The organism is Kitasatospora sp. NBC_00240 (assembly GCF_026342405.1).
GTDB lineage: Bacteria > Actinomycetota > Actinomycetes > Streptomycetales > Streptomycetaceae > Kitasatospora.
In genome coordinates, this window is sequence record NZ_JAPEMU010000003.1 from 228,348 (window position 1) to 286,018 (window position 57,671).

Sequence of the window (57,671 nt, forward strand, 5' to 3'; positions counted from 1 at the left end):
ACCTGGCGATCAACACCCTCCGCGACCACGGCCACGCCAGCATCACCGCCGGCCTCCGCCACGTCTCCTACGAGCCCTTCACCCGCCCCCTTGACCTCCTCGACATCCCGTGACCAGGACAGATGCAAGATCATCAGGACTTTGAGTGCGTGGTGGTGAACCGGTCTGTAGCTCGATGACCAGCGCCTTTCGGGTGGTCGTGGTGTCGGGGTGGCCGGCTGCGGGCAGCCAGCGGAGGGTTGGCCTGGTCGTGGAGGTGTGGGGTGCCGTCGGTGATCGCATTGCTGGAAGTCCGGGAGGCGCGGGCCCGGGAGGATCTGGAGTCCTGGCTGGAGATGCTGCGGGAGGCCGAGGTGCAGGCGGAGGCGGCCCGGCAGCGGCTGGAGCATGCGCGGATCGCCCGTGAGGAGGTGGCGCTCATGTTCGCCGAGGGGACGGTGCCGGCCCGGGAGGGTGACGGGGCGTCACCAGCGCCGACCGTGGTGGAGGAGCCTGTGCGTGTGGCCGGGGCGGTGCCGACGGGCCCGGTGCTGCGGGAGGGCTATGACGCGCGGCCGCCGGTCTGGCGGACGGGGCTGGGCGCCGATGCGCTGTGCGGGGCCTACCGGAAGGTCTTCGAGACGGCCCTGGCCGCGCCGGGGCCGGTGACGGTGCAGGAGCTGACCCGGGCGCTGGGCCGGGACGCGGCACGGTTGAACGAGGTCGAGAAGGTGCGTCATCGTGCCTATGCGCTCCAGGCGCGCGGCTGGCTCCTGCGCGAGCGGGGCCTGTTCAGGCCGGCCGCGGGTCCAGTCGCTCAGGCCGGAATTCCGGCCAGTGCAGACGCTCTTTCGCCAGCCTCCGCGTCAGGGTGATCAGGCCGGCCCACCACACCATCTGCACGTGGTGGTCGGGCCGGCGCTCGTGGTCGCGGTTCAGACGGCGGGCCCGGGAGAGCCAGCCCAGCGTGCGCTCGACCGCCCACCGGCGCGCGAGCACCACGAATCCCCTGGTCCCGTCCGGCCGCTTGACCACCTCGACCCGCAATCCGTGCGCCGCGAACGCCTCCGCCAGTGCCGGGCCCTGGTAGGCGGTGTCCGCCCAGACCAGTTTGAGCAGGCGTCCGGGCTCGGCCATGAACGCGTCGATCTGTTCCGGGGCGGCCACCGAGTCGTGCACGTTCGCGGGGGTGACGGTGACCTCCAGCAGCAGGCCGCCCGTGTCGGTCAGGATGTGGCGCTTGCGGCCGTCGCGCCGCTTGTTGCCGTCGATCCCGCGCGTGGCGGTGGGGCAGGTGTCCGAGCCGTCCACCGACTGCGCGTCCATGATGCCCGCTCTCGGCTCGGCCGCCCGGCCCTCTCGCTCGCGCTGCAGGCGACGTAGCCGCTGGTAGAGCTCGCGCACGTATCCGTGGCGCGACCAGCGGCGGAAGAAGTCGTAGACCTTGCGCGGGGCGGGCAGGTCGACGGGCATCGCCCGCCACTTCGCGCCGTTGTCGACGAGGTAGCGCACTGCGTCGACCATCTCACGGTGGCAGTGGGCCTCGGGGCGTCCGCCCCGGCCCTCCAGCCAGGCAGGGACCGGCATCGAGGCCTTGACCTGGGTGAACTGCCCCGAGTTTCGTGGAGTCCGCGATCGTGTGATCAAGCGGTCTGCGGGACTGCCTCCACGCCGGTCCAGTACGCCTGCTCGTACTCGTCGGGCGGGACGTAGCCCAGGGCGGAGTGGAGTCGTTCACCGTTGTACCACGCGACCCACTGGAAGAGGGCCCGCTCGACCTCGTCGAAGTCCCGCCACGGCCCCTGATGTTCGATCAGTTCGGCCTTGAATGTGCCGTTCAGGGCTTCTGCCATCGCATTGTCGTACGAGTCCGCGACAGACCCGACCGACGCTGAGGCGCCGACCTCGGCCAGTCGCTCCGTGTAGCGAATGGACACGTATTGGGTGAGTTCAACCGGTCGTTGCAACACCGGGCTGTTGTAGTGAGCGTAGCTGCTCCTCGAAGACCTCGGCCGGGGTCTTCCAGCCAAGGATCTTGCGGGGTCGGTTATTGATCGCCAGGGCGACGGCTTCGAGGTCCCCGGCGGACCACCGGGACAGGTCCGTGCCCTTCGGGAAGTACTGACGCAGCAGCCCGTTCGTGTTCTCGTTTGTGGGTCGCTGCCAGGGCGAGTGCGGATCGGCGAAGAACACCTTCGTCCCTGTCTCGAGCGCGAACTGGGCATGCCCGGAAAGTTCCTTCCCGCGGTCCCAGGTCAGGGTTTTGCGGAGCTGCTCGGGTAGCTTCGTCATCGACTCGGTCAGAGCAGTGTTCATCGCGACGGCGCCGTAACCGCCCAACGGCGGCCCGTTCTTCACAGGTGGCACCTCGCCCCAGCCCTCCATCCTCGGTAGATGCACCAGGAGTGCAGATCGGCTGCTGCGCTCGACGAGCGTGCCGATCGCGGACCGGCCCGTCCCAATGATCAGTCGGGTAGCCGGGGCCCATTACTGGGACCCCGGCCCCCTCAGAACCGTGCAAGCAGCTTTCACCGCACACGGCTCAAGCAAGCCCCGTGGGCTCGCGGGCAGGCGAAGGTGCGGGACGTGTCGGCTCGGCGGCTCCGTTCCGCCGTTGACACTGGGTGTGGAGGAGACGGATTCGTTGATCGCCCGGCGTGCTCCCGCCCAGGAACGCGACGTACTGCTTGGAGATCGCCTTCCTGATGACGGCCCGCCACGTCTCCCACTCCTGGGGGCTTCGCGGCGGGTGGTCGGCGTGCAGCAGGAGCCCTCCGCAGGCTGGGCAGCGACCGTGCTGGGCCTGAAGCAGGCGCATGGTCATACCGTCCACCGGCAGAGGTGGTCCCTTGCGGCGCCGCTCGGCCCAGTACGGCTCCAGGGCAGGGTCATCCGGAGACGCCCTGCCCTTGACCAACTGGTGCCGGACGATCTTCGTCCAGGAGAACTTGAGTAGGTAGGCGCCGCTGTCGCGGTCGCCGAACACCCACCGGTCCTTCCTGGACTTGTTGAACCGGCCGAAGTACTTGCTGGAGACCCAGTGCTTCGGCTTGTTCGGGTGGCTGTGCTTGGCCCACTTGTAGGCGAGCGTCCACATGTAGTTGTCCAGCGCCGTGAAGACCTCGCTGGACACCACCGTCCGGTAGTAGGCCGACCAGCCCCGCACGATGGGGTTGATCTTCTTGAGCACGGCCGCAGCGTTGGCCCCTCGCAGGGCCAACATCTCGGCGTGCAGCTGTTCCCGGATCCGTCGTTGCGCCGCTGTGCTCGGCTTGATCAGCAGTTTGCCGTGATACCGGCGGACGTTGAACCCCAGGAAGTCGAACCCGCTCTCCGCGTGGACGATGCGTGTCTTGTCCTCGTGGAAGGCGAGTCCTCTGGGCGTCAGCCATGCGGCCAGCCGTTCCTTGACCAGTTCGGCCTGCTCACGGCTGGTGCATATCGCGACAAAGTCGTCTGCGTACCGCACCAGCACGGGGCTTCCGCTCTGCGCACTGCCGGCGTCTCGGCCGGCGGTGAAGTAGCGGACCCCTGCGGCTTCCTCCATCCCGTGCAGGGCCACGTTGAAGAGCAACGGGCTGATCACCCCGCCCTGCGGAGTTCCCTCCTCGGTCGGGGCGAACCGACCTTTGTCCACGACCCCGGCCTTCAGCCACTGCCGGACCAGTCCCCGGGCGGGGAAGGTGCCGAGCGCGGCCATCAGCCGGGCGTGGTCGATACGGTCGAACGCCGCCGTCAGGTCCGCGTCGAGCACCCACACACGCTGCGGGTTCTTCCCGTTGAGCGTGGAGTAGATGGCCCCGATCGCGTCGTGACAGCCGCGGCCGGGCCGGAAGCCGTACGACTTCGGCTCGAACCGCGCTTCCCACTCGGGTTCCAGTGCGCCCAGTGCCACAGCTTGAAGGCACCGGTCGACGATCACGGGAATCCCGAGGCCGCGCTTCTTCGTGGTCCCTGGTTTCGGGATGAACACCCGCTTGACGGGCTGGGGAGTCCAGGGTCGGGCCCGGTGCTGGACCCAGTGGGCCAGCGCGGCCTTCGACTGGGGAAGCAGTACCACCTTCCCGTCGACTCCCGCCGTCGCGCGTCCTGCGTTGATCTCCGTGACCCGCCGCACACTCAAGAGCGTGTTCGAACGGGACCGGAGCATCAGCTTCTGCAAGTTGCGGACCTTCTTCAGGTCCCCTGCCTGCGATGCCGTGAAGATTCTCTGCCGCAGACGCCGTACGTCCTCCTCGGCGCGGCGCCAGTTGACCGACGCCCAGTCCAGGCCTTCGCCCTCAGGTCCGTTCACCGTCGCGGCAGCAGCCGGGACGGTCTGGACCGCTCCGTCCGCATCCGTGTTGGTGTCCAACTTGTCCCTCGGTTCCGTCGTCTTCGTCCAGTGAGTCCGCACAGGCTCACCCGGCCCACGTCAGCACCCTTTCGGGTCCAGGCAGCAGCCTGTATCCGGACGGTTATGCGAGGCGATCGACGGAGAGGCCGATCATGCTGCCCCGGGTTCCCGTTTCCTTTCGGCTTCCGGCATTGGCTTCTTGGGCCATCCTGTTCCCGCTGGGGAGTTGAGCCTTCCTCACGGTCGGCCGACCGAGCCACGCAGGCTCGGACCCCAACGGGGTTTCCACGTTCCACACGAGTGAGATACGACCGGGGTGGGTGCTCTCTTTACCCCGAGGCGGCGGTGTCCACCTGGCCGGAGTGACCTCTACCGGCCAGCGCCTGCCGCTTCTCAGCGGCCAGCCATGCACCCCGCTGGTGCTTTCCATCGGCGGGGCTTGGGATCACGAGGCATCAACGAGAGTTCACTTGCGTTCACCCGTCCGGTCTTCCCCTTGCCGGTAACTTCCGGATGGAACGGAAGTCCTTGGGCTTTCCCCTGAGCTTCGCACCACGCCGTTACCGGCATCGCACGTCAAGGGTGGGGACGGGTCATACGGACACGGACCCGTGACTGCAATTACGGCCTCATCAGCCGCCCCTCCAATCGGTCAGTCCACTCAAACTCGTGCAGCTTCGTGTCGCACGATCGCCTTCCCAATGCCCCGGGACCGCGCGGTCCCCGGCCTCTGCAGGACGTTCACTGAGGACGACATCCGCAGTGACATGCCCTTGCGGCTTGTTCCGTGACCTCGACCGAGGCTCTCGAAGTGCCCGCCCGGTGCGTAGGCAGGCGACCAGCTCCCGCTTGAGCGCACCACGGCCCTCGATGAACAGCGACTGGTAGATCGCCTCATGGCTGATGCGCATGGACTCATCCTCGGGGAAGTCGGCCTTCAACCGGTGCGAGATCTGTTCCGGGCTCCATGCTGTCGCCCACCGCCTGTCCTGCCGGTGCGGCTTGTTCAGCCCCTTCCACGGAGGCGTCTGCGGCCCCGCGACGACCGTCCCGTCAGGCCGGTGAACGTTCCCCGAGAGCCTCTCCTGCACGTACTCACGCAACCGGTCGTTGCCCAGGAGCTTCGCGCTCTTCGGACGCTTGGCCGCCTGCTGAGCCTTCCACTGGGCGACCGTCGCGCGGTACTCCTGCTTGCCGCCGCGCGTGGCGGCGTTGCGGCGCAGTTCGCGAGAGATTGTCCCCGGGTCACGCCCCAGGGCGCGGGCGATCTCGCGCACGCCCTTGCTCATCGCCCTGAGGATCGCGATCTCCTCGCGCTCCTCGAACGTGAGGTACCGGCCCGAGGGCTCGGCCAACGAGATCGGAGGCATGCCGCCAGCGTGACGAAACCACCTCGCACCCACCGGCCACGACACGCCGACCGCCAGTGACGCCTCCACCGTCGTGACCCCCGTGGCGATCAGGCGCCAGAACTGGCGCTGCACGACCCGAGACGGATCAGGCCGTCCCGGCGAACGCATCGCCGGCCGCAACGCACGGTCAGCGCGCCACTGCCGACGCCGCCCCTCCGGAACATCGCTGGTCTTCAAACGCCAGTCCGCTGTGGCCACGCCGCACCCCTCCGAGATCAGGGTGTTGCGACGACCAGTTGAATCCACCTTGCGACCCGCGGTCGCTGTGGTGAATGAGTTCGGCGTCCTTCTTGATCTTCTGTCGCCACAGCGCCATCTCCAGCGCGTCCAGCGGCAGGTCGGTGCGCATGTGGTCGGCGATCTGCCACCCCACGATCCGGCGCGAGTGCGCGTCCAGGACGAACGCCACGTAGACCCAGCCCGACCAGGTCCGCACGTAGGTGAGGTCGGCCAGCCACAGCTGGTTCGGGCGATCGGCGGTGAACCGGCGGTTGACCAGGTCCGGCGGGCGAGGCGCGGCCGGCTCCGGGATCGTGGTACGGCGCCGCCGGCCGCGGATGACGCCCTCGATGCCGAGCTCGCGCATCAGCCGCTCGACGGTGCAGCGCGCCACCTCGTGCCCGGCCCGGACCAGCGCGCGAGTGATGCGGCGGGCGCCGTAGGTGCGACCGGAGTCCTCCCACACCGCTGTGACCAGCGCAATCAGCTCTTCATCCCGGAGCTGCCGGGCCGATTTCGGGCGCGTCTTGCGGGCGAAGTACGTCGAGGGCGACAGGTCCAGCACCCGGCATACGGGATCGACCCCGAAGCCGTCACGCAGGTGGTCGATCACCTGCTCGGCCTCGTCCGGGGACGGTCGATCTCCTGGGCAAAAAACACGCTGGCGGCTTTGAGAATTTCGTTGGCCCGCCTCAACTCGGCGACTTCCTTGCGGAGTTCCTTCAGCTCGTCGAGCTCGACGGTGGTGAGACGGTCGTCGCGCTCTCCGGCGTCGGCCTCGGCCTGGCGGACCCAGGACCGCAGGGCCTCCTTGTGGATGCCCAGGTCACGGGCCACGTGAGCGACGGGACGGCCAGTCGAGCGGACCTCGCGTACGGCACGTTCGCGGAGTTCATCGGGGTACTTGCGTGGTGCTGGCATTGCTCGTGGTTCTCCTTACGCCTGGATCGTAACAAACCCAGACATCAGGGACTCCACGAAAGCCGGAGCAGCTCACACCCATGCGGATCGCACAGCGCGGGACGTCGCCTATCGCGAACTCGCACGCATCGCCGAGACTCGCCCAGACCGTCCGACCTGGAGCGGCGACCGTATCCACTCCGTCTCTGTCCGCCTGCGGGAGGGGCTCGGCCTGGACCTGACGTGGGCCTGGCCGTCGCTCTGGCTCAGCGTGGAGGAGGAGGTCCGCACCGAAATCACCAATGCCCGCACCAGTTTGACCCGCGCCACGACCCTGGCAGGTTGGGCCGTGCTCTACGCCCCACTTACTGTCTGGTGGTGGCCTGCGTTGGTCGTCGCCGCCACTCTTGCTGTGACGGCCTGGCGCCAGACCCGCACCGCAGCCGACACTTACGCCCAGCTCATCGATGCTGCCGCCCGCCTACACGTCCTCGATCTCGCAAAGCAACTCCACCTGCCCCATGCTGGCCCCGCAACCTCCGAGATCGGCAATACCCTCACCAATCACCTCGCCCCGCCACCACCAGCCGCGCCGCCCCCGACATAGCAACCGGACGGTGATGTCCGGGTCGTTGGCGTTGCCTTCAGGAATGAAGCAATCGCAAGTGATCACGGACATCACCTGCCCATCACACATCGCCTTGCCTTGGGGATTCAGGCGCCGGCGTGGATGTAGGAGGCCCAAAGGGAGGGAAGATTGGGGTGCTTATCGCGAAGCGCTCGTATGGCATGATGCAGGGCTACGGCCGCGCGGCTGGGCTCCAGTGCCGTGCTGCTGGTGCGAATCTGATCATAGAACGACTCCGCGATAGTAATAGCAATGGGGTCGTAGATTTCCCAGAGAGCGGCTATAACGTGCGGGAATCCTGCGAGCTGAAAGGCTGCAGCCAAATGGACGGCTTCGTCATACATTTCGGTGCCGTGGAAAGCAGTTCGACAGGCGGACAGGTAGGCCAGTCGGGCGCGTTCTAGTCGGACAGGCGCGAGACTTGCAATGGTCAGAGGAGCGGTGGCGTGGTCATGCAGCAGTAAATAGCTGCGGGAAGGGTCGGCTGTGTCATGGGCGCCGTGGCAGGCAAAGTGCGCGATCGCGCAGCGCGGCAACTCATCAAGCACCGCGGACAGGGTCGGGGCTTCGAACGCGGCCTTATCCGCGCCATCAACCGAGTAGTGGTCAGGCTCCACCAGCAGCGCTGGAGAGGGAAGGCGGCTGGCCAGCAGGGCTGCTTCTTCGGCTGCGAAAGGCAGAGCCCGTTGGCCAGGCGTGGTGGGCATGGCGACCACAAGTGACCGGACATCATCAGTGGCGGCTGAAGTCTGGGAGGCAGCCGTGTATTGCCGCCGAGCATAGTCCAGGGCGCGGATGGTCGGAGTATAGGAAGAAACGACCCGGTCCATGACCGACTCCCCGGCTAATCCAGGGCCATGGTGCCCCGCTGCGTGCAAGGGCAGCAGGCCAAGAAGACCACCAGTTGCCCACCACACCCGCGGCCAGTCATCTGAGGGTGGGCCGCGATAGCCGAGTGCATCAAGAACTGGTTCAGCTGCCGCTTCCCACAACCAGACAAGCATCTCGCGGACCATGCCTTGGGCCCGTTTGCGATCTGAGAATGAAGCATTGGTGTCGCCGGTCATGCCCAGCGCCTCATGAAAAGTCTTGACCTGACCCTTCAACGTGTCAATGTCGAGGAGAGGCAGATTGACGGAAGTAATTCCGTTAGTGGTCATCAGCATTGCGTCACTTCGAAAGGGGCTGACGCTGAAGGAAACCACTGGTCCAGAAGCAGCTTGGGGAAGCCATTCCTCTATAGAAGGCATACGGGCGAAAGACGCGAACCCAGGTAGACTGCGGATCTCGTCGAGTACGGCATGAAAATCCCCGACAGCGACATGACGGTCTATGCCGGCATCCGAAGATTGGTCAAGCAGATCGCGCAACTCGATGTACCGCTGTGCAAGCCGAGGCTGTTGCTCCCGCAAATCGGTGATGTCACTGCGAGTGTCCAATGCCTGACTGAGCAGCACCGCGCGCCCACCTTCCAAGAGTCTCAGGGCACGCGCAGCGCGTTGAGATTCAGGGATTTGAGTGTCTGACAAGGCCAGGGCGGCGGCGTCGGACGCCACCCCCGTAAATAGACCGAGTATGTAATTCCGGTCTCCAGACTCGATCTTCGGTGAGGCAACTTCGGGCAGCAACCTCACTGCGGTCTCCAGCACCTCAGACATTTCATGAGGATCCCACTCCGCGTTCAACACAGCGGCAGCCCGAGCTGCCTTAATACGGGTATTCGGCCTCGCAAGCTCCACATTCGCCGCCGCCACGTACTGCGACGCGGCATCCTGAAGGTCGGCGACTTCCCCCTGGCGCTCATACCGTATTTGCAGAGCAATCCCGAGATTGAAGCAGAGGCTGGCATAATCAGGATCTTCGACAGGCACTAACCTCGTCGCCGCCCGCAGCGCATAAATCGCCTCCTCCAGATCGTCCAGGTCTCCAAATTCTTCGAACCGGATTCTGAGTGCCAACCCGAGATTCGATAGGATATTAGCCACCAGAAAAGCATCATCAGGGCGCAGCCTCAGAGCGTCCCACTCCAGATTAATCGCCTGGTCGAGGTCTTCCTTTTCGCCGTACTGCCCAAACCGGAACGCCAGCGTGACCCCGAGGGACGTCAGGCTGCTCGCTCGGTTGACCGACTCGGCGGGAATGGATTCCACCAACTCACGCCCGGCCTCCACCGCACCGTCAAGGTCCTCCGGAGCCAAATAGCGCGCAAACCGAAGGCCCAGCATCATCTCGAGATCAGACAAGTGCGCGAGTCGTTCGGGATCTTCGGCAGGGGTCGCCAAAAGGGCTGCCCGAACCAATTCGATCGCCTCGTCAAGATCTCGTCTTCCTCCCATGCGCACGTACCGAGAACTAAGCAGATAGGCGAGATCAGAAATTACTTCCGCGTCGCGGTCGGGGGCCTCATGGGTGGTGGCACCCACCGCTCCCGCCGCTCGAAAGGAACTGATGGCATCGTCAATGTCGCGCCAGCTCCCGAATCGATCGAAACGTGTTCGCCGAAGGTGCCCGAGATTGGCAAGTATGTTGATAGTGCGATTGTTGTCTTGGGGTGCGGAGGCGTCTACTGCTGCCGCCAACCGAAGCACACTGAGCGCATCGTCAAGGTCCTGCCGTTCCCCAAAACGCTCGAACCGGTCCCCCAGCATCGCTCCGAAATTCGACAGACGCAAAGCACGATCGGGGTCTTCGGATCCAGTCGCATCCACCGCGGCCCGCCCGGCATGCATCGCATCTTCGAGATCTTCTCGTTCTCCGAAGCGCGCGAAGCGAGATCTCAACGCATAGCCTATATTCGACTGAATGGCGGGATAAACGGGATTCGCAGCAGGAATGGCATCGGCCATGCGACGCCACAATCCTACCGCCGAATCATGCACATCCGGATCAGAGGATCCCTCTGCCCGGCGTAGCAAGTCGATTGCGGCAGGTGCTGCCCGCGCCGCCAGTGCGGGTAAAAGCTCCTTAGGCATAGGGGCCACTGCCTCGGGATGGCTTATGAAGATGGGGGTAAGCATCTCGAGTGCAGCGTTGCGGTCCTGCACATCATCGCCTGGTGGAAGCGCCTCGGATCGGTAATAGTGCATCCAACCCAGCAGGTACCGGATGTCTATGGAGACTTGAACGCTTATATTCGGGCTGGCGAGGAGCGTAGTCAGCTCCGTGACCTGCTCCACGGCCCTGGGTTCGAGTACAAGGGGTAGATCTTCGCGACCAGTGATGCGCCGTAGCCGGCTCCACACCTCAGCAGACAGCTCTTCCCACTGCTCCATCAGGGCTCCTCGGGCTAACCCCGGGCAAACGGACGCGCGGACTAAGCCCTTCACCCACCCCCGAGAGCCGTGCCCGGATGAGCCAGCAGGTGCGGTGCGCGGCACCGCACGTCAAGTTGTTTGTTTGGGGTCTCACTTTAGTGTGCTACTGAAGTTGAATTCGTGATGTCGCTCGGATGGGTGAAGCAGTAGCGTTCGCCTGCCGGTGGAGGGTCGGTCCCGGTAGTTGTGTGCTGTGAGGTATGCACAGGGCGGCGGTTTGACCGACGCGGAGAGGGCCGCGCGGGAGCGGATCCGGCGGCAGGCCGTGGAACGCTTCGAGGGCGGCGAGAAGAACCGGGAGATCGCGGCCGCGCTGCGGGTGAGCGTGCGTTCGGTGGAGCGCTGGCGCCGGCAGTGGCGCGAGGGCGGTGCAGCGGGAGTCGCCTCGAAGGGCTCGCCCGGTCGCCCGAAGCTGTCCGATTCCCAGATCGCGCGGCTGGAGCGGGAGTTGGAGCGTGGGCCGCTGGCCCACGGCTGGGAGGACCAGCGGTGGACTCTGGCACGGGTGAAGACGTTGATCGGCCGGCTGTTCCACGTCTCCTACACCGTGGAGGGCACGTGGGTCCTGCTCAAGCGGCACGGCTGGTCCTGGCAGCAGCCGGCTCGCCGGGCGATCGAGCGCGACGATGCGGCCGTTGAGTTGTGGAAGAAGGACACGTGGCCGCGGGTAAAAGCGCCGCGGCGGCCCGCGGGGCCTGGCTCGTCTTTGAGGACGAGGCCGGGCAGTCGATGAGGCCGCCGCGTGCCAGGACCTGGGGCAGGCTCGGCTGCACCCCTGTTGTGCGGGTGCGTGGTCGGGGCGCCGGCCGGGTCTCCATGGCGGGGCTGAGCTGCTACAAGCCCGGTCAGCGGTCCCGGATGTTCTACAGCTTCCACGTCTACCGTGGCCGCAAGGGTGAGAAGAAGGGCCTGACCTGGCAGGACTACCGGGACCTGCTCATCCGCGCGCACATCCAGCTCGGCGGCCCGATCGTGCTCGTGTGGGACAACCTGCGTGCCCACCTGATGCCGCCGATGCAGGAGTTCGTCCAGGCGAGCAAGGACTGGCTGACCGTCTTCCAGCTCCCCTCGTATGCACCGGACCTCAACCCACAAGAGGGCATCTGGGCGCTGGTCAAGCGCACCATCGGCAACCTCGCCGCCGCGAACCTCGACCAGCTGGCCCGAGCCGTCAGGCGCAGCCTGAAGCAGATCCAGTACCGACCCCACCTCATCGACGGGTGCCTCGCCTCCACCGGCCTGATCATGGACGGCTGACCACCTTCAGACCGACATCACGAATTCAACTTCAATAGACGCCCTCTCGTCCTGCCTCCCGATCCTTGTGGCCCTGAGCGCGGTATCCCGTCCTGGCTCTGCTCACGTCGCCACTCGTGAACCACCGTCCCGTGCGTCGCCGAAAGTCCCGCCTGCCGGGAGTGACCGGGGCGAGGGTAGATGGAGCGAGCCGGGTTGCGACGAGGTTGGGGGCGCCGTCTCGGCGCTCGCGGTGCCTTTGATCGGGCCTGCTGGCTGAAGTGCTGGGCCCTCGTGAGGCGGCAGGCGCGGAGTTGAACCAGGCCGTCGACGCGGCGCAGCTCGCTCTGGCTCGCCGGACATGCGTGCGGCTTCGCCAACCACTTCTCATCCTTCCGTGTCATGCGGCCCGTCTGCAGTACACCCGGCTGCCCGGGTCCCTGGTCAGCACACTTCGGTGCAGCCCGACACACCTCCGCACGAGCCGTCCAGTGGAATCAGGCTGAAGCTGTGCCGGAGTCTCAGCCCGAATCCACCGGGCGATCGCTGTCGGGGAGGTTCCGCAGAACGAAGAGATGCCTTGCGACCTGCGATGATGGGAGTTCTCTAGGCTCCACCACGCACAATCAGCAAGGCATCTCGTAAGTGCAATCATCTCACGCTGTCCCGGCCGTCTCCGTCGTGTTCGACGAGTCGAATCTGATCGCGGACGCGGGGCTGGTCCCACTGGTCCGCCTGGCCGAGCGCGCCGGCCTGCCCGCCCTGGTCGGCGACAGGTTGCGCATCGAAGGCACCGGCAGCGGTGCCGGTGCCCATCCGGGTGCGAAGGTGATGACGCTGGTCGCGGCGATGTGCGCCGGGGCCGACTCGATCGACGACACCGACCGGCTCCGGCACGGCGCGGTGGGCCGACTGTTCGGCGGGGTGCGAGCGCCGTCCACCCTGGGCACCTTCCTGCACGCCTTCACCCACGGGCACAACCGCCAACTCCATTCGGTGCACCGGGACTTCCTCGCCCGCCTGGCCCGGACCACCCCCCTGCTGCCCGACGTCGACCGGGTGGCGTTCGTGGACATCGACCCCACCCACCGACGCGTCTACGGCCGGGCCAAGCAGGGCGCCGAGGTCGGCCGGTTCAAGGGCGTACGCACCCTGCACCCGATCCTCGCCACCCTCTCCACCCCGTCGGCCCGCCCGGTGATCGCGGCGGTCCGGCTGCGGCGGGGCAAAGCGGCCGACGCCCGCGGAGCCGGGCCCTTCACCGCCGAGGCCCTCGCGGCCACCCGGCAGGCCGGCGCGAGCGGCACGGTGATCGTCCGCGCGGACAGCCAGTTCTACAACGCCGACGTCGTGGCCGCCTGCCGCCGGGCGAACGCCCGATTCTCCGTGACCGTGCGGATGAACCCGCACGTCGCCGCCGCGATCAGCGCCATCGACGAGGCCGCGTGGACGGCGATCCGCTACCCGGACGCGTTCGTGGACCCCGACACCGGCGAGCTGGTCTCCGACGCCGAGGTCGCCGAGACCACCTACACCGCGTTCACCGGCCGCAAGAAGGCCGAGCACGTCACCGCGCGCCTGGTCGTGCGCCGCGTCCGCCGCCTGAACACCGAGGTCACAGCCGGGCAGGGCGAGCTTTTCGCGGCCTGGCGCTACCACCCGGTGTTCACCGACAACCCGTTCGAGATGCTCCAGGCCGAGCTGCAGCACCGCCAGCACGCCGTGATCGAGCAGGTCATCGCGGACGGCAAGGGATCGGCCCTGGCCCACCTGCCCTCCGGCAACTTCCAGGCCAACGCCGCCTGGCTGACCCTGTGGGCGATCGCCCACAACCTGCTGCGGGCCGCCGGCAGCCTCGCCGGCTCCTTCCACGCCCGGGCGACCACCGCCACCCTGCGGGCCCACCTGGTCAACGTCCCCGCTCGGCTGGCCCGTTCAGCCCGTCGGGCAACACTCCACCTGCCCGACCGATGGCCCTGGCAGCACGCCTTCACCGACCTGTTCGACACCGCCCACGCACCACCGGGCTGATCGCAGACCCGACCACCCCGCCCGCCAGGGCCCAACCGGAGCAAACGTGGAAGAGCTGGGCAGACCAGCGGACACCCCACGCCCTCCAGCCGGTCACCCCGACAGAAGCACCGAAACCATCACCCGAAATCAGCCCGGTGGATCCGGGCTCAGAACTCATGGACAGCGAGCAGTGGTCGGAAGTTGCGGTGCCCTGCGCTGGCAGCAGCCACGGGCCCGGCACGCTGGGCCTGGCGGCCGCCGATCGGCCTGCGGCCGGCTCAGCCGGACGCCGGGAAGAACACCCGGCCCGCCGCAGGCGCAGAAGCCCGCTGCGCCTGCCCCGTCCACCGCCAACCACAAAGACAGGGCGGGAAGGAAGGAAGGAAGGAAGGAGGCCGGGTTGCCAGGGTTTTCACGCTACTGGAGAACGGGCGCTGACCTGGGGGAACAGAGACGTTGGCCGGTTGGTGCCTCACCGGGAGGTTCACCGGGAGCTCCACCCTGGTGCCGGAGGTCCTCAGGGGCACCTTGACGGCCACTCACCAGCCCCCGAGGGGCCCCGGCGAGCGGGTGCCGACAGCTCCCACGGTCTCAGCTATGGCCCGCGTGCTCGGCCTGCCGGACGAGGAACTGCTGGAGCTGCGCCGGGCCGCGGCCGACGACGCCGGTACAGTGCCGGCACGAGCTCCCGCGCGGGACGAGGGGCTGGGCAGGCCGATCGGGGATTGGGAGCCGCACGATCTGGAGGTCCATCCTTCCGCTGCCCGCTCCCCGGCCGGCTCCGCCCGGTCGGTGCAGGCGCTGTCCGGCTATGTGCCGCGCGACCATGACGAGGTTCTGTCGGAGGCGGTGCGCGAGGGCGTGAAATTACCTGGGTATTTCTGCCTCTTGGCCGACCGGAGAGTAAACGGAAGACTGATTAAGGCCCAGCAGGGCTCCAATCGTTGGCAGCCCGTACTTGGGGGTATAGCACTACGACGGCGACAAGCCTCTCCGAGGTCGTCTCCTACAACCGCGACGTCCATTACTCCATTTGCGCCGCTACCCAGGTGGTGGCCCCTGGAACTAGAGCAGAAGGGAAAAGCCATGGCAATCTTGCTGGTCAAGAAGCTCCGCTGCGTGACACCCGATGACTCTCTCACTGATGAAATCAAGCTGCAACAGGACGGTAGGCAGCGGTGGCCGGACGAAGGCGAGTCCTTCTTCTCGCTGTCAAAAGACACCGAGGTTTCGATGTTCCTGCAGCTCCCTTTCACCGGCCAAACGGTCGTCAGCCTCTTCGATGACGAGACCTTCGGCCAAGACGACAGGCTCGGCTCCGAACCTTTTAGCGAAAACGAGGCTGATACTGGTGAACATGCCAGGACGTTCCACGGCGTGCATGGGTCAGAGTACGTAATGAACTACAAGGTCATAAGTATCAGCTAACCGGCTCGTGGTCATCGGCGCTGCGCTCAAAGTAGCTCCAGCTATGATCAAGGACGGTGCCAAACTCGCCGTTCCGGTAGCCATGACCACGAATTCTCCGGAACTTTGAGAGGCGGATGGGTCGGTCATTTCGGTCATCAATGCTGCCCAGACTAGTGGCTTTGGAGGGAACAAGATGACGTCGGAAATCACCACGACGACCTCTACCACCCCTGCCGGCAAGGTGGTTGTGACCACCACAACCACCACCACCGGGGCCGATGACACCGTCACCATCGTCAAAGAACAGCGTGACGACGGCTGGACACGCACCATCGAATCGGCGAACCGGAGCGATGGGTCGAGCCAGAAACACATGGTCATCCAGGACGGCTCCGGCACCACCCTCCAAGAGCAGACCCATACGAAGACCATCGCTGCCGACGCAGACGGCAATCGCATTCAGACGGAGACCGATACCAACGCCGTCCCCGACCCGCAGGGCGGGACCACAACTGTGACCTCCGAGGACATCCAAAATCTGGACACCGGGGCGAATTCGCACCTCAAAATCACCGAGACCATCGACGCGTCCGGCAACGTTGTCCAGCAGTCGAAGTCATCGACCGTCGAAGACGGGCACGGGAACTCGACCGAGACCACAGTCATGACCGACCCGACGACAGGTAAGACGACGGTCACCACCACCTCGACTGACAGTGACGGCAACGTCTCGGAGCCGGAACAGCAGGAGGAGCAGCTGCGGCAGGAGCAGGAACAGCAGGAACAGGACCAGCAGGAACAGCTGCGGCAGGAACAGGACCAGCAGGAACAGCAGGAACAGCAGGAACAGGAACAGCAAGGGCAGCAGGACCAGCACCAAGAGCAAGACGGTAATGGTTGGGGTGAAGGCGCTTCAGGCTTTGAGGACGATGAAGAGGACCTTAGGATGCTGACGGTTGAAGGCGATTAGACGCCAAAGGCTGGTCCCACTCCCTGCTCTGGGGAGAAGTCGAGCGGATCGATATCTGGGTGACGGCACCGCCCCGGCTGGCCGGACCACTTCGTCCGCGAGCCGCGCCACGACCAGGTCGCCCTCCGCCCTGACCGCGATCGCCACCCTCCAGGCCGCCCACCGCGACAGCGACCCCAAAGCCCTGCCGGCCGGCGCCTGGCAGCACCCGAACCGCGCTGACCACCCGCCTGTGCCTTTGCACGCTAGTTGGCCAAACGGTGCACTGTAGTTGGCCAGGGCAGGCTACAGGGTGGGTATGTCGGATTGTTCCCACATACGTGGGGTCTGGGGGAGCTTGCCCTTCAGCGGGTGCTGGCTGGGTGCTGTTCTGGCGGTATGAGCGCGAGCGGCACGCTGGGGACCGGCTTCGGGTCGGGGGTGTGGTCGGTGGCCTGCACGGTGGACGACCTGCTGGTCGCTACGAGCCGGGGCCGACTGACCGCGCGGGCCTGGATTTCGGCCCGGGGTGGAAGCGGCGTTGGACGACGACGTGGTGCCTGGACGGGGCTGGGTTGGTGTGTCCGGTGGCCGAGCTGGGGGGTGTGCCGGTCGGGCGGACCCGCCCGGTGCGGGGGTTCAGCTGGCATCCGCGGCAGGGCCACCGTCCGGGGCTGGAGCTGTTGGTCTCGACTGGCCGGCTGCACGGGTTCGAGAGCCTGGAGGAGCACAGGTTCCTGCGGGCGGCGGACTTCGCGGGCCCGGTGCGGGACGTTCTGTCGCAGCCGTTCCGCCTCCGTTATTGGGCGTCGGGCCGTACGCGGACCCACATCCCGGACTACCTGGTGGTGACGTGGGGCGGCCGGTGGCTGGTGGACGTTCGGCCGCTGCACCTGGTCAAGGACGCGGACCGGCCGGGGTTCGCGGCGGCAGCGGAGCTGGCTCGCGCGGTGGGCTGGCAGTACAGCGTCGTGGCTGGCTGGAGGCCGCACGTGAGCGGCGCCGTGGAGGCGATGCGGGCCGAGGCCCGGCCGATGAGCCACCTGCTGGACCTGCAGGAGCGCATGGTGTCGGTGCTCGCCGGCGGCGCGATGCCGTTCGGCGACCTGGTCCGCGTGACCCCGTACCCGGTGATGGCGCGGGCGCACGCGCTTCACCTCCTGGCACCGGCGGATCGGCGTGGACCTGGCCGAACCGCTGGGGGACGGCTCGCTCGTCGCGCTGACGGACGGTGCACGGCGGTGAACGGCCACGTCGAGGTCGGGCCCGGGGCCGTGCTCCGGCTAGAGAACGGTGAGTGGACCGTTCGCGACGTGCTGCCCGCCTCCGGTGAGGTGGTGCTCGTCAGCGCCGATGGCGGGGTCCGGGTCTGGACCCTGGGGCTGCTGGCGGGGAAGGTCCGGACCACCTCCGGACGGACCGTGGCGCGCGAGGACCTGAGCGACGACCAGCTGGTGCTGCTACGCGCCGCGTGCCCCGCGCCCGGCTTCCCCGACGGCGTCACGGCCTGCCGCCGCACCGTCGGCCCCGACGACGAGCCTCAGGAGGAGGGCGCCGAAGTGACCTGCAAGGCCTGTATCCGGGAAATGGTCTGATGACACCGGCCCGCCCGGCTCAGCCGGGCGACGAGGCCATCTTGCACCAGTGGGTGGAGACCTTCACGCAGTTGCAGGTGGGTGAGGAGGGCTGGCGCGTGAGGTCGTTCACGCAGGCCGTTCGCAAGCTCCGGACGTTCGTGCGAGCCCCTGCTCGCCATCGAGCTGGGCGACCACACGCCACTCGACCGGCTCACGGCCGCCGCCACCGCAGCCGCCGGCCCCATCCGCCCCGCACAGGCCCAGACCTGACCAATGGACTGACGATCAGTACCTGACAGGCGCGCGCCGGGACCGCCCACGACCGGGCGGGCGGGACTGCGGCCGGTGTCAGTGCCGCTTTCTACGATCACGGCGTGCCTGATTCCTTCACCGTCTTGTAGACCCACGACGTCTGCCGTGCCCTGCGCCTCACCGGGCGCACCGGCCAGCGGCCGCCGGTCGCCGGTCGCCTTCAGCGGCGTACACACCCCTGCCCGCATGGTCCGGCGCAGAGCCGGGTGACGAGGTGTACGCGGTGCACGTCAACCGGGGCGTCGTCCACGTGGTGAGCCGCATGCGGATCGTCGACCGCGATCGCGGCGAGTGCTGCGGGCAGGCGCCCGCGTCCTGGGACCAGCCCTCGTTCCCCGGCCACGACGACTGGGCGATGCTCGGCGCCGGCGGCTGCGGCGCCCAGGCCGTCCACGTCGAGGCGACACCCGTACGCTTCGACGCACCCGTCCCCGGCGACCTCCTCACCCACCTCACGTGGCGCAACCCCCGAGGCAAGACCCGCAACCTCAAGCACATCGCCGACGGGCGCCTCGAGCACTCCATCTCCCTCCAAGGCTTCTACCGTCTCACCCCCGAATCCGCAGACGAGTTGACGCAGCTCGCAGACACCAAACAGGCCATCGGCAGCTGACCCGGCACCCGCGCCGCCCCGCTTGTCCTCGGCCGCTGGCGGGTCCGGCGGCCGCGCCCGCCTGGCAGTACCCGGGCGCACCAGGCGCACACCGTGCCACCCACATACGGACCGTATGACCGGATCAGCGTGACCGCGCGGCGTGAGTCAGGACCTCCAGCGCGGTCGCCACGACCGGGACCGCGTCGTCGTACTCCACCAGCCGTCATCGCTGCTGTGTGCTCGTCGCCGTCCCGGCCGCCGCCCGCATCGAGGACCTCATCCAGCACGGACCGGCCGCCCCGTCTGGCATCCGCTCGGCGCCCGGGGCGGGCGGCTGTGCGGGTAGACGGAGCTACAGATCGCCTTGACCTGGCTCAATGCCGCTACCTTGATGGTCCATCAAGGTAGCGGCCCTCGCGGTGGGGCTGCCATCAAGATGCCTACCCCACCGGTTGCCCAGCCAGCTATGTACCTCCTACAGGAGCTTCCTCACTGCACTAATCATGCGGCGGAAAGACCTGCTGTTCTGCGCTGCCTCGTCCAGGTCCATGATGTCTGTGAAGCTGGCTTGGTAAAGGGTCGGCTTATACGACTCGTGCATCATGGTCCGCAACTGGCCCTTCGCGTCCCGCTTCGCTTCAGGATCGGCCGGGATGGTGGCGTCATCACGGACTACCTTGTGCGACCGCAGCGAGGTTGCCGCAGCGAGAAACCAGGCTTCGTACTCGTGCTTGGCTATCACAATTTCCACGGGAACGGTGACGAGAGTGGGGTCTGGCGCGAGTCTCTGGGCGAGTTCGACTGGGCACTTGATGTCGTCATCGTCGCCGTCACGTAGGACGAGAACCCCGCCTCGATCCGGGACACGTGCTGCTTGGATCCGGATGGCACGGGCCAGTTCCTCAGGTTTCCGCATCTTTCCTGAGTTGAGCATGAAAGGCGGTGCTACTTCGACCCACTGCTGCTCAAAGTGCATCGCGATTCGCGTGATCAGCCCGCGCACGGCCAGCTTCTCGCCATCCCCCTCCACGATGGGGGCTACAACCACCGGTGTCGTCATCGTGGCATCTCCGTGGGCGGCATCTCCGCGGAAAGTTCCGGGAGCAGCTGGTCGGTGCGGAGGAGTTCGCCCGGTGTGTAGAGCTGCTCGCGCAGGGCCATTGCGCCAGCGGCATCCAGCTTGCCGATCTTCGTTGCGCCTCCCACCGATCTCACTGCACAGATCTCGGACAGTTCGAAGCCTTCGCGGTCCAATAGATCTGGGCTATGGCTCGTAACGATCACTTGTCGGCGTTCGCTCGCGTCTCGCAGTGCGTCCAGCAGGACTCCGGCCGCTGCAGGATGCAGCGCACTTTCGGGCTCCTCGATACCGATGGTGCTGAGTGTGCTTCCGGTCCCAGCGAACAGGGAGACCAGTACGCCCAAGGCGCGCAGCGTCCCGTCGGAAACCGACTGCGCCTGGAAGCGCCACGGGTGCGGTGCTCCGGGGACATCCTGTTTGAACTCCAGCGTCTCCCAGTTCCCGAGGTTCGATCGGGTGACCGTGTGCATCCCAGGGACAATCTGCTGCAGGTACGCCTCGATCCGTTCCTTGTCGTCGCGGCCTCGCTCGGTGCGCTCCAGACGGTGCAGCACGCTCGCGAGGTTGGAGCCGTCCCGCAGCAGGAACTCTCCCGAGTCCGGCGTCTGTGGTTGCCGGATGACATCTGGGTTGAGGTTGAAGACGCTGATGCCAGCGAGGCCGTCGAAGACAGGGCGGAACGGTGTTAGGCCAGCAGCCGAGACCAAGTACAACCGTTGCTCGCCCACCGGGGGCATGACCGGCTCGCTATGACCTACCAGTCCTCCGTTCTCGACCTCGAAGAAGGCATCGGCGGATCGCTCACCTTCGCCATCGCGGGACTTAAGCCAGACTTTGCAGTACTCCTGCCTGATCCGGTAGCCGCCTCCCCGAACTGTCGCGATCGTGAATCCGTACTGCCCGTGATGTTCAGGTCCGCGGAACTCCAGTTGAATGGATAGGTTGTTGGGGTGCCCCTGTGACCTTCTGCGAACCTCTGCAATCCCACCGCGAGCCCGAAGCGCTTGGTCGAGAGAGGTCTGCAGCGACTCTGACACCAGTCGGAGAGAGTCGAGGAAGTTGCTCTTGCCGGATCCGTTCGGCCCGACCAGCAACAAGAGCTGCCCTAGTTCAACGTCAGCCTCGGCAATGCTCTTGAAGTGCCTCAGCCTGACCCGGGTGAGCGAGAAGTAGTTGCCCTGCATGCGAGCAGTCTGTCAGTCGATGGGCTGGTGCGAATGGGCAATGCCCAGGGTCGTCGTGTCAACGCCGTCGGGCAGGACCGGTAGCGGCCAGGCCGGATCGGGCGACCAGGCGGTCCACGGATTGGCGAACGGCCCGCTGCGATCCTGGAGGAGGCCGAGAGCGCGCTGGCGGGCCCGCTCGACCAGATGGTGCTCGGTGTCGAGGCCGGGCAAGGCGCACGGCCATGTCGATGTCCGGCTCGGTGGAGTCGAGGTCGAGGGCGGGCCGGCTGTCGGCGGGGGCGCGATGGAGCCAGCGGCCGCCGGGGCGACGACACCGGAGGGGGCGTTCGCGGCGAACTGGGCGGGGACGGCGTAGCCGAGCCAGTAGTTGTAGGGGTGCCGTAGGCCTGGGCGACGGTGGCGCGGGCCGGGTCATCGACCATCACGGAGACCAGAACACAATCGACGTCCAGGCGTTCGTACTCGGCGAACAGTTCGGGGAAGTTCGCCTCGACGCAGATCGCCAGGCCGAAGCGGACGCCGTCCACCTCGAACACCGTCGGCTCCGGCCGACCGGGCGTGTAGAGGTAGGATAGTTCGGTTCGTCCCGGGGCAGCGAGGAGCAGGCGCAGCCGCGCGCCCTGGTCGGGGCGCTCGGCCATTTCAACGAGCAAGCGGCATGGAGGACACGCGCCGTCAGATCTCCTGTGCGGGGTCGTCCAGCCAGGCGTGCCAGCTGTCGGGGGTGATGGTGAGTCCGAGCCGGTCGACTCCGGGCTGATCGGCGGCGTGCCACCAGGCGAGGGCGTGTTCGAAGTCGTCCCACAGGCGGCGCCCGCCGTACTGGCGGACCTGGTGCGCGCCCTGGCCGTCTCGGAAGGTCGCGGCGGCCCAGGCCGGGGTGGTCAGGGAGTAGAGCCACAGGGTGCGGGCGCCGTCGTCGTGGGGCTGGATGGCGTGGACGATGTCGCGCAGGCGCAGGCTGGCGGCGAGCGGGAACGGGTCGAACTTGCCGTGGTCGGGCAGCGCGGCGGTGGTGGTGTGTTCGGCGACGGTGCCGCCCTCGGCCGGGTTGCGGGGCCAGGTGAGGCGCTGGGAGCGCATCTTCATGAACTCCACCGGCTGCAGGAACGGGCCGGAGGCGGTGCCGTCGCCGTGGACGGTGAGGCGGACCAGTGCGTCGGCGTTGGAGTAGTGGGTGCCGAAGGGCGCCAGGATCAGTCCGCCGGGCCGGGTCTGCTCGATCCAGGTGTACGGGATGGTGCGCAGGCCGTAGGTGGCGGTGATCCGGTCGTACGGCGCGCCGGCCTGGTGGCCGAGGGCGCCGTCCCCGCACACGACGTGCGGGTGGTAGCCGGCGGCGGTCAGCGCGGTGCGGGCGCGGGCGGACACGGGGGCGTCGATCTCCATGGTGGTGACGTTGGTGTCGCCGAGGCGGTGGCTCAGCAGGGCGGCGTTCCATCCGGTGCCGGTGCCCTGCTCCAGCACCCGCATCCCCGGCTCGACCCGCAGGTCCTCCAGCATCGAGGCGACCAGCGAGGGCTGCGAGGCCGAGCTGGTGGGCACCGTGCCGGGCTCGGCGCCCTGGTGCTCGCCGTCGTCCCACTGGGTGACGACCGGGACGTCCGCTTCGGCGGCCGCCAGCCATGCGGCCTCGTCCTCGGTCCGCTCGACGGGCCGGCTCGTCCCGGTGGCCATGTCGTGCGCCCACACCAGGTCGGGCAGGAACAGGGAGCGCGGGACGGCGTCGAAGGCCGCCACCCACGCGTCGGCGACCGGGAAGGACCGCCCCGTCGCGGGGCGGTCCTCGCTCTCGGGTGCGAGCGTCACTTCCGGTGTCCCCCGTCTCCGGGCGGCGGGCCGCCGTCGGGCGAGGGCGGGTCCTGGGGCGGTGTCCACGGGGTGCCGGGGAGGTTGTCCCCCTCGCCCCCACCGCCGCTGTGGGCCTGGTCGATGTCCATGACGGGCTCCTTGTCGTCGCTCTGATGGTGCCCTCCCGGGACCGGGAGGAGTAGAGGGCCACCCCGGCGCACCGGGGCGCGGGTTCATGCCGGGCCGGGGCCGGGGGGAGGTGCGCGCAGGTCGGCGTGGACGGTCTTGCCGAAGGGCTCGGCGGTGGCGCCCCAGTGGCCGCCGGTGAGGTGGTGGACCAAGGCCAGGCCGCGGCCGGACTCGGCGGCGGGGCCCGCGTCGATCAGGCAGGGCAGGGTGCGGGAGCTGTCGCGGACGCTGATCCGCACGCAACCTTCGGTGACGCGATCGACGGTGACCGCCATGCTGCCTCGGCAGCCGGTCTTCGCGGCGTTACCGGCCAGCTCGCTGACGATGAGTTCGCCGGCCTCGACCAGGTCCCCCAGCTCCCACCCGCGCAGCATGGTGCGGACCAGGCGGCGGGCCGCGGCGGCGGACTGTGGCTCGTAGGGCAGCAGCGCGGTCGCGGTGTCCGCGACCGGTGGCCGCTCCTGGGTCTCGACGCCCGTGGTCGCCGTGTGTCCCGCACCCGCCGGTGCCGCCGCTGCCCGGGCCGCGGTAGGTGGGCGGGCTATGGGGTGCGTGGTCACGTCGGACTCCGCTCTCTGGTCGGCGGGTGACGGCTGCGCGGGCCCGACGGGGGACGGGCCCGCGCAGCGGCCCCAACTCGCCTGCACACCGACGGGGCCGGGTGTCCGGTCCGTCACTGCGGGCGACGGTTCGACGGTAGGGAGTAGGCCCGCGCGGCTTCAACGCGATTGCTTCCGACTGCGGGGATTCACCCGAGGGCCTCGATCGCGGCGGTGATCAGGGCGCGGGCCGCGGCGCCGTGGACGGCCATCTTCGCCAGCCCGGCGAAGGCACGGTGGTAGTCGGCGAGTTCGCGGGGCTGGGTCACGGTGACCTCGGCGGTCAGCGTCTCCACCGAGGCCTGCTCGTTGTCGAAGAGGTAGAACGCCTCCAGCGGCCACACGGTGCGCTGCGCCGTGAAGGGGATGATCCCGAGGGAGACGGTGGGCAGCGGCATAACCGCCAGGAGGTGGCCGAGCTGGCCAGCCGTCGTCTCGGCGTCGCCGATCCGGTAACGCAGCACCGTCTCCTCGATGAGGATGACGAACCGGTGGCGGCCGTCGTGGAGCAGCCGGCCCCGTTCGGTGCGGGCGGCGACGGCGTCGGCGACGTCGTCGGGGGTGCCCTGGAAGTCGGTGATGGAGCGCATGAGGGCGGTGGCGTAGGCGGTGGTCTGCAGGAAGCCCGGGACGACGTTGGAGACGTAGGCCCGGCACACGGAGGTTTCCTGGTGGAGGGCCAGTGACTCCTGCTGCACCGGGCGCATGCCGGCGCGGTGGATCCGGCGCCACTCCAGGTACATCAGCTCCACCGCGCGCAGCGAGGCGATCAGGTCGGCGGCCGATCCGTCCGCGCCGCATGCGGTGCACCAGGTGCGCAGGTCGCTCTCGGAGGGCGCCGACTTCCCGCTGAGGATGCGGGAGGTCTTGGAGGGGTGCCAGCCGCACCGGGCGGACAGGTCCTTGCCGTCGATCCCGGCGTCCAGCATCAGCTCGCGCAGGCGGGCGGCGAGCGCGGCGCGGGCTGCCTGGGCGCTGGAGGAGGGGGAGGCGGGCATGGGCTTTCTGTTCGGGGCGGGCGCTCAGACGGTGTACTGGTCGTGCGGGACGGCCCGCTCCCACACCGCCTCGAACGCGGTGGCGCAGAGCTTCACCACAGCGGGGTCCTCGGTGTAGGAGGTGCGCGGTTCGGCCCAGTCGCCGTCCCCGGTGAAGTGGTTGAAGCGCACGCCGTGGTCGTCGAACAGCCAGAAGTCGGTGCCGGGCAGTGCCAGGTCGCAGGTGTTGCGGCGCGCCAGCCAGCGGACCTGTTCACCGGCCGTGATGTTGACCGGGGTCATGGCGTGCAGGTACCGGGTGTAGAGGGTGACCGGCTCGGACACGATCCGGGCCCGGCGGATCACGACCCCCCGCGCGTTCGCCTCGCGCAGCATGGCCGTCCAGTCCTGCCAGTACTCCGACTGCGGGTCGAGGTCGGACTCGCCGGTCCGCCGGAACCGCTCCACGGCCTCGGCCTCGTCCGGAACGTCGTAGCTGTCGCGCATCTCCAGGTGGACCGCCGAGTACCGGGCGGCGGCCAGCAGGTCAGAGAAGCCCATCTCGCTCTGCGTCATCGCATGCCTTTCGCAGGATCGGGATCATACGGGTGGGGATCCACACCACGGCCTCGTGGCCCGGAATGCCGGCCTCGTGGTCCGGTGCCCAGCTCCGCCCGCCGATCTCGGCCTCCAGGTCCTCCTCGGCCTTCACGCCCTGGAACACGATCCTGCGGTTGGGGCGGTCCACCCATACCGTCGGCGAACCCTCCTTACCCGTCTCCGGGTCGATCCCTACGAAATCTAGCCCCACGACACCCTCCTGCACCAAGCCGGTTGCGGTCACTTGCGAGTCACCGTCCCGCGTGGCTGACAGGCCGTCAAGAGCGCAGGGCTGCAGCAGGGAGCACGCCCCGCGGATTCAGAGCCCAGGGTCGGACGGCTTCGGCCGGAGCACTGTTGTCCGGGGCCCGGGTAGGGTGCCATGCGTACGGGAGGACGCCCGGCGTCGCGCTCCAGCTCGGCTTCGGTCTGGGCTCCTGCCGGGGCGGCGCGGATCCACGCTCGGCAGACCCTTCGGTCAACTCGGCGGAATCCCTATTACCTCGTATGGCCCTGCCGTGAAGCGACGGGATGCGCGGCACACACTCCTGCGGCCGGCGACAGCCCGGTCGCAGACGCGGGCGGCAACCGGACACGCGACGATCCCGGCCGCCGCCCGCCCGAGCCGCTGCCTGCCGGTCCCGGCTGGGCCTGCTGTCGACTGTCATGCCTGGGCTGTCTGTGGCTGCATCAGGAGGCTGTCGCCCGGCGAGCTCTGGCCTGCCTCAGCAGGGGCGCCGACTATACCGTGCGGGTGAAGTTTCCAGCGGGTCCCGCCTATTTCCAGATCTCGTTTGAATACGACCGAAATACTTTTTGGCGATCTGATCAACGACAGCGGGAGCAACAGTGAGCGCGATCATCGGGACCTGGAACCTGGAGAACTTCTGCCGGCCATTGCCCGCCGGCAGCCCGCCCAACCCCAACAAGTGCGCCGCCAAGGACCAGGCAACCTACGACGCCAAGGTCGAGGCCCTGGCCGGCGTCATCACCGAGATCGCACCGGACCTGCTCGGCGTCCAGGAGGTCGGCAGCCAGGAGGCGCTGGACGACCTGGTGGCCAAGCTGCCGGGCACCTGGCACACCGCCCTGTCGGACCACCCCGATCCCCGCGGCATCCGGGTGGGCGTCATCAGCCGCTGGCCGCTCACCAACATCCAGCAGCGCACCGCCTTCCCCGCCCACCTCAAGGCCGTCCAGGTCGAGGACGAGAACATCCCCAACAGCGAGACCGGCGAGATGGGCCGCGGCGCCCTGGCCGTCACGGTGGAACCGACCCCCGGCCACACCCTGGACGTGGCCGTCTGCCACCTCAAGTCGAAGCTGCTGACCTTCCCCGGCAATCAGCACGCCACCCACGACGAAGGCCTGCGCGCCCGCTACGCCGCCTACGCCCTGTTCCGGCGCGGCGCCGAGGCCGTCACCATGCGAGACCTCGCCGACCAACTCCTCCAGGGCGACGGCACGAACCGCGACGTCATCGTGCTGGGCGACCTCAACGACGGCTGGCAGGCCGCCACCACGCAGATCCTCTACGGCCCGCCCGGCTCCCAGATGGGCACCGGCGGCTTCGAGCACCCCGACCAGGGCGACGCCAAACGCCTGTGGAACCTGGCCCCCAAAATCCTCGAACAGGGCGGCTTCTCCCGCATCTTCGAAGGCCAGCACGAACTCATCGACCACATCCTCATCAGCCACGCCCTGCTGGCCAAATTCCAGGAAGTATCCACCGGCCTCGACAAGCTGCCCACCGTGACCGAGGCCCACCCGGCCGCACCCCACGACAAGCCCTCCGACCACTCACCCGTCGTGGCAAAGATCAATCTCTAGAAGAAGCCGGGCCGGCGCAGCCAGACCCTGCGCTGGCGTAATACCACAGTCGACCTGAAGATCGTCCCCTCCGGAGAGAAGTCGATCACGCCTTTCAGCCTCGGACGGAGCATCAACTCCCACCCACCCCGTCAAGGTCCACTCACACTCATGCCGGGAGAGCCAAACTGAGACACGCCTACTGGCGCTACCACCAGCAACGCGAACACCTACGCGTCCACACCATCCGCTACCGCGGCACACTCACCCTCGCCGCATGACCCGGGAACAAGGACCGCCTACGGCGTTAGGGTTTCCGGGACAGGCCATACGGCACGCAGCACCCATGGGGACGAAACAGTATGGGACACGGAGCGCGGAAGCAGCTGGCAGAGCTGCTGGGCGACGCACAGCGGCGCGGGGACTTCAGCACCCGTATCGAGATGTCGGCCCGCGCGCTGCGCATCGAGGTCGACGGGGTGGGGGAACTGCCGCTGCCGCTGCGTGCCCCGGTCACCAAGAAACTGATCGCGCAGGCCCGGCAGGCATCCTTCGGCCGGGGCGAGCAGACCCTGTCCGACACCAGCGTCCGCGACACCTGGGAGATCACCCCTAACCGCATCACGCTCGGCGGCACCGACTGGGACCGCACTCTGAACGGCGTCCTCGACGGTGTCCGTACCGCGCTCGGTCTGCCGCCCACCACCGTCCTGCGTGCCGAGCCGCACGCACTGCTCGTCTACGGCAAGGGCCAGTTCTTCCTGCCGCACCAGGACTCCGAGAAGGACAACTCCATGGTGGGCACTCTGGTCGTCTCGTTGCCCTCGCACCACACCGGCGGCGAACTCGTCGTCTCGCACGCCGGCCGCAGCGTCGTCCACCAGGCGTCCCGGGAGAAGCTGACATTCGCCGCCTTCTACGCGGACTGCCTGCACGAGGTCAAGCCCGTCAAGTCCGGCTACCGCGTCACCCTCACCATGAACCTCCTCGCTGAACGCATCCGCCCGGTCGGCGAGGACGACGGGGACTCGGTCGCCGACCTGGCCCACTGCCTGACCGAACACTTCACCGAGCCGGCCGAAGAGCGCTACGCCGACGGCCGCCAGAAGGCCGCGCCCCCGAACCGCCTCGTGTACCTCCTCGACCACGAGTACACCCAGCGCGGCTTGGACTGGGACCGCCTCAAGGGAGCCGACGCCACCCGCACCGCCCTGCTCCGCCAGGCCGCCGCGGAGGCGGACTGCGAAGCGGTCCTCGCGCTGGCCGAGGTGAAGGAGACCTGGGACGCGCATGTTCCGTACGATCGCTACGACTACTACGGCGAGGTCGAGCACTATGACGACTGCGAGGACGAGGAGTGCGAGGGTGAATGCCTCCTGGACCCCGACGGTGAACCTGGTGCCGAGCGCCGCCGCAGCGGCGACTTCTCCAACTACGAACTGAACGAGCTGATCGACGACGAGATCACGCTGAGCTGGTGGACCCGCCCGGACGGCACCGGCGGTGAGCAGATCAACCTGGCCGTCGCGTACGCCGAGGTGTGCGCCGCCACCGAGAACAAGGACCTGACGCCCTACCAGTCCGAGTACGAGGGCTACATGGGCAACTACGGCAACACCCTCGACCGCTGGTACCGGCGGGCCGCTGTGGTCCTGTGGCCCCGGCAGCAGTCGTTCACGGCCCGCGCCGAGGCCGGCTCCGAGGGCGCACTGCGGGAACTTCAGGGCCACCTGGATGCCGGGGACCTCGACCGGGCGCGCACGCTCGCCCGATCGCTCGCCCCGTTCTGGAAGCACCACGGTTCAGGCGACGCGGCCGCGGCGCTCTTCGCCGCCGCCCTGCCCGTCGCGGTGGGACTACGGGAAGGGGACACTGCCACGATGCTCCTCGCGCCTTTCGGGGTGGAGACCCTGGGCGAGCGGCACGCCGCGGGTCTCGCGGCAGCGGCCGCACGGTACGGACGGACGTGGGCCCGCGCGGCCGTCAGCAGCTGGTTCGGCACGGTTGGCGCATACACCGGGGCCGACCGCGCGGCGTGGCTCGAATCGCTGCCCGGCCTGTGCACCGCGCTGCGGGCCGCCGACGACGATGGGGACGCAATAGCCTCGCCGCTGGCCGAGGGCGCCTGGCAAACGGTCGAGCAGCAGCTCACCGGCTGTCTCGGCATCGGCCGCGAGACGGAGCGCCGCACAGGAATGGAGCGGCTCGGCGCATCACTGGCCCGCGTCCTGCAGGCGGCAGGGCCCGAGACCGCCGACACCATCGCCGCCACGCTGCGCGGCCTGCCGGACACCGCCCTGGAATGCCTGCTCCCCGCCCTGCGCACCGCGGTCCGCCAGCAGAGGACCATACACGAGGGCGCACCCGCCGCCCGCGCCTTCCAGACCCTCGCCGACCACTGCAAGGACCGGCTCACCACGGCCCTCACCCGCCCCGTACGCGCGGCAGACGACTGGTCCCTCACCCCGGCCGGGGGATGCCGCACTGGGTGCGGACTCTGCCCCGACTTGGACGTCTTCCTCACTTCCCGTACCCGCCACATCATGGAGTGGCCGCTCGCGAAGGACGGACGCCGCCACCTCCACAGCCGCATCGACCAGGCCGGCCTGCCCCTCTCCCACACCACCCGGCGCCAGGGACGCCCCTACGTCCTGGTCCTGACCAAGACGGACGCCGTCTTCACCCGCGAACAGGCGACCCGCACCCGCGCCGAGACCGACCTGGCGTGGCTGCGGGACAAATGGCCCCGGTCGCGCGGCTGAGGGCGGCTGTCGTCGCGGTGGAACACCCCCGGGCCTACCGCGCGGGGAGATGAGTGCGGACAGGCGCCCTGCCAGTGCCCGCGGCACAACTCGATGGCGAAGGCGTCGGCCTCAGCCTGGCCGTCGAAGTACGCGGCCCGACCGTCCTGGTGCGCCAGGCCGCCGAGCCAGCTGACGATGTACCACTGCTGGCGGTCTAGGGGATGAGGTAGCCGCATCCGGAGCACAGCCAGAAGCGGCCGTTGACCCACATCGCGATGGGGGATTTCGGACAGGACACCCTCCGTAGTGTCCCCACTACGGTAGCGCTCGAATGGCCCTGCCGGATCGGAACTTGGAAGCGCCGTCAGGCTGCTCGCATCGCGATCAAGGCAGTCGTGATCGACATCGGCGAGACGATCACCAGCGACACCCGGTACTGGGCGGACAGGGCCATCTGGCTCGACGTCTGTTGGAGAAGGGCGCCCCGTGCCGGGAGTCGGCCCCACGCTCGCGGGGATCTCCCAGGGATTGACGCTGCGCGACCGGCGCTGGTGGCTGGCCCCGCGGTCGCAGGGATGGTCCGTCTTGGCGAGAGCCATGGCCTGGGTGTTGACCTGCTCTGGTCCCGCCGTATCCGGCAGCGCCTCGTGCTCGCCGGGCTGCTCCGGACGGTGAAGCCCGACGCCCTCTTGGTGCTCGGCGAGAGGTGCCGGGTCGGCTGGGTCGAGCGGGCCTGGACGGCGGCGACGGCTGGGGCCCCGCGCCCATGGGTCCTGGCGCGGGCTGGGCGGGGAGCCGGGGCAGGTCACGCGCACTGCTCTCGTCCAGGGTGTGGGCGCGGTGCACGCTGTGGGCGGCCAACTCGGGGGTGGTGTGCAGGACAGCCCACTGCGTGGCGGGGTCGCCGAGAAAGTAGCCCCCATACACCGCGATCCGGAGAACCCCCAGTTGTAGCCGAGCACCGCCGGATCGAGCAGGGTGGGGACGTCCATGCTGTGGGGCAGGCCGTTGCCAGGCTGCTCACAGAATTCGCTTCAGCTCTTCTCCAGCATCACGTTCTCTGGTAGACACGTCCAACCTCGTCAGCGCACGACCCAAAGGCTCCACCATGGCTCACGACCACGACCCGACCGAGCTCATATCCCTCGACTTCGACCTGACCCTCCACGAGGCCCGCCGACGCGTCGAGGTCATCGCCGCGATCGGACCGCTCTGGGATCCGATCGCAGCCATGCACGGCGAGGAGGCGGCGTACGCGCTGCTCTACTCGGATCTCGACCCGGACCAGCAGCGAACCTACGACAACCTCGTCCAGGCCGGCGTGCTGCCCCAGCGGGATTCACGGCCATGATGCCCATCGACCCCCACGCGGACATAGGCCGCCGCGCCTGGGTGAGCTGCCCGAACTGCCACGACACCCGAGACTGCGCCACCTGCCAGGCCTCCCGCACCTGCGGCCAACACTGGCGCTACCTGCTGTCCAACACCGGCAGCCGCCTCCACCTCCAATGCCCCAACTGCACCCACATGTGGGCCCACGAGACCGGCTTCGGAGCCACACGCTCCTGAACCGCACTGCGCCAAGGCGAACAGGAGACACACCAACCCGGCCGGCACCCACTGCCCGGGGCGGGTTCGGGCCGGAGCGGGCATGGGGGTCGTCCGCAACCCTGCAACGAATCGCCGGGCAGGTGCACGGTGCGCACGAGCCGTCGCCCACGGGCGCAGGACACCACGGCAGTCCGGGCAACGCAGCAACCTGGCCCGAAGCGCCCGCCGCGCGTTGTCGTGTCGACCGCTCAGACCCATACGGGCCTCCGCACGACACCCCGTACGACCGGCGGGGCGCACCCGAACGCACCCGCTACAACAGGCGACGCCAGACCTTCACCGGCCTTCGACAACTCTCTTCAACGCGACCGCGACACCATCCTTCAGTGCCCTCAGACACTGAGCTCTTTCAGAGCGGCCACCGATCGGGTGACGGAGCCGAGGCGGCAGCCGGCACGCCCGACCGCGATCCCGCTGGTCCGGGTGGCCGTCAACGGCGGATGCGGCTCCACCCTGCCGAGCAGCAGCTGAAAGGGCTCAGTGACACGGGGTGGAACCGCCGCTGGCGCTGAGCCGCGATTCGAAACGCAGGTTGGCCCCGGAGGGACCGTTCCCTCCGAGGCCAACCTGTGCGCGCTGCAGGATGGTTCAGGCGGCGATGCCGATGTGGGTGACGTAGGAGTAGGCGTCGTAGTCGGAGCGGAGGTCGGTGATGACCCCAGATGATGTCGAGCATCTCGGCGGCGCCGGGGTCGCCCGGGGCCTTGTCCCAGGCGTCGACCATGTCGTCCCAGGCGCCGCGGACGTTGATCGCCCGGTGCGAGATGTCACGGCGGCGGAACTCGTGGACGCCGGCCTGGTCGACCGGGTAGATCTCCACCCGGGTGCCGGCGCCGTTGTTGTTCAGCCGGCGCTTGAGGTCGGTGACGACGTTGTGGCGCCGCAGGGGTTCAGTACGCGGCGTCGACAATCTCCCGGTTGGCCGGGGTCGCATTTCCGCTCGTGCCACGGGCGGAGCCGAGAGCCTGGCGGAAACTCTCCAGGATGTTCTCCGTCGAGTAGGCCGTGTAGGCCTCGTGGATGCTCGCCCCCCAGACGAGCGGCGGCCGGGCAACTGTACTCGACCTTGGTGGAGAAGCCGGCGAGGTGGCCGGCGTGGTGCCGCCGTCAGGGCGCGCTCGGAGTAGGCGGCCGTGAGGTCGTCCGGACGACGGCCCCGCCGGAGGTGAGGTACTCACTCAACCAGGTGCGGCAGCACCCACCGCCGCTCGCGGCCGGGCCGGTGCCAGCGGCCTCCCGGTGGGGGGCCGTCATGGTGGAGACGGGCACGGCGACTGTGGCCGGACGGCGGCGACGTAGGCGAACAGGACGGACGACAGGACACACCCCTCGAGTCCCACACCACCGCCCCGTCAGGCGGTACGGTCCGAGCACAGCGCCCAGCGCTGTTCTTTGCGGACCGGTGGCCGTGATGCGTTCTTCGTCCCGGCCACCGAGCTGCGGAAAGAGACAATCACGTGAAAGACACTCCGGCCGCCCCGCCCAAGGTCATCGCGCGTAGGCGCACCGGCTCCCCCCGCCGTTTGGACATTCCCGCCCAGGACCTCGAACAAGTCCTGTCGATTCTGCGGACGATCCCGGACACTCCAGAAGCACAGCGATTCATCGAGCGCTACTCAAAGGTCCTGCAGCCCATCTGCCACTGGAGTTCACCGCGGCGCGAGAAGTGGAGCTCACAACCGGTCTGGGGGATGTGCGCCAACGCCGTCGAGCTTCCCTCCCAGCGGTGTTTGGAACACTCGCACTGGCCGCTCCGCGAGGATGTACCGGATCCGTGGCCGGAACGCTGCGAGACCACGCTCGACGCGGAACTCGACGAAGCTGGCTGGCGCCGACATTCCGCAGGGCTGCGCTGTCCCTACGAGAAAGCCCCTGGAAGTCTCCGGTGCCCCCACCACGACCCGCATCCCGACGACCTGTGCGGCACCCCGTTCGACTCCGGAGAGCCGTGCCCGGTACCCGAGAGCATCTACCCGTGCGCGAAGCACCGACGGATGAAGAGTCAGGCCGTGGAAGTAGCACTCGACCAGCTGGCATCCGGCCTTCGATGCCCCACCTGCACCGCCCAAGCGTCAGCCCCGTGCACGGCGCGAAGCGGTCGGCAGGTCCTACTCCACGTATCACGACAGCGCGCTGCACGAAACACGGAGCGAGGCAAGGAACTGCTTGAGAAGAAGGCCTTCTTCGACCGATGACGGTATCCGCACGGCTCTCGTCGGGCTCCGAGGTCCGGCGCCGGGGGCGTTCCCCTTCACGAAGTGCAGGACGTCGAGCTCGATCCGGGCGATGGCCGCAGAAGCCTTCTCAGGGGTGTGGCCGCAGGCCACCAGGAGGCCGGCCAACAGGTAGTAGCAGGGTCCGTACAGCCGGTGTGCTCCTCCGGGCAGTCGAAACGAGGAGGCCTTTGTGCGGGCTTCCCCGTGGGTCGGCGGTGCAGACCTGCGGTCTGCTACTGATTCCCAATGAAGTTGTCAAGCCCGATCGGTGACTCGCTGTGAGCGAGTCAGCCCAGTGTGACGGGGTTGGGTGGCGGGGTGATCTCGAAGGCGCGGCCGTCGCGTATGAGGGCCCACAGGACGTTCAGGCGGCGTCGGGCGAGGGCGATGACGGCCTGCTTGTGGGTCTTGTTCTCGGCTCTCTTCCGGTCGTAGTAGGCCCTCCAGGCGCTCCAGCCTGTCCAGGAACAGCGCCTGGCGCTCGTGGAGCATGGCGCGTACCCGGTCCTCGTCGCGGTAGACGGTCGCAAGGCGCAGGGGGAGAACGGTGGCGTGCGTCGCGAGTGCCTCGATCACGCCGTGGTGCGCTCGGGCGAATGCTTCGAGCCAATCGAGGTTCTCAAGGTGCCGGCGCAGGGCTTCCTCGTGGAAGTCGTCCTCGTCGACGGCTGGCGACTGCCACCAGAGCCCCGTCCTCGGTGGACGACACGAGGTGGACGGGTGAGCCGGAACCCCGGGTGCCCCGCCCGCACAAGGAACCCCTGGAGACCATCGAGGCCGGCCCCAGCCGCGAGGAGCAAGCGGTCGTGACGCACTTCGCGCTGGGCACCTGGCTCAACAACCAAAAGGCCCGCCGGGCCAAGCTGACCCCGGGCCAGCTCGCGCAACTCTCCGAACATGGCGTCGAGTGGGCGTAGGACTGGGGTGCGGTTGGCCGGACCTGTGGGGTTGGGTCCGGCCAACCGATCACCGTGTGGGTGTTGGAGTCGTTGCAACTGTGACTTTTGGCGTTATAAAATAACGCCTATGCTCACACCTGAAGATGGCGCCTTCATCACCCTGGCTGTTGAAGGCCTGGCCGCTCCACTGCTCGCTGGGCTCGACCAGGGCTATACCAATGCCCACCGGCACTACGACGAGCACGAGATGACGGGGCAGGGTTACACCAAGGGCCGGACCGATCTGACCCGGGACCACACCCGCAAGCACCTCGACGCGGCGAAGGACCTCGGGGGCTGGAAGCTGGCGAACAGTCGGAGCGGGCGGATCCTGCTGCGCAACCAGATGCTGACCATTCGGGTGCTGCATGCCGCGCCCTTCGACCTGGTGCCGGCCCCCGGCCGCAACAAGGCCCGCATCAGCTACTACTCGAACCCCGCGATCGACCTGTTCGGGGTCCAGTCCAGCAACCTCCTCGCCGTGTGGCTCTCCCCGGAGGAGGAGGGTGGGCAGATCTCGGTGCGGATCGTGCGCCCGATCGGCGATTGGAAGCCGGGGCGCCCCGCTAAGTTCGACCTGGACTTCGAGCTGCCCCGCGACACCGAGAGCTTCACGGGCTGGGAGTTCGTCCCGGACGACAATGGGATCATGCTGCCGTTCGAGTTTGACGAGGACCAGCGCGAGGAGGGTGAGGGTAGTGGTGCATGACCCGACGGAACGGGTTCGAACTCTGAGGCTCCTCATGGGCCTCACCCAGGGGGAGCTTGCCGCCGCAGCGGGCATCTCGCAGCCGCTGATCTCGCAGATGCAGAAGGGAACGCGCTCCGCCACCGCGGACGTCCTGGAGCGGATCGCCGCGGCGACCGGCACCCCGCTCTCCTTCTTCGACGTCGACCCGGCTGACCTGCCGACCGACACCCTGCTCTTCCGCAAGAAGGCCAGTGCCTCCGCGAAGGAAGTCGGCAGGGTGGAGGCGACGGTGCGTGAGGCGTACCGCGTCGCGTCGCGCTTGCTGGTGGAGACCAAGGTCCGCCGGACCCGCCTGCCCCGTATTGAGGGCACCATCGATCTGGAGGACATCGAGACGATCGCGGCGCAGACTCGCGACGCGCTCGGGATCGCCCGCGACGGTGTGATCGGACATGTGACGCGCACGTGCGAGCGCGCCGGTATCCCGGTGGTCCCGCTCGTCCTGGTGGACGCGGCCGGCCACGGTGAAGACATCGTCGTGGGGCACGCTGGCGTCTCCTGCTGGCGCGGACCGACCGAGCCCTACCTGATCAGCTACTTCTCCGCAGGTAGCGGCGACCGCCAGCGCTTCACCACCGCCCATGAACTCGGGCACCTCATCCTGCATCCCGCCCGGCGCAGCCTGGTGGACCAGAAACAGGCGGAGGCCGAGGCGCACCGCTTCGCGGGCGCGTTCCTCATGCCGCGCGAGCGCGCTCTAGAGGCCTTGAGCGGCGGGTTCACGCTGCGGGAGCTGGCCCATCTGAAGCAGCGGTGGGGTATCTCGATGCAGGCCCTGATCAACCGGGCGCTTGACCTGGAAATCATCGACGGCGAGCGGCGGGAGAGCCTGTACAAGCAGCTCAGTGCTCGCGGGTGGCGTACCCAAGAACCCGTGATGGTGCACGCCGAGCAGCCTTCACTGATGCGGGCCATGCTGGTGCGGCGGTTCGGTGAGCCGCCGCCGCTGCTGCAGGCTTCGGAGGCTCTGGGCCTGCACCCGGTGCTGATGCGCTCCCTCGCCCCGGAGCTGGCCAGCACCGCCGCGCCGTCGCGCACGGGCAACGTCGTCGAACTGCGTCCACGTCGCCGGGCGACGGCTGTGCCCCAGCTGGAAGTGCTGTAACGCGACGGCTACCGGCCGGCCCCGCCGTGGTGTGGTGGGGCCGGCCGACTTCTGTGCCCGGGGGCGGGCGGGGTCGGGCTATCAGCTGGAGGCCTCCAGCCCGATCAGTACTCGTACGAGGGCCTCGGTGCCGATGTCGGAGCCGAGGAGCGCTTGCTTGAACTCCATGGTGCTGACCAGTTGTCTGTGGGTCGGCGGCGAGCAGCACGCGGCCGCAGTGGCTGGCAGTCAACCTTCCTCCCAGGTCTTCTGCACGTCGGCCGGGGCCACTTCTCTCAGGCGGTTCATCACTGCCGTCCAGTCTTGCTTCACAAGAGTCTGGTCCGATGTATTGAACTTTGAATTTGTGTCGCTGAACCCTCCGTCGAGGCAATCCTCCAGTTCCATTCTTCGATCTTCTGCCATCTTGTCGATGAGTCGATTGGTCTCGGCATCGGGCGAGTCCCGTACGATAGCGAGATCCTCGGCGGTGTTGTCGAGGTGGTTTTGGCACTCCTCCTCGCCGGTTCCGGCTGACGCGATATTGAAGCTGTCTTGCCGATTGCCGGCGGTATTATAAATTACGAGGTCGCCTTTGAATGAGTTCCAGTCCCCGGAATTTGATTCCTCTCCTCCGCTCCCGCTGCAAGCCGCGGCGGCTTGAATCCCGCCAGCAGTAAGCAGAATTGCAATGATCACCCTGAGTGGAAATTCCTTCATGGCTCAATCCTTGACTGACGAAGCTATGAGTCCGCTTCCACGTTTTCGGATTCGCACACTGCGAGAGGTCTGTACGGGCTTTGGTGGACTGATTTCATTCTGTCAAACTATGCTCCAAGTCTGGCGTCGCCCCACACGCCGTAGCAGTAGCTTGCGGTGTCTGCTGTCGTGGCGTAAGTAACCACGATCTTCAGACGCAGAGCGCCTCTGACGTCGAGGCTCAGGTCCTGTGACTGCCCAAGAGGAAGGGTCTGCGTGAAGGCCGGCCGACCGTCGACGAAGGCCTCGAATGTCAGGGCGGTGCCTACGGGGGAGTCGTCGCGAACGCCGATCGTGGCGTTGAGGGTCTGCCAGGCGCGTTCGAGGTTGTACTCGGCATCGTTGGTCGGGATGGAGCCGCGGTCCGTGCGGAGTGAGACGCTGCGGGCGTAGTTCCTGCCGTTCACCGTTGCCGCGCCGTTCTCAGCGCCGTAGGCGGAAGAGAGCGGGTCGTTGCTGCTCAGGTACAGTGCGCCAGCCACGGTGGAGGCGAGTGGGCCCGACGCGGCAGGGGAGGTGGAGGCGGTGCTGGATGGGCCGGTTGCTGTCACGGCCGTGCTGGTCGCCGCTGGTGGCACTGTGGTGGAGGGGACCGTTGACGATCCGCCAGAGGCGCATGCGCTCGCCGCGAGGGCGGTCATGGCGGCCATCGTGGCAACGACTGCGATACGGGGCGCACGACTGCGATTCCGCAACGGCGTTGTCGGCCCTTCGGTCATCCCATCAGCTCCTAGGTCGCTGGCGGCGCAGGCGGGCCGTGAGGCGGCGGGGGCAGTCCGTCCACTGGTAGGGAAGTGGAGTGCCCTGTCCGCTTCTCCAGGGTCCGGCCCTGGCTGCGAAGGAATCCAACCAGGACGAACGCCACTGTCGCGATGGCTGCGAGCAGGCCGATCCAGAGACCGGCTCCCGTGGAGGCTGTGGCGCCGCTCAGCCGATTGTTCAGGTCCACCAGGTCGGAGACATCAGCCAGTTTGACCACGTAGAGGACCAGAAGATTGGACGCCGGGATCAGTGCAATCGCAGCGTACTTCCGGTCATCCCTCGCGAGGGCCAGGTATGCAAGGGCGACGACAGCCAGAACCGCCACGATGATCAGGGCCGGACCGGCGGCCTGCATGCCCTCACCGAAGGCGTTCACACTGAAGGCCCCCGATACCCAGGGCGCGAAGAGCATGAAGAAACTCAGCAGTGCCGCAGCTACGGCCGCTGTCAGGGACCAGTCACGAAGGGCAGCTGACGCGAGGCGCCGACCGGTTAAAGGCCTGGAAGGAACGTGGTTCGCCATGGCTCCTTCTTCCTGCAGAACATCGCATTTCGCAGGAATGGGAATGGGGTCCCAGGGCGCGCGTTTCCGCGCCGGCATGCTCTCTCTCTTCAGCATGGGGTTTCCACGGAACCGGCGCAACCACGGGACGGCCGACCCCTGCATGCCCCGTCACAGGATGTCAATGGTGACGGATAGTGGTCGATATACACGGCGTCACCGATGAGCCTCTCGCGGGTTCGTCGTGTCCGGACGGACAGCGCCACCACGTCTGGAGGCTGGCCTTCGGTGCCACTTCATCCGACATCAGGGGACCGTCGCTAAATAGAGTTACCATGCCGAAGAGATGTGGCACGGATTGCCATTCGATGGATTTTAATTTGCTCCGAGGGGGAGCTCTGCGAATTCGCTGCGCAGTGCACCCGTCTGCTGGGCGCCGACATCCGAAGACCCTGGGCGTCCGGAGCCAGCATGCCCGCAGCGTCGGGTGGGCCGAGGACCCGGGCCAGGCCGCCGAGCTGTACTCGGCCCTTGCAGCCGAGTCGCACGCATCGTCGGCCCGGACCACCAGGACACCCTGCGCCTGCGGGGCCTATGCCGGTCGGGCAGGCGGGCGCCTCGGCCCGGGCTGCCGAACTGTATGCGGCCTTCCAGAAGGACTACGCCCGCGTCCTTGGCCGCAATCACCAGGACACCCTGAACGCCCGGGAGCAGTACATCTTCAACCTCGGACGGAGCGGGGACTCAGCCCAGGCCGCCAACCTGACACGCTGGGCGACGTCTTGCGCGCGGCGACGACGATCGCCCTGCGAGGCCCCAGGCGTCCCCCACCGCGTCCTCCGCGAGCCACGGCGTCCCGCGCGGTTGGACGTTCACCGACCCGGCCCCCGGTGTGACGGCCGGGGACAGGCGGAAGATCCGGCTCCGAAGGTGCGGAGGGGCCGCCAGAACCTTCTACGGCTCGGCCGGCACGCCGGGATTACCGCGAACGGCATCAGCGGGTACGCGATCGGGACGTGGCCATCCGAGCTGCGGGCCGCGGCCCAAGTGCCGACCGACCAGCCGGGAGCTGTCGCCAGAGCGGCGGCGGGCGCTGGAGGAGATCGACCCGTGGTGGTGCCCGGCGTGGCCGATCACCTGGCAGCGCGCCTACGCCACCGCCCAGCAGTGGTGGCTGGAGTCCGACGGCCAGGTCGACTGGGCGCAGCTGCCCGCGGACACGGTGTTCGAGGGTGAGCAGTTCGGCCGCTGGGTGCAGGCGCAGCGGGCCGGCTGGCCCGGCCTGGAGGAGGACCAGCGGGACCTGCTGTCGGCGATTGGTATCGAGGAGGACCAGGAGCTGGTGGCCGCGAAGGCCGTGGCCGAGGCGAAGCCAGCGGTGTCCCGCACGGACCGGTTCGCCCAGGGCCTGGCGGCGCTGGCGCAGTTCGTGGAGCGGGAAGGACACGCGGCCGTCAAGCGCCCGCGCAAGGATCCGGTGGAGACCCTGGTGGCCGGCCCCGGCGGGGAGGAGACCGTCGAGGTCATGCACGTAGGGCTGGGAGCGTTTTTGAACAGCCAGAAGGCCCGCCGGGCGAAGCTGTCTTCGGGGCAGCTCGCCGAGCACGGCGTGGAGTGGGCCTGATCATTGCACTGGGATTCCCGGGGCACTCACGCAAACCCCATCCACGAGCGAAGCCTGCAGATCAGCGCCGGTCGGGCCTCCCTTGTAAACGAAGGCCGGCCGGAACAGCAGCTTTCAAGCTTCAACGGCGGAGCCGGACGTTTCCTGAGCAACTCAGGAGATGAGCTGGTCATAGCCCGTTCAAGCCTCGGTACAGAGACCAGAATTCACAGTTGGTCCGGGTCAGGAGCCAGTGCCGGAGCGACGGCGGAGGCCGTACGCGCCGACGGCCACGCCCAGGACGCCGACGACGATGCCCACGATGGCCAGGGTGCGGGTAGTGGAGTCGGAGGAGGCCGTGGCGGCGGTCATGGCATGGGTGGCCATAGTTGCCGCCGGAGCGGCAGTGACGACGGCGGCGTCGGACGCGGCGGCCTTGGTGAGGGTCAGGGTCGGTGCCGGGTGCTGGGGTTCGGGCTGGCCGGCCTTGCTGTCCTCGATCCAGCGGACCACGGTGCCGTCGTCGTAGGTCTGCAGGACTTTGAAGACCAGCTTGTCGGTGTCGGTGGGCAGCGGGCCAAGGGAGATCTTGAATTCCTGAAACTGGCCGGGCGCGATCTTCGCGGTGGCGTCCGCAGTCCAGGTGATCTTGGAGACGGCCTCGGTGGTCTCGTCGCCGTCGTCGGTCTTGAGCAGGGTATAGAGCTTGGTCTTCTCCACGGTCGCGGTCCAGCCAGGAAGCGGCTGGGTGGCGACGGACGCGACCGGGTGGGTGGTGGTGGGCAGGGTGACTTCCAGCTTGGTGGTGGAGGCGGTGTCGCGCTCGTCCGGGATGTGGAAGGCGATGGCGGTGTAGGCGCCCTGGGCGGCGGTTCCGGGCTGCACGGTCACATGCGCCAACGCGGGCACGGCGGAGGCCAGAACGACGGATCCAGCAAGCAGGGCGGCGGCCGTGAGACGGCGGGAGGTGGTCAATCGCATGGGGTACGGGTCTCCGTCCGGGAGATCGGCACGGCGCGGCTCTGCGCGGCGGCCGTCAGCCGCCGCGGTGCGCGATGTGCGAGATGAAATACTGCCCGTGTGTTCACGTCACCGCCTCCGGGCGCGAGAGGTGCCGCGTCGGGACGACCTCACGGCCAGTCCCTCCACGCACCACCCTGTGGTCGGTCCGAGGTGGAAACATCCGCCATCTGGCGCGTCCCTGACCCCTTGCTCGACGCGTTCGAACTGCGCAGGACAGCTCGACGCAGTGTGCCGGGCCGTCGAGGAGCTGGGCAGGGAGGCCGAGGCTGTGCTTCGTCGTCACCAAGAGGCGAGATCATGCTCAGCTTCCCCGGACTGGGGGCCACGCTGGGTGCGCGGATCCTGGGGGCGATCGGGAACGACCGCACCCGCTTCGCCACCGCCCGGGGTCTCAAGGCGTACGCCGGGTCCGCCCCCATCACCCGTGTTCCCGGCAAGCAGATCGTGGTGCACCGGCGGCTGGTCATGAACGGCCGGCTCGCCCACGTCGGCTACCTGCGGGCGTTCGCAGCCCTCACCAGCTCGCCCGGTGCCAAAGGCCACGACCGTCGTCGGCGCGAGGTGGGCGACAGGCACGCCGCCGCCCTGCGCCACCTCCTCATGATCGGCCAGCTCCACCACTGCCTCACCACCCGCACTCTGTACGACGAGGGCATCGCCTTTCCCCAGGCCATCACCGGATAGAGGAGGAGCAGGCCCCCTGCTTGCCGGGCTTACAGGCGTTTCTTGGCCGCCGTGCTGTAAGCGGCCACCGCCACGAAGATAGTCATAACGGGGTGAACACCGACGATCATGCACAGTGCACGGCGCCGACGGCGCAGCCGATGGCGCTCAGGGGAGGCATGAATGAGTCCCTCGCGGTCAGGGTTTGGGCGGTTGGGCGTGCGTGGATCGTACGGGAAGATCATCCGAACTTTGCGGGGCCGGAAGAGCCCGAGCTGAGGACCTGAGCCGGATTCCTGGAGGGCAGGCCTGTCAGAGAGACTGGGGTACTGCCGGTGGGTCGGCCAGCGCGGTGGGGTCAGTCGACGGGGATCAGCTGGTCGGTGCCGGTGATCTCCAGTACGCGGGTCACGGCGTGGGTGGGGTGGGCTTAGGTGGGGGGTCACGCCTTGGCGGCCGGTCTCGGTGCGGGCGAGCAGCAGGGCGTCGATGCCGGTGGAGTCGCAGAAGGTGACGGCCGCAAGGTCGATCACCAGCTTCGGGGACGCCGGGCGGGTGGCGAGGGCGCGATGGATCGCGGTGTGCAGGATCGGGGCACCGGCGAGGTCGAGTTCGCCAGCGGCCTCGATGACCGGGCCGTGTTGTGGACGGTCGCGGTGAAGGGGGGCCCGATGATCATGTGCTTCCCTTCGATGTGCGGTGTTCGGGTCGGGTGGACGCGACCACCGTATGGCGCGACGGGGAAGCTCCCAAGAGGGATGGGGGGTGTCGTTCACCGACCCGGGTGCCCGATGGGGCCGGTGGCGGCGTGTCGTGGGCGCAGGGGGTAGTGGGGCGGGTGGGGGCGGGCAGGGTGTTCGGCATGTCTGAGCGTCGTAGTCGTGCCCGGGGCCTGGGTCTGGTCGATCTGCTGGGGCCGGGGGCGGTGCCGGAGGGTGGTCCGGCGTGGCCGGTGCCGGCTCCTGCGGAGTCCGGTACGGCGCTGCCGCCGGGGATGGGCGGCGCCGTGGGGGCCGGGGAGGGCTGGGAGGGCGTCCCCGTGGCTCCTGGGGCTGCTGTGCGACCGTACGCAGCCGTGAGGTGGCGAGGTCGGTGGCGTGGTCCTGTGGACGCGGCACGCCCCGGGGTGCCCGGTCTGGTCGGCGCGCTGAGCGGCTCTGGCCAGCCCAGCCGCTCGCTGGTGTCGCCGAGGTCGTCGCCCTGGTCGTCGCCGTCGTCGGGTATCGGGTCCTGGATGGTGCCGCTCCTCGATCCGGACAGGTACGTCGGCATCAGCGTCCCCGACCCTGCCCCGGTCGTGGTGGTACTCAGCTGCGCGGGCGTCCCGATGGCTCTCGCGTGTCATGGCCGGGCCGCGGTGGGCCTGCCCTACGGTCGTACCGGCGGTCGCTGCAGCCGCTTTGGGTCGGGCCACCCCGTGGCCTCGCGGCTCTTGGCGCGGGGCCGCCCGCCGGTAGCGCGTGCCCTCGGTGGTCTTCCGCAGCATCATTCCGGCCGCGCCGCATGCCGGTGCACACGAAGAGAGGCCACCCCTTCATGATCACCTTGCAGGGAAAGACCATCGCGTTCCTGGTCGCGCCCGAGGGCGTCGAGCAGGCCGAACTGACCGAGCCCTGGCAAGCCGTCCGCGAGGCGGGCGGTACACCGCGCCTGGTGTCCACCCAGAGCGGCAGGGTCCAGGCGTTCAACCACCTGGACCGTGGCGACACCTTCCACGTCGACGAGGTGGTTGGCGAACTCATGGCCGGCGAGCACGACGCCCTGGTGCTGCCGGGCGGCGTGGCCAACCCGGACGCACTGCGCATGGATCCGGCGGCAGTGGACTTCGTCCGGTCCTTCTTCGACGCGGGCAAGCCCGTCGCCGCTATCTGCCACGCCCCGTGGACGCTGATCGAGGCCGGCGTGGTCCGCGGGCGCACGCTCACCTCGTGGCCCAGCCTTCGCAGCGACCTGGTCAACGCCGGCGCGCAGTGGGTCGACCAGCAGGTCCACCTGTGCACCGACGGCCCCAACACCCTGATCACCAGCCGCAAGCCGGACGACCTGCCCGCCTTCGGTGACGCCCTGGTCACTGCCTTCGCCAAGCGATAACCGGCAGACCGGGCACACCCTGGTACAGGTGTGCTCGGTGACGGCAGAGGATCGCTCACCCGATCCGCCGGACGGGGGACCTGCGGCTCCCTGGGCTCCACGAGCGGTACCGGCTTGGTGGCACGTTCACGCCCGGCCGCTCATGTATCCGGCCGAAGGTCGTCGGTGACAGCTGATCGCGGTGACCCACGTGCAGCCTCAACGGGCGACCGTCAGCGGTCGTCCGGCCAGCAACAGGGGCGCTGACCACCGCCCGCACCCACGGGCCGGGCCTGCACGACAACGGCTCCAACCCATCGTCCCCCAGTACACGAGGCCGTCCACGTCCCGGCGGCGCAGCTCTGGAAGGTATTCAGGCGCTGGCAGGCCTGCGGACGGGGTCCTGCGTGCGTCGTCGATATTCATGTTGGTCATCATGCGGGTGGTCGTGCCACGGTGCCCGTCGCTTCCGGTGCCCGTAAGACTGATGGCATGCCAGAGACCTATATGGGCCCCGCCGATGTCCTCCATGCCGGGATCAGCACGCCTGTCACCGCGCGCCTCGCGGCCGACCGCAGCCGCCCCGGCACCTGGGAGGGCGAGATCCGCTCCCCCGACACCGACCTGCGGCACATCGCCCTCACCGGGACGAAGCGGATCAGACTCCCCGACGGCTCCACCGCAGAGTTCACCACCACCGACGCCGGCCCCCACGACAGGCCCGACACCCTGCAGATCAAAGGCACCGGACCGGCCCCCTTCTGACCGCCACGTCCCCAAGGACCACTGTGCACCGTGCCCGCGCCCGGTCCCCACCCCGCCACAGGGAACGGCCCCAGCATGACGGCTACCGCCCCTCGGGCTGGGTGCTCAGGGCCGGGGGCCGGGGCCAACACCTCAGGCAGCGCCCTGGCGGTCGGCCGGAGCTGGCCACGAGGAGGCACGGCGCCGGGCGCGGGGCCGTGCCGGCGAGCGGGCGGGGTACGCAGGCGGCGATCAGGTCGGCGAGGGCGGCGGCGCGGTGCGCCTGGCTGGTCGCGCGGGGTGGCGGTCCTCGGCGTGTTCCGGGTGGTTTTGCGAGCAGGACAGCGGGTCGGATCACGCGAGGCTGCTTCTTGTGCTCAGACTGATGGAGAGTCACGGGCGCACCCGCAGAAGATTGGTTCGCCTACGGCCTTAGAGACTCCTGCCTCTGCGCCAGGAGTGCGCCATGCCACCCACCGCTACCGGACCGACCCGTCGTCCCCACACCGTCGTCTGCGCGGCTGCGCTCGCTGCTGCAGTGATCGCAGCTGCTGTGTATACGGTTCCTGCCGCCGCAGACAGCTTCGGAGCGCCGATGGTCAGTGGCCCCGGCGCCGCCGATATCGTCCAGACCTTCGAGGGAAACGGAGGGACACGGGCCTGCGGGAAGGGAACTCCTCATTCGGTCGCCAGCACATCGAGAAGGGTGGAAGTACCGGGAACACCCAGAACCATGAGCTGACAGACGCCGCCAAGGCGCTGCAGGCCCAGGACGCCGGTTCTTCGAGCCATCCGTTTCCGGGCGGATCCGTGTACACGCACCAATACCGCGTTGGTCCTGGCCACCGAACCATGTGTGTTCTGGTTGACGACAACGACTACACCTACAGCGGGCAGAACTACGGCCCCAAGGGGATCATCACCACGTACTGGGTGAACGGCCATGAGGGGCCGGACAACTGCAGCACTACGGACTAGCCGCTACTGGAAGAGGCCCCCGATGCAGCACTGGTCCGTCGGCGATCGCGTCACGTTGAGCGTGCCTACGGATCACCCTGAGGACCCTGTCGGGGAGGTGGTCATGCTCACCGCGTTCGGCGAGGTTGTGGTCAAGTTCCCGAAAGCCGGCACCGAGATCCATCCCCCGAACCATCTCGCACGGGCACCGCAACCGCCCCTGAACACCCACTGACCGAGGTCAGCGAGCAGTGCCCGGGACCCTGGCGGATACGACTGGCGAAGAGGGGTTCTCGCGCTGGCGCGCTGCGCCCTCCGGAGCCGAGGACAATCCCGGGGCATGGAGGCGAGAGGCGGGGACACTCCCCCCGTCCACGGTCCAGGGTCAACCCCCGTTAACCTTGACCGGTTGTCAGCGCCTCGGTGCGCCACGACAGGGTAGGAGGTGCGGGCGGTGGCTTCGGACTTCATGTCGGTGGACACGGGGGCGTTGGACGAGCATGCGCGGCAGCTGGCGGCTCAGGGCGAGGAAGTCCGTCGTGCCTACGAGCGCTTCCGTGACGCGTTGGCCGCGGCAGGAACGCCGTGGGATGGGGGGACGAGTACGCAAACGCCTTCACCGAGTGGTACACGTCTGCGAGCGGGCAGTTGCAGGACGGTTTGAAGACAGTGGCGGACGCGGGGGGGCACGCGGGTTCGTCGGTGGAGCAGGCGTCCTCGAACTACGTCAAGAGTGACAGATCGGCGGAGTAGCGGGTGTCGTTGGATCTGCCGCCGTGGTTGCGGTCGGTTGCGCACTATGTGGTGGGTGTGTGGCCGTCGGCGGACGAGGATGCCCTGCGGGTTTTGGCGGGTGTGTACGAGGCGGCGGCGCTGGAGGCTCAGGGCCTGGCGGAGTCGTTGGCGTGGCAGTCGTCGAGTGTGCCGGGGTGGGAGGGCGATGCCCGGCAGGCGCATGATGCGATGGTCGAGCGGGTGTTGCGCAAGTCGGGTCTGGCCGACGTTGTGAGTGCGGCGACGGGGATCGCTGCGGGGGTGCGGGAGACCGCGGCGCAGGTGGAGAAGGCGAAGTACGAGGCGATCATCATCCTGGCGTGGCTGGTGGCGTCGATCGCGTGGGCGTGGGCGCTGGCGCCGTGGACGGGGGGTGCGTCGCTGGGGTGGCTGGCTGCGGCGGAGGCTTTGGCGCAGCGGTTGCTGGGGGAGGTAAGGCAGTGGCTGGTGCGGGCGGTGGTGGCGGCGGGTACGGGTGCGGCGTTCATGATGTCCGCGGACGGGCTGTCGCAGGCGATCGTGATCGCCGAGGGGCACAGTGATCGTTTCGATGTGAAGTCGTTCCTGGTGTCGGCGGGGATGGGCGCGGCAGCCGGCATGGTGGGTCTGGGCGTGATGTCCGCCCTGACGAAGGGGGAGGTCGCGGCCAGGGTGGCGCTGACGGGCGGGGAGGCCGGGGACAAACTCGTGCTGCCGGAATGGTCGATGAGTATGCCGGGGCAGATGGCGCAGCAGGCCGGTGTCAGTGAGGCCACGGACGTGGCGCTCCAGAAGCTGCAGGGCACTCGGGTCACGGACGCGGGGTCGGCGGCCACGCAAGGCCTCGTGGACGGACTCGCCAGTCGACACGGCGCCCATACCGCGGCGGGCGGTGCGCCCAAGGGCCTGGCAGAGACACTCGCACGCCTCAAGACGGACGCTGCGCGCCTCGGGCCGTTCGAGGCCGTCCCCGACTCCGGGAAGGGCTTCCCCCTCCCCGGCGGCCTGCGCCTGGAGATCACCACGGGCGGCGCCTGGTGGGCGCGGCCGCTGGCCGGGGGCGTGGCACCGGGCGGGACGGCCTTCAACTCCGCGGTGCGCACGATGGGCGTCGGGCAGGACGGTCGTCCGCGGCTGGTCGTCGGGACGCCCGACATGCCGTCGGGCGTCGCCGTCCAACGGCTCGAGACGGTGTGGGGCGCTGTCCTGCAGGCACCCCGGCGGCCGACCGAACTACCGCAGGAGATCATCCTGGCCACACCGGTCGGCCCGGACGAGCTTGCAGGAGTGCAGACATTCGTCGCCGGACACGGTGTGACCGTATCGGCCCCCAACGGCCAGTTGCTGGCCGGGGCCGGTGACCGCTCGGCGCAGACGGCTGGAGTAACCGCCGCAGGACAGTGGCTCCACATCACTCCGACCTCTGCGGCCGCGGCCCGGGTCGCCGCGACGGCGCAAACCGCCTCGCAGCCCAACACCGTCCCGGTTGGGGCTGAGCCCGCGCCTGCGGACCGCCCGGGCACCCCGGCGGTGCAGCAGTCGGTCGTGTCAGGACCCACGACCGCTCAGTCCACGAGAGCGGCAAGAGTCCCTGACGTGCCGGACTCGCAGACAGGACAAGGCACTGGTGCGGGCGTGCCCAAGACCACCGCAGGCAACAGCGTGACGTCGGGGGACCCCACGCCGCCCCCCACCCAGGCCTCCGCCACCCCGGACACGGCTTCCGCCCCGAGGACGGCAACAGGCGTCACCGCCCTCGACAGCGGCGCCACCATGGTCACCGGCGGCGGCCAGTGGAACCGCTTCCGTCCCGGGCAGCCCGCCCACCACGAAGGCCCCCTCTTCCCCGCCCCCGCCTGGGACACCGCCGTCCAGACCGCTGCGGCCGAACCCGCCGACGGCGGCCAGGTCCACCGCATCCCCGCCGGACTCCGCCTCGACACCCCCGACCGGCCCCCCGCACCCGATACCGCCGCCGCCCTCACCGCGCTGGCCCCCACTGCCCGCGGCCCCGTCGTCGCCATCACCGCCGACCCGACCCACCCCACCACCCGCACCGCACTCAACCGCCTGTTGCAGAACCTCACCCGGCAACCGAACCCACCGGACCTGCTCCACCTACTGTTCACCCACCCCCAGGGCGACCTGATGCGCCCCGGTACCCCCGGAGTGGAGACCGCCCGCCACCTCCTCCAGGACCTCGCCGACACCCACGGCCTGGGCCTCGTCGTCGCCCAAGGCGCCTGGACCCCCACCGCCGACGGCACCCTGTGCCCCGTCGACCCCGACACCACCGAAACCACCCCCGCCTGGCACCGCTACGGCCCCACCGCTCAGACCTCCCACCCGGCCCCGGGAGACCGCACAGGCAGGGCACCGTCGGAGGAGGGTTCTACCTCTGCCCAGGATGACGTCGCATGGCTGGCCCAGCCTGTCGCACCGGTCGATGAGGCTGTTTGGCGTGAGCAGTCTGCTGCTGTGCACGAATATGCGCGCTCCAGTGAGGACCTTGTCGCGGTGGTTGTCGAATTGTTTCAGGCGCACCTGCAACTGGGCCGGGCGCGCGTGTTGGTGGACGGGCCGGGAAGCTCCCTGAGCCCGCAGATACACGCTGCGGCGGAACTTCGCCTCGCGCAGACGCTTGACCTCCTCACGGCGGCCGAGACGCATTTCGACGTGTGCAGCAGCAGAATCGTGGCGCTGGGCTTGGCTCGAGTCGCCGACGAGTACGAGCTGGATTCGGCCGGGAACCCTGGAGCCTTGCGGGAGGCCGACAAACTATTGGGCCGCGCACGGATCGTGATCGGGGCCGACAGCGAGTCCGAGCGCATCCGCAAGGCCCAGCAGCGTGTCCGGGAACTGGTCGCCGAGCAGATCCGATCGGGCAGCCCGGCCGAGGCGTTGGCCGCAGCGCACGGGGCGGGTCTCTTCACCAAAAGCGGCCTGGCCGGCGGCGCGCTGGAAGTGGCGGGCCGGAACCTGACCAAGGCATTCCGCATGCAGAGCCGCATGATCGAGAGCGACGTGCGGGACGCGATCACCGAGCGCGAGCGCAGCCTCGCGGTGGAGACCGCAGAAGCTGAACAGCACTCGGCCGAGGTGGTCGACGAGGTCGGCCAAGCTGCGCGTGCACAGGCGCTGCACAACCATCGCGTCTCCGCGGAGCATGAGATCGCGGAGATGAAGCACCAGGCGCCTTCCGAAGTCCTCTCACGTCAGCGCCGCTATCTCGTCGAACTCATCGAGGGGCTAAAACAGCGACTCGCCATGGAACAGACGGGCGCGCTGCCCGGCGTGCGTCTTCTGAGCCAGCGCGAGCTGGACGGGTTCAACAAGAACCTCACGCGAGTCGAGTTCAAGCTCAGGAAGATGATTGTCGAGCCCACCGGCCACCGCGGTTACCACGAACTGCTCGAGCGGAGCATTGGCCGATACCCGGACTTCGGGGCGAAGATGTTTGACGCGAAGTACAACAACGCAACGGAGTTGGCCCGAGGGCTGAGCGGCTGGGGCGAGGCGAAGGAGAACCGGCACAACGAGAAGCTGCTCGCGCAGCAGATCTTCGCAGACGGCCAGGTCGAAGAGCTGATCAACGTGCTCCTGGCCCGGATCTGGCGTCGCCTTCCGGATCTACCGAACGCCGATCTCATCACCAGCGAGCTAGCCAGCGGCGTCTCCTCATTCGAGCCGGGCAGGCACCTCGGCCAGTACATGCCCTATTTCCACGGTGCCACACTCCCGCCGCATCTGAAGCACCTTGAGGCCATGACCTGGCGCGAGCCGGACCACGTGCTGGCGGTGCTGCGCGAGCCCACGCGGTTTGACCTACGCGAGAAGGTCATGGTCCTGCACGACCTTGCCGATTACTTTGACAACCCCAAGCACACCCCCCGCACGCACGGTAGTGGCATGCTGCCCGACACGCCGGGCGTGAAGCAAAGTACGACGGAGGTTGACGCGGGCGGCTACCGGGTAGCCTCGTCGACCGGCCGGGTCCGCAACCCGATCGTGCGCCCCGACGGCACCACCAAAAACCATCAGCAAACCAGCAACGAGAACGCCGCCTGGACCATTCTGGCGCGCGAGCGGCGGATACCGGTTTGGGCCGGGCCGTCGTATACCGCCCAAGGCTTCGGCGTAGTCGCGTGATGTCCGGTTTGTGATCACGTGAGGCCGAGGAGGGCGAGCGGCCGGGTGACGTCTCGGGCGTTACGGCGGAGGGCGGCGGCGATGTTGGTGACTCCGGCGAGCTTCAGGGCGCCGATGGCGAGGTTTCGCCAGGTCGCCATCGCGCGCGGTGCGTTGCCGGCGCGGAGCTGGGAGGCGTCCTCGGCGAACGTGGTGTCCCTGACGTGGTGCAGGGCCTCGATGTGCCAGTGGTCGCGGATCAGCTTCGCGAGCTGGGCGGGGGTGGCCTGGTCGGCGGTCAGGCTGGTGACGGCGTAGACGGTCTTGATGGTGGTCTTGCTGGTCTTGCGGTCGGTGCGGCGGCGCTTGATCTGGATGGTCTGGCGGGCGCCGGGGAAGAGCAGATTGTTCACGGTGGCGACCTTGGTGCGGCGGATCTCGACGCGTCCGTGACCGGTGTCCTTGGTGCGGCCCTGGAGTGGGATGTCCTTCCAGGGAAGGGACTTGAGCTGCTTGCGGAGCTTCTTCTGGTTGCCCTTGACGATCACGATGTAGTGCGCCTCCCGGCCGAGGAGGTACTCGGCGTGCTCGCGCTGGGTGTGCATCGCGTCGCTGGTGACGACCGTCCCGGCGAGGCCTGCGACGGTGTCGAGCAGGGGTTGGAAGCAGGTGATCTCGTTGGTCTTCTCGCCGACGTCCAGCTGGGCCAGCACCAGGCCGGTGGTGTGCTCCATGGCTGCCAGGAGGTGGATCCTGCGGCCCTTCGCCTTGGCGGCGCCGCGCAGGCTCTTGCCGTCCACCGACACTCCGCGCAGGTCAGCGGCACCGCTCGGTTGCGGGCGGCGGTCGGCGAGCCAGCGGCCGACCGCCTGGTCCAGCGCGTCGCCGTCGATGCGGGTCAGGAGCCGGCGGACCGTCGACTCGGCGGGCACCAGCCGCGTGGGCAGCAGCGGATCGATACGGATGCCGAGGTGCTCCAGAACCTGAGCCGGGGCGTCGGCGATCCACTCGCCGACGGCCAAGAGCGAAGTGGCCCCGGTCAGCACGGCGCACGCAGTCAGCGTGAGTACAACGGCCAGGGCGTGGCGCACTCCGCGTGGGTCACGGGGGTCCGGCACCTCGGCCAGCCGTTCCAGCAGCCCCGGGATCTCCTCGGGTACGACCTCGGGGCGCTCTCGGAGCTGGTCAAGGGCAGGCGGGATCGGCAATGATGCGTCGGCAGGCACGGTCTTCCACTTGGATCACGGGGCGTCGAGAACTCCATGATCTTGGAAGCCGTGCCTGTCTCGTTCCCGGGACCGCCCACCCGACAGATCCTCACAAGCCGGACGTTATACGACTACGCCGAGGCCTTGGTATACCGCCGTCAGGATGTTCAAGCTGACTGACTGGTTCGGCGGCTCGAGGTATGAGATCGGTGCGGTGGCCTACGGTGTGTTCGCCTTCTGGCGGCTGCACTACGATCACACCACAGGGCTTGCCTACCACACCCTGCACGAGGTACTCGACATCGCCCAGAACTTCGGGCTCTCCTACACCGTGAACGACCAGGCCGCTACGCTCGGGATGATCGGCATAGGCGCTGCGGCCCACGAGGCTCGCTCCCTGGCGGCTGGCCTGATGGGCGGCACCGTGCCGGTCCTGGAGGGCAGCACTGGTGTTCAGCGCAGCGATCTCCACGCACTCGGTGCACGACTCGACGCGGAATGCCGAGCCGCTGAGGATGCGAGCAGCACCTCCAAGAAGTTGGAAGCGTATGCCCGACTGCTCGGCGAGCTTGAACATGTCAAGAGCAAGGTGGGCCTTCCGGCCCCGCTCGGCGCACATCCTCCCCCGGCAGGGCAACCAGGCTGAACGAAGCGACGCTCATCCGGTGCGCCGGTGGTCGTCGGCGTGGGCGGCTGCTTCCGGGTTCCAGGGCTACAGTCTGCGCGTCAACGCCTCCAGAGTGGTGAATTCCCGGTGAGAGTCTGTCCATTGAACGGCTCTGCCGGGTGGGAGGCGGGAGGATAGTCGGTATGCAAACGCAGTGGGTGTACCAGCTCCGGGACTGCCCGGACGCCGAGGACGTCGAGCTCCTGGACGAGGAGAAGAAGGACGAGGAGGAGGGCCGGCCTCGGCAGATCCTGGCCCGCCAGCGCGGGGGTGCCGACGGCCTGGTCGACGGGTACGTCCTGCAGGGGATGGACGCGCAGGCTCACACCGCCGTCTGCACCCGGGTGCTGGCCGGCGATCCCGACCCGGTGGCGGAGTACCTGCTGGAGCTTCTGGCCGAGGTCTGCCCGAAGGAGAGCGCCCGTTGAGCGGCCTGGCAGGTGGCGGCGCGTCCCGTGACCGGCAGGGTGCAACCGCGGTTGCACCGTCATACGACGTGACCTGCCTGCCCGTCACCACGGCGCTGCGCGACGACGACGGGGGCGAGGTGGGCCGGGCGGTGCGCGAGGTGCTGGCCGAGGCTGGCGCCGTCGGGGAGCGGGCTGCCGCGTGGGTCGAGGCGGTGGCGGTGCGGCAGAGCGACGGTGCGCACCGGCGGGTGTTGGAGATGTTCGCCGGGGCGGTGCGGCGGGTGCTGGGTCGCGAGATCGTGCCGGGCGGGAGCGGCGAGGTGAGCTGCGGGCTGCGCTATCGCCTGGATGCCTACGTGGTCCTGGGCGCCGCCGGCACCGGGCGCGTCCCCGACCTGACCAACGCCGAGCAGCTCGCCCTGGTCGCTGTCGGTGCCGTCGCCGCCACCGCGCCGAGCACCGTCCTCGGCGACATCGAAGCCGACCTGCCGGCGCTGTTGGCGGTCATCGACCGGGCTCTCGCCTGGGCGGCGCATAACCCGCAGGCCGGCTCCGCGCCGTCCGGCCTCGAACGCCCATCAACTGCGCAGTAGTGCGCACTTGTGTAGAGTTGTGCGCATGGACACCTATCCCATCACCGAGGCCCGGAACAAGCTCGGGGCTCTTGCCCGGCAGGTCAGCGCGGAGCAGAAGCACGTCGCCCTCACTGACCGGGGGCAGACCATGGCGGTGCTGATCAGTCCGGCCGAGCTGGAGGAGCTGGAGTACCACCGGGTGGCCGCCGAGTACCTGGCGCGCAAGGAGCGCGGCGAGACCGGCCCCGGTATCCCGCAGGACGAGGCGCGCCGGCGGGTCTTCGGGGACGCCTCGTGACCTAACCGCGTCACCTGGGAGCCCTCCGCCCTGGCCCCTGCGGAGAAGCACGCCGCCGGCGACCGCGAGGGCATCGAGCAGGTCCTCCTCGCCGTCGACCTCCTGGCCGACAATCCCCGCCCCGCTGGCGCCTTCACAATCGGGGCCAGCGGCATCTACCGCATCCAGGTCGGCTTGTACCGCGTCCAGTACGAGGTCCAGGACCGGACGGTCACCGTCACCGTCTTCCACCTCGGCCGGGCCTAGAAGCCCCATCCGGCACGGCGCCGACCCCGGACCGCACACGGCGGTTCTAGCGATCCCCGCAACACCCTGGATTCAGGGAGTTGCGGGGATCGTGGGAGAACCTGCGGGAGGTCTACGTGGAACGCCTCACCGGCCGGTTCGGGCAACCGTGGCGCGGCCGCGGGGGCAGGTGGCGACCCATGCCGCCCCCACGAACGTGGCGGGCGCCCGCCAGCTGATGGCCCGAGGTATGTGCGTCTCAGGTACCGGCGGGCGCCCGCCCCAGACGCTACCGGCCGCCAGGCGCAGGACCCCGGCGGCGCGGCGGCCCGCCGGGGCGCCCCCTGCGGCGATGCGACCGAAGGGGTGGGGAGCGGCTGCGCGTGGGGAAGGAATGGTCGGCATGCCGACGCAGTGGGTCTACCAGCTCCGGAACTGCCCGGACGCCGAGGAGGTCGAGGTCCTGGCCGAGGAGGAGGCTCGCCCCGGCAGATCCTGGCCCGCGAGCGCCCGGGCGCGGGCGGCGGCCTGGTGGACGGGTACGTCCTGCAGAGGGTCGACGCGCGGCTGCGCACCGCCGTCTATACGTGGGTGCAGGCCGGCGAGGCGGGGCAGGTGACGGAGTACTTGCTGGAGCTGCTGGCCGAGGTCTGCCCCATGGAGCGGGCCCGGTAGGGGTGGGTGCGGCCGCCACCGCCGCGCTGCTCGCCCCGTGGCCGGGCCTGCGGTGCGCCTCGGGAGCGCTGAGCCGTTCTTTACAGGCCCGCTCCCGGGGGCGGTTCGGCAAGGCCGCAGGTTGAGGAGGGCGACGGGGTGGCGGGTCCGGTCGATGCGGACGACCCGCTACCTGGCCGCGCCATCGCCCAGCTGGGGGCCCTCAGGGCTGATTCAAAGTCAATGCCGGGAAAATAGGGCCGTGAACAGGCTGTCAAGCCGTGTTGGGGGAATGTTGATGTAGGGCGGCGGGTCTTGGCGTAGGACGGGAGTTGACCAAGATGCCGTACCTGCGGGAGCTGTGTTGCCCACTCGATCTGACGTGCCCACCTGCGCTGACCGGCCGAGGCGCGTTCGCGGCCGGGCATCTCGGCGAGCTGACGCAGATCATCACGCCGGCTGTGGTCGACGAGGTGTTGAGGGCGACGCGTCGGGTGGAGAGGCGGGTCCGAAAAAAAGCTACCGTCGCGGGTGGTGGTGTACTTCGTGCTGGCCATGGCGCTCTTCCCTCGCGAAGGGTATCGCGGGGTGTGGGCATCGCTGGTCGCTGGCCTGACAGGTGAGGTCTGCGATCCCTCCGCCGCCGCGTTGCGCCAGGCCCGCCGCCGGATAGGGCCCGAACCGCTCGCCCTGCTGTTCGACCAGCTCAAGGGCTGCACGGCCTCAGCGGAGACCCTCGGCGCGTGGTGGCGCGGGCTGCGCATGGTGGCCTGGGACGGAACCACCCTCGAGGTGGCCGACAGCCCGGCCAACGCCGCGTTCTTCGGCTACTACCAGGCCCGTCGAGCCTCGACGTATCCGCTGGTCCGGCTCACCGCCCTGGTCGAATGCGGGACCCGGGCCCTGGTGGATGTGGTGACAGGGCCCGTCGCCGACAGTGAGAAGAGCCAGGCCCAGCAACTCTGCGGAGTACTGCGACCGGGCATGCTGCACTTGGCCGATCGCGGCTCCGCCAGCCTGGAGCTGATGCGCCAGGCAGCCAGCACGGGGGCGCATCTGTTGTGGCGGATCAACACCGGCCGCATCCTGCCCCCCGTCCACGTGCTCGACGACGGAACCTGGCTGTCCATGGTCTCCACGCCCACCGGCCGCAACCAGCTGGTGCGCTGGGTTGACCGCGACCGACGTCGCGGGGTGGCTCCCCAGGTCCATGGTGTCGCCGTGCGGGTCATCGAAGCCGACATCACCGTGACCGACCGGGCCACGGGAACCTCGCGCACCAGCCGCTTGCGTCTGGTGACCACACTTCTGGACCGCCACCGTTACCCAGCAGGCGAGTTGGCCGCTTTGTATCATGAGCGGTGGGAGGTCGAGACCGCCTATTACGGGCTGAAGGTCACCGCGCTCGGCTCGGGAACCGTCCTGCGCTCCCATCACCCGCGCGATGTCCTCCAAGAGCTGCTCGGACTGTTCATCGTGTTCCAGGCCGCTCGGCGCACTGCGGCGCAGACCGCCACGGCGGCCGGCCTCGACCCGGACCGGATTTCACTGACCGTCACACTCCGTACCGCTCGCCACACCGTGATCAACGCCGACCTGGCGCCCCACGCAGAGGTCGGCACGACACCACGCATCGCCGCTGCCACCCTCAACCCCCGAGCTCTCGGGCCCAAACAGCGGCGTCCACGGATCCTTCCCCGCCGCGTGAAACGCAGCCAGTCCAAGTTCGCCTACAACGAGACCAGGAACGACAAGGCACTACAGAGAGCAACAACCACGATCACCGTCGCCCCCTGCCCCCGCCCTTGACAGCCTGCTCACGGCCCTATCTTCCCGGCATTGACTTTGAATCAGCCCTGACCAGTACCTGCGGCAGGTCCAGTGATGCAGGATAGACAACCGACGAGGTTCTCCGGCCATCGAGTTGAGACGTCAGACCTCTCACTCAACCGCCGAAGAGCCTCGCTCGTTTCGCTGCCTGCCGACGCCACCCACCAGTCACCCGACCGGCGCCCGCGCTGAAAACGCTCCCTCTCACACTCAGCGGCGGCGAGATCATTTCGCTGAGAAGAAAACCCCAGTGGCGTCGGCCGGTTCCTTCGACGTGGGATCACACCGTCGGACCCGAATAAGTCCTACCCGTAGTGAGGTCGCGCAGCAGGGGCCAGGCCCAGTCCTTTACTCCGATCCTGAAGATATAGGAGTTCGTCGCACCTGGAACCGACCAGAAACTTCCCTGGTCGCCAGTCAGTGTACCGTGGGCGGGGTTACCACCCCAGACCAGATTGAAATCAAGGCGCTTAGCGACCATCGTCTGATTGTCGAACTGGACGCGGTAACCGTCGGATACTACCTGGATGCAGAGCCTGCCTCCGTCCTCTGCGGAGCAGCCCCAGTTTCCAACGGTGGAAGCCGATGCGGTGGGTGCGGTGGCCACACCACCCAGCAGGACACTCAGACTAGCAATTACAATTCCCAGAGACCTCTTAACAGGAGACATGTCTCCCCCTTCGCGGGATTGCATCATAGAATCCGACCGGTGTGGACGGTGGAGTAGGTACAGGAAAGCTCCAGCGGGAACTCGCGTCAAGGGATAGGAGGAAATCTTTCAAAACCTAGTACTGCGGGCCCAGTCAGATCGGCCGTAAAACATGGTGGGCCCCTGTTGCCCTACTGGGCGTCGTGGCGGCGTCGGGTGACAGACGAGGGGCAGTTGGTGGGCTCAGTTTTGGTTGGGTTGCGTCGACACGAAGAAACGGGTGCAGTCTCGCCGCACGCAGCGAACGTCTTTCATCCTGGGTTTCGCCAGGTCAGAAAGGTGTGGACGGCAGTGAGCCCTTTCAGCTGCTGCTCGGCAGGGTGGAGCCGCATCCGCCGTTGACGGCCACCCGGACCAGCGGGATCGCGGTCGGGCGTGCCGGCTGCCGCCTCGGCTCCGTCACCCGATCGGTGGCCGCTCTGAAAGAGCTCAGTGATGGTCCGGCCGATGCGGTTGGTCGAGCAGCGGGACCATCGTAGGAGTTGCCAGGACTCGAGTCGGGCGAAGGCGTTGGGGACCCTGTCTCTTTGCCTCACCACTGCGGCCTGTTGATCTTGTGCCCGTGATGTCGCTTTCGTTCCTTCCGGGGGCGGGGCCGGGTAGGGCTGCGCGTCGGCTGTCGTGCCGGTGGCGCCGGGTTCCACGGGCCCGGTGAACTGTGAGGTGACCTCCTC

48 protein-coding genes and 7 pseudogenes (1 of these 55 only partly in view) are annotated in these 57,671 nt (G+C 68.4%); 29 read left to right on the top strand and 26 right to left on the bottom strand.

The window, feature by feature from the left end; all coding sequences use genetic code 11:
• Window positions 1-113, top strand: partial view of an ISAs1 family transposase gene (locus tag OG689_RS42625; RefSeq protein WP_266328751.1) — the final stretch only. It extends 670 nt beyond the left edge of the window; 113 of the gene's 783 nt are visible here — the last part of the coding sequence; its start codon lies off the left edge, out of view; its stop codon occupies window positions 111-113.
• Window positions 114-272: 159 nt separating this feature from the next.
• Window positions 273-854: a hypothetical protein gene (locus tag OG689_RS42630; protein WP_266328753.1), complete on the top strand. Its 582-nt coding sequence runs from the start codon at window positions 273-275 to the stop codon at window positions 852-854.
• Here the strand turns inward: OG689_RS42630 and OG689_RS42635 are convergent.
• The 9 genes and pseudogenes from OG689_RS42635 to OG689_RS42675 all read right to left on the bottom strand — a co-directional run bounded on the left by OG689_RS42635 (window position 772) and on the right by OG689_RS42675 (window position 10,746).
• Entirely contained in the window at window positions 772-1,566 is a 795-nt protein-coding gene (locus OG689_RS42635) for an IS5 family transposase (protein ID WP_266328755.1), read from the bottom strand. The two genes, OG689_RS42630 and OG689_RS42635, sit on opposite strands and share 83 nt — an antisense overlap.
• Before the next feature lie 56 nt (window positions 1,567-1,622).
• The gene (locus tag OG689_RS42640; RefSeq protein WP_266328757.1) at window positions 1,623-1,832 is read right to left on the bottom strand and encodes an integrase core domain-containing protein; all 210 of its coding nucleotides are present in this window, start codon (window positions 1,830-1,832) and stop codon (window positions 1,623-1,625) included.
• A 97-nt stretch (window positions 1,833-1,929) separates the two neighbouring features.
• Window positions 1,930-2,448 (bottom strand): annotated as a pseudogene (locus OG689_RS42645) (IS30 family transposase); the annotation flags it as partial.
• A 73-nt stretch (window positions 2,449-2,521) separates the two neighbouring features.
• Window positions 2,522-4,333 (bottom strand): group II intron reverse transcriptase/maturase, encoded by a 1,812-nt coding sequence (gene ltrA, locus OG689_RS42650; protein WP_323189265.1) that lies wholly within the window; start codon window positions 4,331-4,333, stop codon window positions 2,522-2,524.
• A 671-nt stretch (window positions 4,334-5,004) separates the two neighbouring features.
• Window positions 5,005-5,685, bottom strand: a pseudogene (locus tag OG689_RS42655) (transposase); the annotation flags it as partial.
• 169 nt (window positions 5,686-5,854) lie between these two features.
• Window positions 5,855-6,559, bottom strand: coding sequence for an IS3 family transposase (locus OG689_RS42660; RefSeq protein WP_266328759.1), 705 nt, complete (start codon window positions 6,557-6,559; stop codon window positions 5,855-5,857).
• Window positions 6,556-6,867 carry a transposase gene (locus tag OG689_RS42665; protein WP_266328197.1) on the bottom strand — a complete coding sequence of 104 codons (312 nt, stop codon included), beginning with the start codon at window positions 6,865-6,867 and terminating at the stop codon, window positions 6,556-6,558. The genes OG689_RS42660 and OG689_RS42665 overlap by 4 nt, the downstream gene beginning before the upstream one ends.
• A gap of 460 nt (window positions 6,868-7,327) precedes the next feature.
• On the bottom strand, window positions 7,328-7,528 hold the full coding sequence (locus tag OG689_RS42670) for a hypothetical protein (protein ID WP_266328761.1): 201 nt from the start codon (window positions 7,526-7,528) through the stop codon (window positions 7,328-7,330).
• A 32-nt stretch (window positions 7,529-7,560) separates the two neighbouring features.
• Window positions 7,561-10,746 carry a CHAT domain-containing protein gene (locus OG689_RS42675; protein WP_266328763.1) on the bottom strand — a complete coding sequence of 1,062 codons (3,186 nt, stop codon included), beginning with the start codon at window positions 10,744-10,746 and terminating at the stop codon, window positions 7,561-7,563.
• A gap of 235 nt (window positions 10,747-10,981) precedes the next feature.
• Here OG689_RS42675 and OG689_RS42680 point away from each other — a divergent pair, with 235 nt between their 5' ends.
• The 7 genes from OG689_RS42680 (at window position 10,982) to OG689_RS42710 (ending at window position 18,898) form a co-directional block, all read left to right on the top strand.
• The gene (locus OG689_RS42680; protein WP_266328765.1) at window positions 10,982-11,521 is read left to right on the top strand and encodes a winged helix-turn-helix domain-containing protein; all 540 of its coding nucleotides are present in this window, start codon (window positions 10,982-10,984) and stop codon (window positions 11,519-11,521) included.
• Window positions 11,518-12,045, top strand: coding sequence for a transposase (locus OG689_RS42685; protein WP_266328767.1), 528 nt, complete (start codon window positions 11,518-11,520; stop codon window positions 12,043-12,045). The genes OG689_RS42680 and OG689_RS42685 overlap by 4 nt, the downstream gene beginning before the upstream one ends.
• A 624-nt stretch (window positions 12,046-12,669) precedes the next feature.
• The gene (locus OG689_RS42690; protein ID WP_266328790.1) at window positions 12,670-14,055 is read left to right on the top strand and encodes an IS1380 family transposase; all 1,386 of its coding nucleotides are present in this window, start codon (window positions 12,670-12,672) and stop codon (window positions 14,053-14,055) included.
• A 579-nt stretch (window positions 14,056-14,634) separates the two neighbouring features.
• On the top strand, window positions 14,635-15,465 hold the full coding sequence (locus OG689_RS42695) for a hypothetical protein (protein WP_266328791.1): 831 nt from the start codon (window positions 14,635-14,637) through the stop codon (window positions 15,463-15,465).
• A 175-nt stretch (window positions 15,466-15,640) separates the two neighbouring features.
• On the top strand, window positions 15,641-16,417 hold the full coding sequence (locus OG689_RS42700) for a hypothetical protein (protein WP_266328792.1): 777 nt from the start codon (window positions 15,641-15,643) through the stop codon (window positions 16,415-16,417).
• Between the two features lie 362 nt (window positions 16,418-16,779).
• Window positions 16,780-17,991 carry a hypothetical protein gene (locus tag OG689_RS42705; protein WP_266328793.1) on the top strand — a complete coding sequence of 404 codons (1,212 nt, stop codon included), beginning with the start codon at window positions 16,780-16,782 and terminating at the stop codon, window positions 17,989-17,991.
• A 517-nt stretch (window positions 17,992-18,508) separates the two neighbouring features.
• Window positions 18,509-18,898, top strand: a complete 390-nt coding sequence (locus OG689_RS42710; protein WP_266328795.1) for a hypothetical protein — start codon at window positions 18,509-18,511, stop codon at window positions 18,896-18,898.
• A gap of 457 nt (window positions 18,899-19,355) precedes the next feature.
• Here the strand turns inward: OG689_RS42710 and OG689_RS42715 are convergent, their stop codons facing one another.
• The 9 genes from OG689_RS42715 to OG689_RS42755 form a co-directional block, all read right to left on the bottom strand.
• Window positions 19,356-19,940, bottom strand: coding sequence for a DUF4276 family protein (locus OG689_RS42715; RefSeq protein ID WP_266328797.1), 585 nt, complete (start codon window positions 19,938-19,940; stop codon window positions 19,356-19,358).
• Window positions 19,937-21,145: an AAA family ATPase gene (locus OG689_RS42720; protein WP_266328799.1), complete on the bottom strand. Its 1,209-nt coding sequence runs from the start codon at window positions 21,143-21,145 to the stop codon at window positions 19,937-19,939. The genes OG689_RS42715 and OG689_RS42720 overlap by 4 nt, the downstream gene beginning before the upstream one ends.
• Before the next feature lie 12 nt (window positions 21,146-21,157).
• Window positions 21,158-21,358, bottom strand: coding sequence for a hypothetical protein (locus tag OG689_RS42725; RefSeq protein ID WP_266328801.1), 201 nt, complete (start codon window positions 21,356-21,358; stop codon window positions 21,158-21,160).
• A gap of 465 nt (window positions 21,359-21,823) precedes the next feature.
• On the bottom strand, window positions 21,824-22,957 hold the full coding sequence (locus tag OG689_RS42730; RefSeq protein ID WP_266328802.1) for a methyltransferase domain-containing protein: 1,134 nt from the start codon (window positions 22,955-22,957) through the stop codon (window positions 21,824-21,826).
• Window positions 22,954-23,088, bottom strand: a complete 135-nt coding sequence (locus OG689_RS42735; protein ID WP_266328804.1) for a hypothetical protein — start codon at window positions 23,086-23,088, stop codon at window positions 22,954-22,956. The genes OG689_RS42730 and OG689_RS42735 overlap by 4 nt, the downstream gene beginning before the upstream one ends.
• A gap of 84 nt (window positions 23,089-23,172) precedes the next feature.
• Window positions 23,173-23,688: an ATP-binding protein gene (locus OG689_RS42740; RefSeq protein ID WP_266328806.1), complete on the bottom strand. Its 516-nt coding sequence runs from the start codon at window positions 23,686-23,688 to the stop codon at window positions 23,173-23,175.
• A gap of 188 nt (window positions 23,689-23,876) precedes the next feature.
• Entirely contained in the window at window positions 23,877-24,725 is an 849-nt protein-coding gene (locus OG689_RS42745; protein WP_266328808.1) for a helix-turn-helix transcriptional regulator, read from the bottom strand.
• Window positions 24,726-24,749: 24 nt separating this feature from the next.
• Window positions 24,750-25,280, bottom strand: a complete 531-nt coding sequence (locus tag OG689_RS42750; protein ID WP_266328810.1) for a DUF6879 family protein — start codon at window positions 25,278-25,280, stop codon at window positions 24,750-24,752.
• Window positions 25,252-25,548: a hypothetical protein gene (locus OG689_RS42755; protein WP_266328812.1), complete on the bottom strand. Its 297-nt coding sequence runs from the start codon at window positions 25,546-25,548 to the stop codon at window positions 25,252-25,254. Before OG689_RS42755 ends, OG689_RS42750 begins: the two co-directional genes overlap by 29 nt.
• Window positions 25,549-26,153: 605 nt before the next feature.
• On the opposite strand from OG689_RS42755, the gene OG689_RS42760 reads away from it, so the two are divergent.
• The 4 genes from OG689_RS42760 (at window position 26,154) to OG689_RS42775 (ending at window position 31,426) form a co-directional block, all read left to right on the top strand.
• Window positions 26,154-27,134, top strand: coding sequence for an endonuclease/exonuclease/phosphatase family protein (locus tag OG689_RS42760; protein ID WP_266328814.1), 981 nt, complete (start codon window positions 26,154-26,156; stop codon window positions 27,132-27,134).
• A gap of 341 nt (window positions 27,135-27,475) precedes the next feature.
• Window positions 27,476-29,875 (top strand): 2OG-Fe(II) oxygenase, encoded by a 2,400-nt coding sequence (locus OG689_RS42765; protein ID WP_266328816.1) that lies wholly within the window; start codon window positions 27,476-27,478, stop codon window positions 29,873-29,875.
• Between the two features lie 1,090 nt (window positions 29,876-30,965).
• Complete coding sequence (locus tag OG689_RS42770) at window positions 30,966-31,208, top strand: DUF6400 family protein (RefSeq protein WP_266328818.1); 243 nt, start codon at window positions 30,966-30,968, stop codon at window positions 31,206-31,208.
• Window positions 31,205-31,426, top strand: a complete 222-nt coding sequence (locus OG689_RS42775) for a hypothetical protein (RefSeq protein ID WP_266328820.1) — start codon at window positions 31,205-31,207, stop codon at window positions 31,424-31,426. Before OG689_RS42770 ends, OG689_RS42775 begins: the two co-directional genes overlap by 4 nt.
• A 2,545-nt stretch (window positions 31,427-33,971) precedes the next feature.
• Here the strand turns inward: OG689_RS42775 and OG689_RS42780 are convergent.
• Window positions 33,972-34,127 (bottom strand): annotated as a pseudogene (locus OG689_RS42780) (IS110 family transposase); the annotation flags it as partial.
• Window positions 34,123-34,456 (bottom strand): annotated as a pseudogene (locus OG689_RS42785) (GvpL/GvpF family gas vesicle protein); the annotation flags it as partial. The pseudogenes OG689_RS42780 and OG689_RS42785, both read right to left, overlap by 5 nt.
• Between OG689_RS42785 and OG689_RS42790 the strand changes: the two are divergent.
• From OG689_RS42790 to OG689_RS42800, 3 genes are all read left to right on the top strand, one after another.
• Window positions 34,383-34,601 carry a helicase associated domain-containing protein gene (locus OG689_RS42790; protein ID WP_266328822.1) on the top strand — a complete coding sequence of 73 codons (219 nt, stop codon included), beginning with the start codon at window positions 34,383-34,385 and terminating at the stop codon, window positions 34,599-34,601. The pseudogene OG689_RS42785 and the gene OG689_RS42790 overlap by 74 nt on opposite strands.
• Window positions 34,602-34,710: 109 nt before the next feature.
• Complete coding sequence (locus OG689_RS42795; protein ID WP_266328824.1) at window positions 34,711-35,331, top strand: hypothetical protein; 621 nt, start codon at window positions 34,711-34,713, stop codon at window positions 35,329-35,331.
• Window positions 35,264-36,478, top strand: coding sequence for an ImmA/IrrE family metallo-endopeptidase (locus tag OG689_RS42800; protein WP_266328826.1), 1,215 nt, complete (start codon window positions 35,264-35,266; stop codon window positions 36,476-36,478). The genes OG689_RS42795 and OG689_RS42800 overlap by 68 nt, the downstream gene beginning before the upstream one ends.
• A 228-nt stretch (window positions 36,479-36,706) precedes the next feature.
• Here OG689_RS42800 and OG689_RS42805 read toward each other — a convergent pair whose 3' ends face one another.
• From OG689_RS42805 to OG689_RS42815, 3 genes are all read right to left on the bottom strand, one after another.
• Window positions 36,707-37,177 (bottom strand): hypothetical protein, encoded by a 471-nt coding sequence (locus OG689_RS42805; RefSeq protein WP_266328828.1) that lies wholly within the window; start codon window positions 37,175-37,177, stop codon window positions 36,707-36,709.
• A 107-nt stretch (window positions 37,178-37,284) separates the two neighbouring features.
• On the bottom strand, window positions 37,285-37,857 hold the full coding sequence (locus OG689_RS42810) for an NPCBM/NEW2 domain-containing protein (protein ID WP_266328830.1): 573 nt from the start codon (window positions 37,855-37,857) through the stop codon (window positions 37,285-37,287).
• A gap of 89 nt (window positions 37,858-37,946) precedes the next feature.
• The gene (locus OG689_RS42815; protein WP_266328832.1) at window positions 37,947-38,597 is read right to left on the bottom strand and encodes a hypothetical protein; all 651 of its coding nucleotides are present in this window, start codon (window positions 38,595-38,597) and stop codon (window positions 37,947-37,949) included.
• A gap of 1,105 nt (window positions 38,598-39,702) precedes the next feature.
• On the opposite strand from OG689_RS42815, the gene OG689_RS42820 reads away from it, so the two are divergent.
• Window positions 39,703-40,104: a hypothetical protein gene (locus tag OG689_RS42820; protein WP_266328834.1), complete on the top strand. Its 402-nt coding sequence runs from the start codon at window positions 39,703-39,705 to the stop codon at window positions 40,102-40,104.
• A 222-nt stretch (window positions 40,105-40,326) separates the two neighbouring features.
• On the opposite strand, the gene OG689_RS42825 is transcribed toward OG689_RS42820, so the two are convergent.
• Window positions 40,327-41,064 carry a YcnI family protein gene (locus tag OG689_RS42825; protein ID WP_266328836.1) on the bottom strand — a complete coding sequence of 246 codons (738 nt, stop codon included), beginning with the start codon at window positions 41,062-41,064 and terminating at the stop codon, window positions 40,327-40,329.
• 256 nt (window positions 41,065-41,320) lie between these two features.
• Between OG689_RS42825 and OG689_RS42830 the strand changes: the two are divergent.
• Window positions 41,321-41,790, top strand: a pseudogene (locus tag OG689_RS42830) (transposase); the annotation flags it as partial.
• A gap of 29 nt (window positions 41,791-41,819) precedes the next feature.
• Here the strand turns inward: OG689_RS42830 and OG689_RS45125 are convergent.
• Window positions 41,820-42,887, bottom strand: coding sequence for an STAS domain-containing protein (locus tag OG689_RS45125; protein ID WP_354536928.1), 1,068 nt, complete (start codon window positions 42,885-42,887; stop codon window positions 41,820-41,822).
• Window positions 42,888-43,305: 418 nt separating this feature from the next.
• On the opposite strand from OG689_RS45125, the gene OG689_RS42835 reads away from it, so the two are divergent.
• The 4 genes from OG689_RS42835 to OG689_RS42850 all read left to right on the top strand — a co-directional run bounded on the left by OG689_RS42835 (window position 43,306) and on the right by OG689_RS42850 (window position 50,442).
• Complete coding sequence (locus OG689_RS42835) at window positions 43,306-43,860, top strand: type 1 glutamine amidotransferase domain-containing protein (protein ID WP_266328838.1); 555 nt, start codon at window positions 43,306-43,308, stop codon at window positions 43,858-43,860.
• A gap of 471 nt (window positions 43,861-44,331) precedes the next feature.
• Window positions 44,332-44,604 (top strand): hypothetical protein, encoded by a 273-nt coding sequence (locus OG689_RS42840; RefSeq protein WP_266328840.1) that lies wholly within the window; start codon window positions 44,332-44,334, stop codon window positions 44,602-44,604.
• A gap of 831 nt (window positions 44,605-45,435) precedes the next feature.
• The gene (locus OG689_RS42845; protein ID WP_266328842.1) at window positions 45,436-45,561 is read left to right on the top strand and encodes a hypothetical protein; all 126 of its coding nucleotides are present in this window, start codon (window positions 45,436-45,438) and stop codon (window positions 45,559-45,561) included.
• Between the two features lie 735 nt (window positions 45,562-46,296).
• Window positions 46,297-50,442 (top strand): hypothetical protein, encoded by a 4,146-nt coding sequence (locus OG689_RS42850; RefSeq protein ID WP_266328844.1) that lies wholly within the window; start codon window positions 46,297-46,299, stop codon window positions 50,440-50,442.
• A 14-nt stretch (window positions 50,443-50,456) separates the two neighbouring features.
• Here the strand turns inward: OG689_RS42850 and OG689_RS42855 are convergent, their stop codons facing one another.
• Window positions 50,457-51,647, bottom strand: a complete 1,191-nt coding sequence (locus tag OG689_RS42855) for an ISAs1 family transposase (RefSeq protein WP_266328846.1) — start codon at window positions 51,645-51,647, stop codon at window positions 50,457-50,459.
• Window positions 51,648-51,792: 145 nt separating this feature from the next.
• On the opposite strand from OG689_RS42855, the gene OG689_RS42860 reads away from it, so the two are divergent.
• From OG689_RS42860 to OG689_RS42890, 7 genes and pseudogenes are all read left to right on the top strand, one after another.
• Window positions 51,793-52,275, top strand: coding sequence for a hypothetical protein (locus OG689_RS42860; protein ID WP_266328847.1), 483 nt, complete (start codon window positions 51,793-51,795; stop codon window positions 52,273-52,275).
• Between the two features lie 164 nt (window positions 52,276-52,439).
• Window positions 52,440-52,724, top strand: coding sequence for a hypothetical protein (locus OG689_RS42865; protein ID WP_266328849.1), 285 nt, complete (start codon window positions 52,440-52,442; stop codon window positions 52,722-52,724).
• A gap of 68 nt (window positions 52,725-52,792) precedes the next feature.
• A complete protein-coding gene (locus OG689_RS42870) occupies window positions 52,793-53,299 on the top strand; it encodes a hypothetical protein (protein WP_266328851.1) in 507 nt (168 codons plus the stop codon).
• Window positions 53,300-53,324: 25 nt separating this feature from the next.
• On the top strand, window positions 53,325-53,579 hold the full coding sequence (locus OG689_RS42875; protein ID WP_266328853.1) for a type II toxin-antitoxin system Phd/YefM family antitoxin: 255 nt from the start codon (window positions 53,325-53,327) through the stop codon (window positions 53,577-53,579).
• 27 nt (window positions 53,580-53,606) lie between these two features.
• Window positions 53,607-53,825 (top strand): annotated as a pseudogene (locus tag OG689_RS42880) (type II toxin-antitoxin system RelE/ParE family toxin); the annotation flags it as partial.
• Between the two features lie 510 nt (window positions 53,826-54,335).
• Entirely contained in the window at window positions 54,336-54,479 is a 144-nt protein-coding gene (locus tag OG689_RS42885; RefSeq protein ID WP_266328855.1) for a hypothetical protein, read from the top strand.
• Between the two features lie 501 nt (window positions 54,480-54,980).
• A pseudogene (locus OG689_RS42890) lies at window positions 54,981-56,267 on the top strand (IS4 family transposase); the annotation flags it as partial.
• Window positions 56,268-57,671: the final 1,404 nt, after the last annotated feature.

What these genes read in the sequence shown, in the direction of transcription:
- OG689_RS42810 (WP_266328830.1), bottom strand. Translation starts at nt 37,857, where the DNA reads ATGACCGCCCTCGCGGCGAGCGCATGCGCCTCTGGCGGATCGTCAACG.
- OG689_RS42700 (WP_266328792.1), top strand. Translation starts at nt 15,641, where the DNA reads ATGACGTCGGAAATCACCACGACGACCTCTACCACCCCTGCCGGCAAG.
- OG689_RS42750 (WP_266328810.1), bottom strand. Translation starts at nt 25,280, where the DNA reads ATGACGCAGAGCGAGATGGGCTTCTCTGACCTGCTGGCCGCCGCCCGG.
- OG689_RS42695 (WP_266328791.1), top strand. Translation starts at nt 14,635, where the DNA reads ATGGCCCGCGTGCTCGGCCTGCCGGACGAGGAACTGCTGGAGCTGCGC.
- OG689_RS42840 (WP_266328840.1), top strand. Translation starts at nt 44,332, where the DNA reads ATGCCAGAGACCTATATGGGCCCCGCCGATGTCCTCCATGCCGGGATC.
- OG689_RS42795 (WP_266328824.1), top strand. Translation starts at nt 34,711, where the DNA reads ATGCTCACACCTGAAGATGGCGCCTTCATCACCCTGGCTGTTGAAGGC.
- OG689_RS42770 (WP_266328818.1), top strand. Translation starts at nt 30,966, where the DNA reads ATGGCTCACGACCACGACCCGACCGAGCTCATATCCCTCGACTTCGAC.
- OG689_RS42825 (WP_266328836.1), bottom strand. Translation starts at nt 41,064, where the DNA reads ATGCGATTGACCACCTCCCGCCGTCTCACGGCCGCCGCCCTGCTTGCT.
- OG689_RS42635 (WP_266328755.1), bottom strand. Translation starts at nt 1,566, where the DNA reads ATGCCGGTCCCTGCCTGGCTGGAGGGCCGGGGCGGACGCCCCGAGGCC.
- OG689_RS42765 (WP_266328816.1), top strand. Translation starts at nt 27,476, where the DNA reads ATGGGACACGGAGCGCGGAAGCAGCTGGCAGAGCTGCTGGGCGACGCA.
- OG689_RS42665 (WP_266328197.1), bottom strand. Translation starts at nt 6,867, where the DNA reads ATGCCAGCACCACGCAAGTACCCCGATGAACTCCGCGAACGTGCCGTA.
- OG689_RS42815 (WP_266328832.1), bottom strand. Translation starts at nt 38,597, where the DNA reads ATGCTGAAGAGAGAGAGCATGCCGGCGCGGAAACGCGCGCCCTGGGAC.
- OG689_RS42640 (WP_266328757.1), bottom strand. Translation starts at nt 1,832, where the DNA reads ATGGCAGAAGCCCTGAACGGCACATTCAAGGCCGAACTGATCGAACAT.
- OG689_RS42720 (WP_266328799.1), bottom strand. Translation starts at nt 21,145, where the DNA reads ATGCAGGGCAACTACTTCTCGCTCACCCGGGTCAGGCTGAGGCACTTC.
- OG689_RS42715 (WP_266328797.1), bottom strand. Translation starts at nt 19,940, where the DNA reads ATGACGACACCGGTGGTTGTAGCCCCCATCGTGGAGGGGGATGGCGAG.
- OG689_RS42875 (WP_266328853.1), top strand. Translation starts at nt 53,325, where the DNA reads ATGGACACCTATCCCATCACCGAGGCCCGGAACAAGCTCGGGGCTCTT.
- OG689_RS42805 (WP_266328828.1), bottom strand. Translation starts at nt 37,177, where the DNA reads ATGAAGGAATTTCCACTCAGGGTGATCATTGCAATTCTGCTTACTGCT.
- OG689_RS42775 (WP_266328820.1), top strand. Translation starts at nt 31,205, where the DNA reads ATGATGCCCATCGACCCCCACGCGGACATAGGCCGCCGCGCCTGGGTG.
- OG689_RS42675 (WP_266328763.1), bottom strand. Translation starts at nt 10,746, where the DNA reads ATGGAGCAGTGGGAAGAGCTGTCTGCTGAGGTGTGGAGCCGGCTACGG.
- OG689_RS42685 (WP_266328767.1), top strand. Translation starts at nt 11,518, where the DNA reads ATGAGGCCGCCGCGTGCCAGGACCTGGGGCAGGCTCGGCTGCACCCCT.
- OG689_RS42735 (WP_266328804.1), bottom strand. Translation starts at nt 23,088, where the DNA reads ATGGACATCGACCAGGCCCACAGCGGCGGTGGGGGCGAGGGGGACAAC.
- OG689_RS42860 (WP_266328847.1), top strand. Translation starts at nt 51,793, where the DNA reads ATGTTCAAGCTGACTGACTGGTTCGGCGGCTCGAGGTATGAGATCGGT.
- OG689_RS42865 (WP_266328849.1), top strand. Translation starts at nt 52,440, where the DNA reads ATGCAAACGCAGTGGGTGTACCAGCTCCGGGACTGCCCGGACGCCGAG.
- OG689_RS42745 (WP_266328808.1), bottom strand. Translation starts at nt 24,725, where the DNA reads ATGCCCGCCTCCCCCTCCTCCAGCGCCCAGGCAGCCCGCGCCGCGCTC.
- OG689_RS42835 (WP_266328838.1), top strand. Translation starts at nt 43,306, where the DNA reads ATGATCACCTTGCAGGGAAAGACCATCGCGTTCCTGGTCGCGCCCGAG.
- OG689_RS42845 (WP_266328842.1), top strand. Translation starts at nt 45,436, where the DNA reads ATGTGTGTTCTGGTTGACGACAACGACTACACCTACAGCGGGCAGAAC.
- OG689_RS42800 (WP_266328826.1), top strand. Translation starts at nt 35,264, where the DNA reads ATGGGATCATGCTGCCGTTCGAGTTTGACGAGGACCAGCGCGAGGAGG.